Genomic DNA, 57671 nt, shown 5'->3' with positions numbered 1-57671 from the left:
ACAGCTGATCACCGCGCCGGATGGCCGGCCCGGCCTTTCCCGTGGCAATTTTGCGGGAAGGGCTGGTCATCCGGCTGTGTCCGCACTATTTGGACGATATGGGAATGTTGAAAGATGCATCGGTAAGCGGCGGTTTCGGTGACCTGGTCGCCGTTTTTCGCCAGAGTGAACCGGGGGAGCGCCTGCTCCCCGCGGCAATGGCCATTGCCTGCACGTCGTTCATTTTGTTCCTTTTCTGGCTCGATCCGCAGGTAAATACTTACACTTATGTACCGCAGGAGGTCATTTATGTCGAAAACTGGACAAATGACCGCACCGACGAGGAAATTCTGCAGGACCGCTGGGAAATCCAGTGTCTGAAGGACGAGCTGGAAACCAAGCGGCGCGAAGCGGTCAAATCGCTCGGCCGGATGTCCGGCATGGATGTCGACCAGATTGAACGGGACGCGATCGCCGAGCGACTGGCGCGCGGTGAGGTAGAGGTGGAACGCCCCGCCGGTCTGCAATGCTGACCCCTCCCGGCGACGCGCATTATATGGCAGCAGCCCTGGCTCTCTCCGAGCGGGGCCGTGGCCGGACCGGTGCCAATCCCAATGTCGGCTGTCTCATTGTCAAAAACGGCAATATCATCGGACGTGGCTGGACCCAGCCGGGCGGCCGCCCGCATGCCGAGGAAATGGCGCTCGCCGAAGCCGGAACCGCCGCAAAGGGCGCGGATATCTATGTCACCATGGAGCCCTGTGCCCATGATAGCAGCCGCGGCCCGACCTGCAGCAATTCGATCATCGAAGCAAAACCGAACAGGGTGATTGTCGCGACTCTCGATGCCGACGAACGGACAAGGCGCCGCGGTATTGACCGGCTGGGCGATGCCGGCATTCCGGTATCGGTCGGCATCCGGGAGCCGGAAGCACGCCGCGCGATGGCCGGCTTTCTCTGCCGCGTCGAGAATGGCCGCCCCTTTGTCACGCTCAAACTCGCGATGTCACTGGACGGCTGTATTGCCATGGCCGACGGGTCGAGTCAGTGGATTACCGGCGACCGGGCACGGGCGCATGCCCATCTGGAACGAGCGCGCAGCGATGCCATATTGGTGGGCGCAGGCACGGCAAGGATCGACCGGCCGGGGCTTGATGTCCGGCTCGACGGACTGGTCGACCGCTCGCCGCAACCGGTCGTGCTAGGCACCGACAAGGACAAGCCGGACCATTGGCTGCAGCTGGAAGAGCCCGCCGCGATTGCCGGCCTTGCCGATATCAACTGGCTGCTGGTCGAGGGCGGCGCAAAAACCGCGACCTCTTTTCTGGCGGCGGATCTGGTCGACCGGCTTATGCTTTATCGCGCACCGATCATCATCGGTGGCGGCCTGCCGTCCATTGCCGATATCGGGCTGGAAAAGCTCAGCGAGGCGCATGGCCACTGGCGGCGCACCGAACAGCGCGACCTCGGGCAGGATATGCTTGAGATATACGACCGCGCCGCCTAGGTTCCGCTTGGTTTACCGCCAATAGGCACAGCAAATAGGATCGCCCATGTTCACAGGCATTGTTTCAGATATCGGTACCATCGAATCGATCGACCAGCGCGGCGATCTTCGTGTCAAAATCAAATGCGGCTATGATATGGACGGCGTCGATATGGGCGCGTCGATTGCCTGTTCGGGCGTCTGTCTGACCGTGGTCGACAAGGGCGCTGACTGGTTTGCCGTCGATGTGTCGGGCGAGACTCTTTCCTGCACTGCCGAGGGGCAGTTTACTGCTGGCCGGCGGCTTAATCTGGAACGGGCGCTGAAGGTCGGCGACGAACTGGGCGGGCATATCGTCACCGGTCATGTCGACGGCGTCGGCGAAGTCATGTCCAGCATCATTGCCGGCGATTCCCGGGAAGTCGTCATCCGGGTGTCCAAGGAGCTGGCGCCCTTTGTTGCGGCCAAGGGATCAATCACGGTTGATGGCGTCTCGCTGACGGTCAATGCGGTGTCCGACGAAGACGGGGTAACCCTTTTTACGCTCAATATCATTCCCCACACGGCGCAGGTAACCACGCTCGGAGATCTGCAATCCGGTCGGGTCGTCAATCTCGAGATTGATATATTGGCGCGTTATCTGGCGCGGATGGAACAGGCCAAGTCTCTGGTCTGATTCAAGTCTCTGGTCTGATTGGAGTCCTATTGAACCCGTGACACCAAGGGCGAACGGCAGTTGGCTGGTGTGCCGCGCAATCACTGTCATGCCGTTGGTGACGAGCTTGTCGAACCACGCTTCTCGTCGATAGGAGCCGTTGAGCCTCGCTCCTCCTTCGGGCCGACAGACTCGGGACTAACGGTGGAAAACCATCATTTCTGCGGTAGGCCGGTCAGAACGGCAGCCATTGCTGCTTCTTGCTGAATTTCATATAGCCGATATTCGCGCCTAGCCGCAGGCCCGCGCCCAGCCGGACCGGGATCAGCACCTTGTCGCCGCTGCGCAGATAGCTGACGTGGAAGCCGCCGATGAAATAGGCTGCGCCTTCGCCAGCCGGGAAGCGCTGATACAGCTCTTCGCTGTCATAGAGATTATAGACCAGCACGAAGGTATTGGCTGCATTGCCGCCAAAATCAAAGCCGATGGAGGGCCCCGTCCAGTAGACCGGGCGTTCGCCCTCGATCTTGTGGTAGAGCTTGCCGGAGCCGTAGCGCAGGCCGACAATGAAGGCCCCGCTGGCTTCGCGTCCGGCAATATAGGCATTGGGCCGGCCCTGTTTCTTGAGAATGTCCTCGATCACTTCAGCCAGGCCTTTCGCGCCTTTGCCGAAGACGCCTTCGGCAGCGCCGATCAGGTCATCGTCCTGATAGGTGTTGCCGTCATCGGTGGCAGCGGCGACGGTATTGCCGTTCTGGGCAGCGGTCGTCGTCGAACCGGAGGGCGCGATAATATCCGCGTTGATATCGCTATCCATCGGCGCGTCCTCGACCATCGTCGGACGAGAGTCACTGGATTCAAAATTCCCGTCATAGTCGGGCGCCGCCAGATCGGCATCGATCACGTCATTCGGATCGACGGTTTCAACCTGGGCATATGCGGGCGACAGAGCCGGTCCACTGGCAAGGGCCAGGACAGCAAATAGACCCAATGATTTCTTCAAGCATAACCGTAACATGGGTAAACTCCTTCCCGTTACCAGCCAAACATCGGCTCTCGGCCGTCGGGTATGACCACGCAATGAACGGACGACGAACGGACTCGATTCTGCGGCGGTCCGAGTCCCGTCATCACAATCGGCCCCGTTCCGGAATTTCCGGCGTGATTTACAGCGGCCCATTTTTCCCGTTGCAGCCAGCGCTTTCCATGGTTATAGCGCCCTCTCTAGCCAAGCTGCGTGGACACGTGGGTGAGCGGCTGAAACCACCTCCTTGCTAAGGAGACAAGCCTTTACGGGCTTCGAGGGTTCGAATCCCTCCGTGTCCTCCATTTTCCAATTATCAAGCCTCGACCGCCAAACCGATCCGGCAACCAAGGTTTTTGATACCCTGGGTCAAGGTCAACCGGTAGTGAACTAGGCCTTGCTTTTGATAGTGGAGAATCTGGATTTCATCAAAATAAAGCGTTTTTCATAAAAGCGGTAGGACAGGTAAGACAGCCCTATGGTGAGGGCCATAACCGCAGCATAAACGAACAGATAGTTTGCAAGCGTGCTTTCATGGAACGTTGGGAGGTTTTGCGCGAGAACAAAGATCACGAGCGGGTGGATCACATATATCCCGTAAGAAATTTTCCCTAGAAAATCCATCGCGCCGCGATCCAGATCGATAATCATATTCGTTCTGTTTATCTGCGCCAGTATGATCGCGACGGTCACAAGTGCGATGATTTCATTATCAACCAGCGAGGATATGTTGAACCTGTTGATTACAAGCAGGCCCATCAAGGTCCAGCAGGCCATTTTAGTGTAGATGTTCGTTGCGTATTTCAGATAGCTGCTATTCTTATAGTATAGCAACGCTCCGGCGGCGCCAATCAACATGATATGGAAGCGAGTAACATTGATAGCGGTATAGGGGGTCTCGATACCAAACTTCCTGAATAGCACGTAAAACATGAGTTTCAGGACGTACAGACAGACAATCATGACAATCGTCAGTTTCAGAAGTTTATCGGTTGTCACTCGAGCCAGCCAAGGCCAGAACAGGTAAAATTGTTCCTCCACTCCAATAGACCAGAGATGGGTCATGAATGGCATTGTTTGGCCGATGATGAGAGGCACATTTGCCAACAAGAATATGTAGAATGGCAATGGCCCAGCGTCATATTGTATGTTGAAGGCAGTATAGGTGAGCAAACAGCTCGCTATAAAAAGATAATAGAGCGGCCATATCCGGAAAATCCGGCGGAGATAGAAATTCCGGATATTTATTTCGCGGGTCTTCTCCTTCTCCAAAGACAGCAAATAGGTTATCAGAAACCCGCTCAGGGCGAAGAACATACTGACTCCGCCAGCGGCCAGGAGAAGGCCTTTGGGGCCGCCTTGCCCGCCACTTCCGAAAATTGTTGCGACCAGACCAAATGAGCCCAGCGCGAGCGTGGTATGTGAAATGACAACGGCAATAGCGGCTATTGCTCGTATGCCGTTTAAACCGGGCAGGTGAATTGCTTTGTCCATCAGGCCCTTTAGTCAAGTTAAACCGCTGCACACAATGCCCGATTTACAAGCTAGTAACGTCGAAAGGTTGCCGCTACGGTACAGGTATGGCGCAGAAGAAACGCTGTGTCATCACGTTTTTTGCGGCCGCCGCTCGCTGTAGAAGAAGCGGCTCCGGCACTGGACGTAGAAGCGGAAATCGCTGAACCAGCGAAATGAACCAGCCGGGCCTTTACTGAAATAGCGAAGGCCCTGACCGGGACCTTTTAGTTGTGGGCCATTTGCCGGGATTACGGTTTTCGGCTCCGTTCGCTTTTTTTCGGATGGATGCCGACCTTCGTCCTGTTCGAGCGCAATGCACGCTATCATGCGGTCGCTGGACCACTTATCGATAGCCATCAGTCTCCTGTTCGCATACAGGATCACAGTTTGTATTGATCGACAACCATTTGCAAGTAGTCACAGCATGCACAGATCCGATAGAAGGTTGAGTAGAATCTCGGCAAGGATGTTCAAGCCCGAAGCACGTTTCTATGCGTTTGTGATTTTCTTTGTGATCCTATTTTTGACCGGCGGCGGTTCAAGGGATGATATTCAATCATTGATCGTGTTGCGACCGCTTGCGGTGCTATTCTGCGTTTATGCGTTGATTGCCAAAGCGCCCGAACAGTGGAGCGGGCGTTCCTTTCCGGTCTATATTGCGGGCGCACTGGCGGTGGTGATGGTGGTGCAGTTGGTACCGTTGCCCCCTTCTATCTGGACCGGGCTGCCTGGCCGCCAGATATTCGCCGATATAGCCAATCTTGCCGACATCGAGCAGCCGTGGCGGCCGCTCACCCTGTCACCATCGAGGACTCTCAACAGTCTGTTTTCGCTGGCGGTGCCCATCGCCGCGATGATGCTCTATCTTAATCTCGACCGGATGCATCGGAAACGGGCGATTTTGGCGATCATCATTCTCTGTGCGATCAGCGCATTATGGGCGGTATTTCAAATCATGGGTCCTGCACAAGGGCCACTCTATTTATACCGGATAACCAATTTCGGGACCGGAGTGGGGCTTTTTGCCAACCGCAATCATCAAGCTGCGATGCTTGCGGTTTCGATCGTGACGCTCGGCTGGTATGCGGCTTCATTGAACCCCCGGGAAGAAAGGGCAGTATTGAAATTCTACGGCTGTCTTGCCACGATTTTCGTTTTCATCCCGCTCATTTTCATCACCGGATCGCGAGCAGGACTCTTACTGATGATTCCGGCACTGCTTCTGGTTTTATTCCTGGTCTATTTTGGAAAATACCATGCGGATCCCTCCGCAAAAAAGAGCGGTAACAGATCCGCAAGCGGCGGATTGCTTTCGGACCGCCGAATGATTCTGGTGCTGGGCGTTGCCGCGATCTCGGCAATGGTGGTTCTGTCAATCCTGCTCTCCCGCTCGCTGGCGTTTGACCGGCTGTTTAGCGGCGACCAGGTAGCAGAACTTCGTGTGCAGTTGTTGCCCACATTGTTCACAATGACAAAAGATTATATGCCGTGGGGGAGCGGGTTCGGTTCCTTCGAGCATGTCTACAAGATATACGAGACACAAGAATTGCTAATGCCGAGCTATTTGAATCAGGCCCATAATGACTGGCTGCAATTTCCGATTGAGGGAGGCATCCCGGCCGTTCTGGTGACGCTGGCCGGTTTTTTCTGGTTTTTGGCAAAAATTGCAACGCTGGTAAAAAGCTGGAACCATTCAGGCTTTACCAAATATCGCGTTTTGATGTGCGTCGCCGTCATATTATTCCTGCTGGCGGCCTCTATCGGTGATTATCCGCTACGCGTCCCGTCTATTATCGCGATATTCGCCGTCTTAATTTGTGTCTTTAACGATGGCGTGCGTTCCGTTCAGCGACGCGACATCCAGCAGCTGTAAACGGGCCGATCAATTTGTCTTCAAAAACCGGATTATAAGGTTATGGACGGTTTACGTGTGAAACCGCTTCGTCTAATGGGGCTCGGTAACAGCGGAATATTTTACGATGATAAAGTGGTTCTCAATTTTTTTCACAGCAATTTTTCTAACGTCTTGCGCTGGCCCGATGGAAAGGGGACAGAGTTCCGAAGTTACATTTGTGTCCGACGAGGGCTTGCCAGAGCCTACGCGTTTTGATTTGCTAAGTTCAAGCCGGCCTTATCTGATCGGCCCCTTTGACAAGCTGACAATAGATGTTTTCGGCATTGAGGATTTAAGCAAGAAAGTTCAAATTGATGCGAGCGGCCGGCTTTCTTTCCCGCTTATCGGTGTTATCGAAGCTTCCGGTCTTACGCCCGCAGAGCTTGCCCAAGAAATTGTGAAAAAATTGCAAGGTCGCTACGTCCGGAACCCGGAAGTAACGGTCAATCTCGACGAGACGGTCAGCCAGGTCATTACGGTAGACGGTCAGGTAAAAAGTCCTGGTCTTTATCCCGTTATCGGTCGCCTGACCTTGATACGTGCGGTCGCCACTGCGGGCGGAACCGGGGAATTTGCCAAGCTGAACGATGTCGTGATTTTCCGGACTGTGGACGGGCAGCAGCTTGCTGGCCTGTATAATCTTAAAGCCATAAGGCGCGGGTATTACAGTGATCCTGAAGTATTCGCCAATGATGTGATCGTCGTTGGTGATTCGCAGGCCCGCCGCCTGTTCAAGGATTTGATCACCGTTGCTCCACTCTTGACGGCGCCTCTGGTAGTCTTGATTAGATAATTTGATGACGTTTTGACGCTACAGGGGTTTTTAATCTAGATGGATAGTATGGCCACAAACAACGAGGGTCCGGCAACGGGCGATGACCCATATGCCGAGATGGCTCAAGAGAATCCGGTATTGTTGCAATATTGGCATGCCGTGCTGCGTCACAAGATCACGATTGCGGCAATACTTGCCGCCTGTGTCGCACTTGGCATCATCATTACGCTGTTGATGACGCCTTATTTTGTCTCGACGTCCCGTATCGAAATCAGTCGCAAACAGGACAATGTCACGAATGTCGAAGGTGTTATGGGATCCGAGAGATCGAACAACAATCTGGAATTTTATCAAACCCAATATTCGCTGCTCGAATCCCTTTCGATTGCCGAACGTGTTGCGCGAGCCAAAAATCTGGCGGCCAATGATGGATTTTTCGAGACCTTCGGTATCGACCCCAGCAATTTGCCTGAAAAAACTTCCGGGCAGGAAAATCCGCGGCTCAAACTAGCGACAAGTTTGCTGCGATCGCATGTCAGTATCTCACCGGTTCGCGGTTCGAGCTTGGTCGATCTGAGATTTGAAAGCCCAAGTAGCGCACTTTCGGCACAGATGGCCAACGCGTGGGTCGAGCAGTTCATCGAAGCCGATCTGGAGCGCCGGTTCAATTCGACCGTTGCCGCGCGAACCTTTCTCGAAGAGCAACTGGCTACGCTGAAACAACGACTGGAGGATTCTGAACGGAATCTGTCAAGCTATGCGGATAATAAGGAAATTATAACCTTATCGACGGCGGAAACGCCTGATGGGAAAACCGTCGCGCAAAGGACTCTGGCGTCCGCGAATCTAGAGGCGCTAAATTCCGTGCTAGCGCAAGCCACAGCAGACCGTATTCTAGCGGGCAGTGAAGCGGGGCAAGCCTCTGGAGACAAAAATGCTTTGGAGAATGCCGCATTGAACAGCCTCCGGCAAGAACGCGCCCTAGCTCAAGCAGAATATGCCAAGCTCCTCGTCCAATTTGAACCGGAATATCCGTCTGCCAAGGCAGTCGCAACCAGAATTTCTTCACTTAATAAAAGCATTGCCAGTGAAGAGGCTCGCTCTCGTGCCGGCACAACGGCCCGCTATAACGAAGCTCTGGAGAGAGAACGGAAATTGCTCGGCGCGGTGAATCTTTTAAAGCTTCAACTCGGCAGCGAGCGACGCGATTCCATTCAGTATAATATTCTACAGCGCGAAGTAGATACGAACCGGCAGCTCTATGATGGATTGCTGCAGCGATATAAAGAAATCGGTGTCGCCGGTGCTGGCACCAACAATCTCGTGATTGTCGATCGCGCTCAGCCCTCAGGTAGCCCATCCAGTCCGAAACTGTTCGTAAATGTAATGCTCGCACTGTTGGCAGGTTTGGGACTATCGGCGATTTTCGTTCTCGTGATGGAGCAGATCGATCAAACGATCAAAGAACCCGGCGATCTGAAAGCCAAACTCGGAATTGCGGAGCTCGGATCGATTCCGAATATCGATAAAGATGGCATATTGTTGAGCCTTTCCGACAAAAAGTCGGTCGCATGGGAAGCGTATTTTTCCATCAGAACCAGCTTGTCATTCCTGACTGACCATGGAGTGCCGCGCTCGATCTTGCTGACCAGCACCCGACCCAATGAAGGGAAGAGTACGTCGTCACTAGCATTGGGAGTGGTGTTGGCGGGCACTGGTAAACGCATTTTGCTTATCGACGGCGATATGCGCAACCCTTCTGTTCATCAGATGCTGGAAATCGACAACTCCGTAGGCATGAGCAACTATTTATCCGGTTCCGACAATTTTGACGAACTTATCAAGCACAATGAATCCTATGGTTTTGACGTGATGACAGCTGGACCGATACCGCCAAATGCAGCTGAGCTGCTTAGTGGTAGCCGCCTGCACGAGCTGGTGACAAAGCTAACTGAAATTTACGATACCGTCATAATAGACGCGCCGCCGATATTGGGGCTGGCAGATGTACTACTGCTTGCAGATGCTGTTGAAGGGGTGATCTTTACCATTGAAGCCGGCGGTGCCAAGACCCGAGCAATTCAATCGGCTATAGGACGTGTCCGTAGTTCGCACGCTCATGTATTCGGCGGGATTGTTACCAAAATTCAACCGCAGCATACGGGCTATGCTTACGCATATCAGTATGACTATGGCAATAAGCTGGCTAAAGAAGCTTGATCATTTGAGGTGGTTGTTGGCTATATGATGAAGAACATCATCATAGTGATTGTCGGACTTGCAATCATGCTGGCATCAGCATTGACGGCTTTGGGGGCGATTACAAAGACGAGGGCGCCGGAAATTGGCACCCTGTTGCTACCGCTGAATGGATTTGCATCCGAAAAGCTAGCATCCAATAACCTCAGGGCGATGATTATCGCAAATCAAGCGCAGTTCCCCGAAACTATCAGCCCAGACTTGGCGAAGCTAGCCAAGCAAGCGTTTTTGGCGGAGCCTATAACTCCTGATGCAATCGCGGTATTCGCATTCGACAGTGACGACCGGATCAAAAGAAAATTGATGAATCAGGCGTTCGCGCTATCACGGCGGCAACAACTGGTAAGCGGATGGATGATTGCCGATAGCGGGGATCGGAACGATGTTCCCGCTGTTCTCGATCATTATGATACGATGTTGCGAACTACCACTTCCGCCAATGCGGCTATCATTCTCCTTTTGGCAAAGGCGATCGAGAATGACGAATTCGTAGAACCCTTTGCTGATCTTCTGTCGGAAAAACCCCGATGGGCCGTCCAATTCTGGACAACCGTAGTTGCAACTCCGGAAGTGTTGGAAAACGCTGCACGGCTGCGAGAGCTGATATATACGGCTGGCGAGACCGATCACCTTTCCACTGATGCATTGTTGATTAGTGCCCTCGTGCGCGACAAGCAGTTCGAGACCGGTAGGAAATTGTATCAAACATTGAACGAACCGGAAAAACCGACGCCTGGATCGGAAAACAGTTCGTTCGAACATGAACCAAGATATCCACCATTTGACTGGATGCTATACTCGACAGGACAATATGGCGCGGTGATCACAGATGGTGCCTTGCGGTTGAACGCGACCCCAAATTCAGGCGGGCTATTTGCCAGAAAGCTGGTTCTCATGCCGGCCAGGATTATTGAAATTGAAGTAAAAACACGCGACATTCCTGACGATGCTTTTGTTGATATCAGCCTGACATGTGCAGAGACAGTTGATAACGCGCCCCGACCGGCTAGCATCCCTGTGCGAGGCAAATTGACAAAGCAAAAAATCAGTAATGTGCAATCCGGTTGCGGCTTTTACTGGCTTGATATCAACGCGCGCGCAACCGACAGAGGAGGGGGACTTGATGTCAGTTTTGACTCGGTTTCCCTCCAGTTCGATTAGAATGAGCGAGTTAGATCCAAGCAGGCTGATCAGGGCCGATAGCTGTGGCGGCGCAGATCGCGGCGAAGAAATCGTGCGTATGTTCGTCCTGTCTCGATCCTGCGCGGCTGCAGGGCTTGATGTCGCCAAATGCAGTCTCAGCGCAGACGCTTGAACACCGTCCGCAACAGCAGCATAATATCGAAACATAGATTCCGATGCTGTTGATATATCAGGTCTAATCTCGCTTTTTGAGGCACACAGGCGCGGCAGTAAATGGCTTCTGTTTCAACGGAATTTGTGGCGGTTCGTAGCAACCATTCTTCGTGCTCGTGATAGTAGACCGAGGCCAGTCCCGTCAGGCCGGGACGACTGCGGAGAACCTGGCCATAAATATCGGGGAATTTCTCGACATAACGGCGCAACGGCGGGCGTGGGCCGACGAAACTCATATCACCTTTCAGAATATTCCAAAGCTGGGGGATCTCATCCAACCGGTACTTTCGGAGCACCGCACCACTTGGTGTAATCCGATCGTTTTTATGGGCGCCGGTAGCCCCGAAATCATCGCTATCCGGCCGCATCGTCCTGAATTTAACCACAGAAAAGCTCTGTTGTGGTGTCTTCATGCGCTCAGAGACAAAAAAGACCGGACGGCCATCACCAATCAGAAGGATAGCCGAGATGATGATTATGACCGGTAGAAGCAATATGGTCAGCACCAAGGCCACCGATAGATCAAACACACGTTTCAGGAGGGTCATTTCAGAGATGGGCCTTTGTTCAATTGCTGCCTGTAATAGCTAGCCAAGCCGTCTATTACTTGCCCTTGTTCAAATTCGCTCTTCGCCATCTGGCGCCCCGAGCGCGACATTTTTTGGTATAATTTCTCATCATTCGATAGCCGTTCAATAGCATCGGCCATTTCCGCCGCATTCCCCGCTTCAAAAAGAATCCCGGTCTCGCCGTCACGTACAGCACAATTAATCCCATAGATTCGCGAAGCGATAGTTGGCCTAGCGGTTGCTGCCGCTTCAATCAGGACAGAACCAAATCCTTCCCGGAAGCTGGGTAGGGCAACGACATGTGCAAGACGAATATAATCCTCGGGTGTATCGGTATAGGGACGAATGACAACATCATCGCCCAGACGCATAGCCAACATCGAGCTCAGATCATCTTCGTCCGGCCCGACCACAACAAGTTTCAGCCGGTTTCTAGTTTTGGATCGCGCAATGTCCATGGCTTCAGCTAGAACATGCAGTCCCTTGTCCCTTTGCAGGCGCCCCAGAAACAGCACAATGAATTCCTGGCCGGTGATGCCCAAGTCTTCGACCAGGCGTTCATTGGGAGGACGAGATGGAGAAAATTTCTCGATATTCACGCCGGAAATCGAGCCTTTGCCAATTACATGTCCTTGACTCGGGTTCAAGACACCTTCGCGCCGGAGAAAATCCAGTTCCGTTTGGCTCACGGTCAGGACCGCTGTGCAGAGAGATCCGACAAATTTATCAATCAACCGAAAAAAGTGACGCTTCAGCCCTGAAGCTGTAGCCCAAACCTGCCCCTGAAAAGTGTGAACGCGCCGGGGCGTCCGCGCGAAGACGCCGGCCATCATCCCGATAAGGCCGGCTTTCGGCGTAATCGTTTGTAACAAATCGGGCTTATCCCGACGCAGGGAACGATAAATGAACCAAAGGGCTTTCAAATCCTCGATGAGGTTGATTTTTCGCGCGAGAGGTACCTTGACGATCCGGCATGGCAACGACAGATCTTCCAAAATCTCAAGACTGTCGTTCCCGATATACAATATTACCTCAAACTCTTTGCTCAACACTTCGATTATCGGGACCCAGAAAAATTTCAGATTCAGTGCGGAATGCATGATCACAACTATGCGGGGTTTCAGTCGGGGGGCTGGCTGTTTTTCTTGCATCATAAAAAAGTTCCGCGTTTCGAATCAAGCGTTGCTATTCATCTGGTCATGCGAATCCATTTCCAGACCCGGAACCTCGGTGGTGCGGATCGCTTGTAAATCGGACCGGAACTTTGCGATCAGCGCAGAATCCTGCATCACGGTGGAACGGCGCCGAACCAGCCAATCAAGGCGACCGGCGGCGATTATCAGATGAAGCACTGCGGTTTTGGCAAAAGACTTCAACAAATAGCGGGCTTCCCAGAGATTACGGCGATGCCGCCACAGTGCACGGCGATCCATCTTGTAGGACCGAAACATCTTGGCCGGTGTTACGCTTCCCATTTCACGAACATAATAGAGCGGTTCTTGAATGATGCGCACGGACAGATCATCCTTGGCGCTGGCACGCAGCCAAAGGTCATAATCCTGGGCAATGGGAACGGAGGGATCATATCTGTTCCTCTGGAACCAGGCGCGCCGACCCATTACAGCCGCGTGAACGATTCCGGCGCCCGATTTGCCCAATAGATGAGAGCGCTCAACCGTGTCGGCAAAATGCCAGCGTGCGCCAATGGGCTCGTCCTGTCCGTCGACAGAAACCAGACCGGACGAGACAATATCAATTTCCGGTTCATTGACCAACACCGCCAGCTGACGGGCAATACGTTCTGGTGGCATCAGATCATCAGCATCCATTCGAACGATTATGTCACAATTCGCCAGATCGACGATCTGATTAAGCCGTGCAGCTAACTTCTTGTTGTTCCCGTCTGAAACGACACGCACGCGGGGATCAGTGATTGCGCGCGCGACTTCCAGTGACCCGTCCGTCGAGCCGTCATCCACAAGGATAAGTTCCCAGTCCTGGTGAGTCTGGGCAAATACTGAGCGAATCGCACGATGTAGATCAATTCCTGCATTGAAAAAGGGTAGTCCGATGGTCACTTTCATCATTTTTCCAGAAATTTAGATTTGTGCAGAAGTGCGCTGAAATGCCTTTGCCTAACCTCTATATCATCGCAAAACATAGGGTATATAGCCGCCGATCTGATTCAGGAATATTGCGAGGAAGACGGTCCCCGACAGCAGAAGGCCGGCTGTCATTGCTGTCCGAATCTTGGCGTCTTGAATAGACAGAAGCAGTAGCGGCCACAGAAAAATCATCGCGATTGTAAAATAAATCGCCATGCGACCCATTTCGACATAGCTCCCCGAAAGGGTCACAACCGCCAGGATCATGCTGCCAAACACCATCATCGTCAACAGCCTGTCGTAATTGTCCCGCCAGTCACGACGCACGATAGGCCGGCTCAGGACGAACAAAACTGAAAGCAGGACATGAAATAATGTCAGCAACGCACCTCCGGTTTCGGTACGATCAGCATAGGTCGCGTAGCGCTCGTTTGCCAGGCCAGCAACTTGAACCGCTGTATCCAGAAACACCACGAACCCAGCGGCTATCACAAATACCGCAGCCAATATCCAAAGAGAAAATTTCTGCCGGAACAAAAAGTACATCGGTAGAGTGAAAATGGCTGTAGTGTGAAACAGCGTCGCCAAACCCACCCAGGCTGCGTATCGTATAAAGCTCCCGGAGAGCAGAGACGGAATCGCTAGCATATATACTGCTAGAGCCAGCCCTTGCCGCATGCCATTCAAATGAAAAGCGAAGAAGCCGAAGGCTATGAGCACGAACACGGAAAGTGCAGGGTCTTTGGATATTCGCGTTATGCCCATGATAAAGAAAAATGATGCAAATGCTGATGTTATGAGGAGAATTATCGTCGGATCTTTCCCGATCAAAAGCCCGAGGGCATAGAGCGATTTGATCCCGAATTCCGAGCTTCCAAATGAATCCCATATCATATTTAAGGAGCCCAGATCCTCGAACCAGCTGACATAGACGATGGTATCCGCCCCGACATAATTGCCGCGCAACCCTCCGAAAAGAGTCAGTGCGGTAAATACACTCAGCCAAAGAAGTATTCGCATGGCGTCAGGCATCCGTCGTGTTTGCGCGACCAGCGCGAGCAGCGACACAGTCAGCAAAAGAGCGAAATGGGGTATCATTTCCGGTTTTGGTCCTTCTTAGGAGAAGCCAGCAATCCTGAAAAAGCTGTAAGAACAACCTCCCGGTGTGAATCGCAACGCAAAACATTCATCGAGATCATGCGTTGGCGGCCCGAATAGAGCAGACGCACGATTGCCCCGCGAAGCAGTCTGTTCGCCCGGGTCATCCACAGCCCCAGTCCCAACAAATGCGGTAACTGGTTTTGACCGAGCCTGTCACAGAATTGCGCCCAGGAATTTTCCAGCCACTTGGAGTCCAAGGCTTGCTGTGAACGCTCCTGAAGAGCTTGAAGACACTGGTCGGCGGCTTCAGGCGGCAGCAAGTCAACCCGTCCCGATTTGTCGCAACCGATCGGCAACAACTCGATACGGGCCTCGGGATTGCCAGACACGTCCGTTTTCACAAGCTGGACGTTCACGGCCAGACCTTGGTTCCAGCTTAACTTGTCGCGATATCCATATACCGCATTTCCTTGTCCGTAGACGATATGTCCACCCTGATATTCTTCGAACGTCCCGATGACATGGCTGTGTTGACACAGCACCAGATCGGCCCCGTTGCGGACCAACGCCCGGCAGGTCCGCGCCAGCATCGGGCTGGGGTAGGAATAATATTCGATACCTCCGTGATACAGAATGATGACATAATCGCATTCAGCCTTGAGTGTAGCCAGACGCTCGAGATCCTGCAGTGGATCAAAAATATGTGCGCCCGGTTGGTTCGGGCCGGCGGAGTTGAACTCGTGTTCGGCCACAGCCATGATTCCGATAGTCCAGCCTTGCTGCTGAATGATTTTTGGTTGGGCTGCCGATTGCGCATTTGTTCCGGCCCCGGTTGTCAACAGGCCGGCATTATCGCAGGCTGCCAAAGTATCAATAACGCCCTGGGCGCCACAGTCGCCAACATGGTTGTTTGCAACTCCTAGCAGGTCAAAGCCTGCCGCGGCCAGAAGCTGGGCATCCGCAGGTCGTCCCACCAGCACAGGGCCTATTTTGTCAGCTGCACTGGCACTGTCAGAAAGCACACATTCGAGATTGGCAATCGCCAGGTCGGCCTTTTTAATTCTGGATGTCAGTCCTCCCAGCAAAAGTTCGGGGTCGCCGGTATCGAACAGTGACCGCGTATCTTGCGTGGGACAGATATCGCCGCAGATCAGGATATCGAATGGATCGGTCATGCGGCTTCTCCTGCTGTGGGGAATGTCCCGGGATTGCGCCAGGCCCGTTCGATACGGGCTGTATTCTCACGCGCGGAAAAACCTTTTTCTGTAAATGACTGTGCGATCGCTTCGAAGGTTGGGCGGGTAATTTTGCGGGCGGACAAAATAGCTTCCGCCCAAATTTCTGCATCAAACCCGTCGACGAACTGCACAAGACCCAAGCCCATGTCAATTGGCGTCGGAAAACCGGTCGACAGCACGCAGGGCGTGCCGGCAGCTTGAGCCTCGGCACCGACCAGGCCGAAGCCTTCTCGCAATGCCGGACTTACAAAGACGTCCAGGGCGGCCATTACCGCAGGAATATCATCGCGCGGGCCGACAAATCGCAGGGCGTCGCTCAGCCCCGCAGCATCGGCGGCTGCGCGTAACTCGTTACAATAGGCGCTATCTTGTTCGCGTCCGACTATTACGGCAGTGGCCAGTATATCGCGCTGGCGCAGCGCATCCAGCACATCAATCAGAAATCCGGCGTTCTTGTGGCGTACGATCCGGCCGACGGTGCCGATCAGCAAGCCTGACCGGTTGCCGGTCAGCTCAGGACGAATTGCTGCAATAATCGCCGGCGTGATTGCCTTGTAACTGTCGACGTCAATGGCATTGTTGATGACGACGCGGGGCTGTCCACGCGAAAGCCAGCGTGCAAAAAGACTGTCGATGGCTTCATGCGAGCATCCCCAAAAATCGGTCGCCAAGGCCGCGAAAATCAGCTTGCTCAGCTGAAGTTCGGCTTGGGCAAATATTCGATAGCCTAGGGAGCCGCGAAAAGTCAGCGCTGCATGGGAATGGACGATGATCCGCTTGATGCCGTTTAACCGGGCCGCCAGAACGACGAGGCCGCTACGCGCGTTCAGATGTATATGGATTACATCCGGTCTGCCATATTGACGGACCCGCTGTTTAAAGGACCGAAAATAACTGGCCAGTCCGCTTTGGACCGGCGTTTTTATTGTCAGCAGCTGCGCCCCCCGGGCCAGAATTTCGTGATCGAAAGCCGCCGATCCGGCTTCATAGCCATCCCGATGGTGAACCAGAAAATCTATCTGCGTATCGGGGGATTTGTGGCGCAGTAATTCCATCACCATGACTTCAGCGCCGCCCTGGTTCATAGGTCCGACAACATGCCACACTTTGTGGGAAATATTCTGGATAGGGTTGCGAACGGTCATCGCCGGATTGCGCGTAAGTAAAGGCGCTGGCATTCGTCTTCGCTTTCGCAATGAAACATATGCGCCATATAATGTTGGAACACCCGATTTAACAGGCCCTGATGATTCAAGATGAACAGTCGATTGATCAGCAGCCGGTTGAGCCATTTGCGTCTCCGGCCGATCCGTTCAAACGGCTTGATGACATCAATATCAAAATATTCCGACACTTCCTGGCTGAGCAATGCTGAGTCAAAATGACGGAAATGGTGCGGGGCTATCGGCTGGTTGCTGTGAGGAACGGTTAGATGCAGGACCCCGCCCGGCCGCAACGTATCCCGAATACCGCGCAGGAAGGCGCTGGCGTTGGTCGGTTCTATATGTTCATAGACTTCCATCAGTACGGCCACATCATTGTCAGCCTCGATCGGGTGCACGATAAGATCGCGCGCTTCGAAACGCACGTTTTTCTGCCGGTTGAGAGCCTGCGCAAGACGAATTGCCTGTTCGGAATAGTCTACTCCGTTGAGCTGTGATTCCGGGAAACGCCTGGCTAGTTCGTGGGTGAGGCGCCCATCGCCGCAGCCAATGTCGATAATGGTTGCGCGCTCGGTTTCCTGTTCGACCCGTTCTAGCAGGAACGTAATCGCTGAAGTATAATTCAAAACCCAGTCATAAACTTTCGCAACTCCAAATCGGGGGTGCAATGACGCTATGTAGTGATAAGGAAAACTGTACCAGCTTTCCTGAACCTGTTGCGCGTCTTTTAACGGTTGCGTCATATTAGTGTCCTCGGGATTGGGGAAGTGAGAGCATGTCGCCGCACACGAAGTCTTGCTCGTCCGGAATGAAATCGGGTAGTCCGCTGGCTGGATAGAATGTCAGTTCGCCAAAGAACAGGCGATCGTCAACATCATAGAAGTCCACCCGGATATAGGGATGCCCGCTGGCAAGGTCGCGCGCGGTGCCGATCATGCGTTCCAGAGAGCCCGGGCGCGGGATCAACACTTCGGGAATGGGTTTCACATCCTTGCCGAAGGGAAGCACTTGCCAGTCGAGACCGTAGAAATTCTGCACATGCCCGCACGACAGTCGACCGGAATTGGCCTGCACGAAGCGAGGTTCACCATTAAAACAATGAATTTTGTAATCTCGTAACCCGCCGCTTGAGTCTTCGAGATATTCGTCGATAACCAAGCGCCGGGGTATATCCCGATAGGGCCATTCGCGCCCATTCCAGTAAATACCCTGCCGCAACCATGACGAAAGCATGCGATGTACATAATTGCGGTTTAACAGCGCTTTGTCTCGGCAAATCAGGTTCCAGCCGCTGCCGTGCGCAGCCTTGATCACGAACCGCTCGGGCAAGGCGTCGAAATCGATATCTTCTACTCTGGAAACGGAGGCGATCTGCCGACATAATAATGCCTCGTAACCGCGTTCTTTCAGATAGGTGCGGACGGCACATTTGTCGGCAAGGACGGTTTGCAACGGATCGCGGTGATGTAGCTTCAGCCATTGCATCTTTTCGCTGAACCTGACGGGGTTTGCCAGATCGGGAACCCGCCCGCTATAGTCGCGGTAAAGCTTAATTATCGCCGCCCGGTCGTCATAGCGCCACAGGTTCCAGGCGCCGCGCAGGCGCAAACCTTCGAGCCAGACAAGGAATAATATCGAGTTGGAGTTTTTCCAGCCTACGAGAGTACGCTCCAGACGCGCGAAGGGTGAAGAACCAGTTTTTTCCACGTTACAGCCTTGATTTGATCGCACGGTAGAAAGCGCGTACAGTATTGCGAATGTACAGCGCAAGTGCATCTAGTTGACTGCCTTCTGTCGCTCGAAAGAAAGCACGTGCCTGCCAGCGCAACGGTTTTCCCGCAGCCAGATAAGCACTGTGCCGGTCGGTGAAGCGGTCAGCGATCATCTGACTGACCGTAGCCTCGTGACTTTGGGCAATAACATCATATACTCCATGCCAAGCATTGAGCTGGTGTCCGGTCAGCAGGTCATCATAAGTGTCGAATTGACCACTTTCGTGGAGAAATGCCTCGACCTGATCCAGAACAATAAAATAATCTGCACGCTTGATACCCTTTCCAGCGGTCGTCGCTTCAGGTTGTTGACGGTAATAGGAAAGTCGCCTCGGCAACAGCGCGATGCGGTCGAGCTGTGTGACTAAACGCCAATGTACCGGAAAATCCTGGTAGGTTAAGCCTCTTGGAAAGTTAATATTCAGTCGCTTGAGAGCATCTCGATGGACTAGCCTTGTCCAAGCAAAGGCTGGCCGAACCAGCAGCGCCTTTCGGTCACTCGAGTCGATGCTCTGCAAGCCGGAATGAACAGCGACCTTGGCCGGAATTTGCGCCTCGTTGGAGAAGACCACATAATCCCATATCACCATTTCCGCATTTGCAGCATGTGCTGCATTCAATGCGAGCTCCAGCATTTCAGGATGATATAGATCGTCCGCATCAAGAAATGTTAGCCACTGACCGCGCGCTGTTGCAACTGCCTGATTGCGTGCAACGGCTAAGCCCTCGTTATGTTCCTTCAGAATCAGACGAATGCGAGCATCGCGGCGAGCATAATCCTGCAAAATGGCAGGCGTTTCGTCGCTTGATCCATCATCCACGATGATCAGTTCAAAATCCGCAAAGGACTGAGCGAGCACGCTGTCAAGGCTGGCCTCAATATAGGAAGCGACATTGAAAGCCGCCATGGTTACCGAGATCGCCGGGGTGGACGAGGGACTGTTTTGGGACATGCCGTTCATCTGTCGCCTGCCATTTCGCCATGGTCGAGCATCATGCCGAGGGTTCCTTTTTTACCGATCGCAGCAATCCGAGTATCGATCCATCGATCCCCAGTTTGCGATGCACCGTAAACCAGAACAAAAGATTCCATACGATGATTGAGATCCCTGTCGCGATGGCCGCGCCCACCACACCATAAGGAGGGATGAGCAAGGCATTGAGCGGAACGTTCAACAAGGACGCGGCCAGAAGGCCGTAGACGCCGTTTCGCTCATGGCCTGTCATCACCAGGAGCGGCCAGACGATACCGAAGAATCCGTTGACCAGCTGTGCAATCGACAGGATCATCATCGGCTCCCAAGCAGCAACGAATGATTCCCCATATATGATCGCCAGAAGATCTTTGCCCCAAATTCCGAGAATCAGCACGACCGGCAGCGCAAGCAAGACCGAAGCTGTGGCGCAAGTGCCAGCGAGCCTCTGCAATCTGATCATGTCATTTTCGGCGAAAAAGCGACTGATATAGGGCATCGCGACTATTTGTATGGCAGACAAGCCGAAGATCACCAGGGCCGCCGTCGAAACGGCTATCTTATATTGCCCCACCTCAGCATTGCTGCGGAATATGCCGACCATGACCAGATCAACGTTCTGGTTGATCAACTGTAGTCCGGACATCATCGCCAATGGCAGAATTGCACGGATCCACACCATGCTGTGAAAGACTCGCTCCCCTACATCCTTGCTCTCCGACGGCGTTGCGTGCCAGAGGAACGCTGCTGCAATCAGCAGGATACCCATTGTCGCCACGAGGTTTACAGCCAACGCGGATGAGGCGGCCAGCGTTGACGGATTGAAGTACCAGACAGACGTGATCAGGATGATGATAAACAGCGGGCGCAACACTTCCGTTGGCAATTGCCCCAACACGACTCGGCGAAGTCCCCGCAACACTGCTCCCAGAGTACCTGCCAGGCCCACCGGTAAAACCAACGCTGCTGCGAGCCAATAGATAAGGCGGGTTTCGTGACTGAAAGCATCACCTTTGATCCAGACATAAGCGAGAATGCCAGCAACGATTACACCGCCCATGACGATATTCATTCGCAACGCCCAGACTCGAATGCTGTGAAAAGCAACCCAGTCGCGGGTCACTTCGGCGCGGGCAGTTTCGCGCGTAAGCAAGGTGGGTATCCCCATATGGACTGGGAAGGCCAGCAGCGAGGTTATCGACAGGACGAAGACATACAGCCCATAATCGTCAACGCCAAGCGTTCGTGTCAGTACGACGGAGGAAAGTAGCGTCAGAACCAGTGCCAGGATACGGGCGCCGAGTCCGCCCGCGCCCGCCCGTGCCAACTGCCCTTTCAGGCCGCTGCCGGTTAGACTCGCGAACTGACCGAGCAACAGCGCTTTCACAGCCGGTCTCGCAACGCTCGTGGCTGCGCAATGTCAGGGATCACAGCCTGAGATCACTTTCGCTAAGGTCGAAGACACTTTTCAGATCGAAAAATATCGATGGATCGCGACCAAATGCCCTGATAGATTCTGCTCCAAGATTGGCAAATTTCGTGTGCGGGACGGCCAAAAGTACGCCATCGTAGCAGCCTAGCTCAGGCGTTGGGCAAAGCGATATGTCATATTCTTTTTTCGCTTCGTCCGGGTTTGCCCATGGGTCAACCACATCGACAATAACGCCATAGCTTTCGAACTCGCGAATGATGTCGATCACGCGAGTATTGCGAAGATCCGGACAGTTTTCCTTGAACGTCAGGCCCATCACCAGAACCCTGGCGGCCTTGATCTGGATTGCGCGATTCAGCATCGCCTTGATCATCTGGGCTACCGCATGACTGCCCATACCGTCATTCACCCGCCGTCCCGCGAGGATCACCTCTGGATGATAGCCAATCTCCATCGCCTTGTGTGTGAGATAATAGGGGTCTACCCCGATACAGTGACCGCCCACCAACCCGGGGCGAAACGGGAGGAAATTCCATTTGGTCCCGGCGGCCCGGAGCACGGCTTCGGTATCTATGCCCATCCGGTTGAAGATGATCGCCAGTTCATTGACTAGGGCGATATTCAGGTCGCGTTGAGTGTTTTCGATGACTTTGGCCGCTTCGGCAACTCGGATCGATTCCGCCCGATAGGTGCCGGCGGTGATTATCGACGCATATAGATCGTCAACAATTTCCGCGATTTCAGGGGTAGAGCCCGATGTTACTTTGAGGATGTCGGGCAGTCGGCGTGCCTCATCCCCGGGATTGATCCGCTCGGGACTGTAGCCGACATGAAAATCGACGTTAAATTTCAATCCGGAGGTCCGTTCCAGCACGGGAACACAATCCTCCTCGGTTGCTCCAGGATAGACTGTCGATTCGTAAATTACGATGTCACCTTTTTTCAATATCTGTCCGATGGTTTCGGAAGCGCGCACAAGCGGAGTCAGGTCAGGACGTTTGTGCGCATCGATAGGCGTCGGCACAGTGACGATGTAGATAGAACAGGAAGCCAGATCCTCGGGATTGGCGGTGAAACGCAGATGCTCGCTGGTAGCCAGTGCATCCGCCGTGACTTCCAGCGTCGTATCCTCGCCTCTTGTCAGCGCATCGATGCGCGCCTGATTGACGTCAAAACCGACAACCGGCCGCTTCCGCCCGAATTCAACAGCTAACGGCAGGCCAACATAGCCGAGCCCGATGATTCCAATTACGGAGTCATGGTGATTCATATAGTTTCTCTTTGAAGCGATGGTTTGAGACATGTGACGAAATAACCAGTAGTACAGCGGTGATCGGGCGAAATGCGATCAAGCAAGACGAGCAGCGCAAAAAACGGTAGCCCCAATATTATGGCCAGTCCACCGATGAGCTGGCGCTTGCGTCCCGGCGAAAAGATTGTCCGCATGAACAACACCACGATAGATGTATAATATCCGTTCCGAGGCCGGATTTTTTGCTCGGTGAAACCCGTAAGCAGATGTTCCAAACCATGTCGCGAAAAGCGCCAATAATCCCATGGTTCCTCATGAATTCCGAAGATAAAGGGCGTACTCATCACGAAGCGCCCGCCATCCTTGAGCACGCGCTGTACTTCGCTTAATGCCGCACGCGGGGATGTGACATGTTCCAGTACTTCCATCATATAAACCGCATCGAATCGTTGGTCTTCGAACGTCATCGCGGTAGTGTCCATCACGATGTCAGGGTTTCGCGCCTCGTCTATGTCGATCGACACGGCATCGGTTCCCGGCGTTTGCTTGATCATATTATCCAATAAGCCGCCCGCTCCGATGCACAATATGCGGGCATTTGGTGGCAGGGTTGCCAGATCCTCGGCTAGCCATTCATATAGGTTTGCGCGGGAGAACCGCTTAGATAGGCGCGCAAGAGCGAGGAAAGCAGGCTTCATAATGATCTTCATAGTCAATCCTTCTTCTATGCGTGCGATGCTTGTCACCATGGGAAAAACCAACAGGTTTCAGATGGAAGCAAGGGCTAAATTGAACGCCCGCAACAACACGCTGGTTGCTTGTCGATATTGAGATTCCGAAATAATGCATTCATGATTTGGCTGATTTCAATTATCGGGGATCGTAGTACGGTTGCGAAGAGGCTTTGAATGTTAAAGGAATTGGCGGGGAAATATTTGGCAATGGGCAAAGGTCTGATCGGCCGAAATAAACGGCAAGCGGGAAGCCCTGATTCTCGGACCAATAGCCAAGGATGCAGTCAGGCATCATAATATTCGCGGTACCAGCGCACGAAGTCGGCTACGCCTTCGCGGAAAGGTGTATGCGGCTTATATCCGGTCAGCTGCTGCAATACCCCAGCATCCGCCCAGGTAGCGGGTACGTCGCCGGTTTGCATCGGCATGTAATTGCGGATCGCCTTTTTGCCCAGTTCATCCTCTATCGCTTCCACGAAATCCAGCAGGCGGACCTTGTCGGAATTGCCGATATTGACCACCCGGAACGGTGCGGCTGGTGACAGGCTGTCGTTCTCGACCGCGGTTTCCGGTCCGCCCGGCACCGCGTCGATCAGCAACCGGATCCCGCGCACGAGATCAGTGACATAGGTAAAGTCACGCGACATATCGCCATTGTTATAAATGTCGATCGGCGTGCCTTCCAAAATCCCCTTGGTGAATTTGAACAACGCCATGTCCGGCCGTCCCCACGGACCATAGACGGTGAAGAACCGAAACATCGTCGTCGGCAGGCCGTAGATATGGGCATAAGAATGGCCCATCGCCTCGTTCGCTTTCTTGGTCGCGGCATAGATGGTCAGCGGCGTGTCCGCTTTCTGCGTCTCGGCAAAGGGCATTTCGGTATTGGCACCATAAGCCGAACTGGTCGAGGCCATCAGCAGATGCTGCACCGGGACCGCGCGCGCGGCTTCCATCACGTTGAACGTGCCGACGATATTGGCGTCGATATAGGCACGCGGATTTTCCAGACTGTACCGTACCCCTGCCTGGGCCGCGAGATGGACGATTATATCGGGCGCGGCCTCTGCGACGGCGGCCTGCAGCGTATCATTATCTTCCAGCATGGCTTGGGTAAAAGAGAATTTCGGATGCTGGCTGAGCAACTCGATCCGGCGTTCTTTCAGACGAACGTCGTAATAGTCGGTCATTCCGTCATAGCCGGCTACCGTCCAGCCCTCCTGGAGTAGCAGTTCGGCCAGATGAAAGCCGATGAATCCGCCGGTTCCCGTTATAAATGCGGTTCTCATCGTCCGACTCCGACATATTGAGTGAACCCGGCGGCCAGAACCGAGTCGCGATCATAGACATTACGCAGATCGGCCATGACCGGTGCGGCCATGCCACCCGCGAGACGCGCAAGGTCGAGCGCACGAAATTCGTTCCACTCGGTCAGAATGACCACGATATCCGCGTCGGTTGCTGCCTCATAGGCGTCGTCGACCCAGGTCACACCCGGTAGAAGCGTCTTGCCTTCGCGCAATCCCTGGGGATCGCAGACGCGGACGTTGGCGCCGCCGCCCACCAGCGCGGGAACGATGGTTAGCGAAGGTGCATCGCGCATATCGTCAGTCTCGGGTTTGAAAGTGACCCCCATGACAGCAATCGTCTTGCCGTTGACTGACCCGCCGCACAGGTCGAGCAGCTTGTCGATCATCCGGCGTTTGATCGCTTCGTTGACCTCGATTACCGTCTCGGTAATGCGCTGGGGAACACCATGTTCCTGACCGATCCGTGCCAGAGCGCTGGTGTCCTTGGGAAAACAGGAGCCGCCATAGCCCGGCCCGGCATGCAGGAATTTGTTGCCGATCCGGCCATCCAGTCCGATGCCCTTGGCGACAGACTTGACGTCGGCGCCGACCCGCTCGCAGAGCGCGGCAATTTCGTTGATGAAGCTGATCTTCGTAGCCAGAAAGGCATTGGCCGCATATTTGATCATCTCGGCCGATTCCAGATCCGTATAGACGACCGGAAACTCGCGCAGGAAAAGCGGGCGGTAAATGTCACCCATGACCGCCTTCGCGCGTTCGCTCTCGACGCCCACGACCACGCGATCGGGTTTCATGAAATCGTCGATCGCGGCGCCTTCGCGCAGGAATTCGGGATTCGAAGCTACGTCAAACTGGGCCTCCGGATTGGCAGCGCGGATTACCGCCTCGACCTTGCGATTGGTGCCCACGGGCACTGTCGATTTGGTCACCACCACGGCATATCCGGTCAGAGCCTCGGCGATATCCTCGGCGGCAGCCATGACATAGGTCAGGTCTGCATGGCCGTCACCGCGCCGTGTCGGCGTTCCGACGGCGATGAACACCGCGTCCGCGCCATCGACCGCTGCGGCCAGATCCGTCGTGAAACTCAACCGGCCAGCCGCCACGTTACGCTCCATGACAGCGTCCAGTCCGGGCTCGTAAATCGGAACTTCTCCGCGTTCCAGCTGGGCGATCTTTTCCGGTAGTTTGTCGACGCAGATCACATCATGGCCGAAATCCGAAAAACACACACCCGAGACAAGTCCCACATAACCCGTGCCGATCATTGCAATTTTCATTGTCCGATAGTTCCCTTTACTAAATGTTCAAATGCGGTTTGTGCGCGCCAGTTCTCGGCCGGTGCGCCAATATTCTTGTTGCGCAAAGTTCGAAAAACTAGGCGATAGAGCGATTTATGTGATCGCGGGCAATCGTTTTCCGGATAAACGGTGCGAGTGGCAATTTCGTGACGCCCGGTCATTCGCTTTTGAGACCATCGCTAGATTGGGGTAATTGAGCCTCAGGAAGCTCTGCGGTGAGGCTGTCTATTTCGGCCTTAAGAGCCTCATGCTCTTCAATTTTCCGCAACAAAAACCGCCGCGTCATCGCCGCTTTTTCGGCAATCCCCTGCAGGGTCAGCTTGTAAGCATAGCGACGCTTGTCTTCTGCGGCGGTGAAATTCCCGAGCTTTACCAGGCCTTTTTCGATCAACGCATTGAGCACATAATGCATGGCTCCGACGCTGACCCCGACGGCCTTCGCCATTTCCCGCTGAGACATTTCGGGATTGTCGTCGAGAAGACGAAGAACACGAAAGCGTGTGTCTTCCTGAAGCTTGCTGCGTTTGTTTGTCATATAATAAGGCTGATTTTTCTCAGGCTACCGCACTAGGCCTGCCCACCGGCGCCCAGCGATTCAAAAACTCGAGGGATAGAATGGAATCTACACCGTTCATTTTTGAACGATAGCATATTGCTGCGCTTGCTAACAAGTCTTAAAGTGAAAACATCCGGGGCCATGGCCCTCGCTATGGCGTGCTTAACCGAATGCAAGACCATCTTTGTCGATGGTCCGGTTTCGGATATTGCCAATATTTCCCGAAACACAGTCAACCGCTGGTTGCAGCGAGCGATTGCATAACGGAGCTGTCCAGCCCGCACAAGCTTGAACCGAGCTCCTGCAGCAGGCCGTCTGATCGAGCGGTCGCTCCGTCTGAGACATGGTGGTCATTGCATTATCACATCATTTTTGGAAAAGCTCACTTGCATCTGGTCGAGCTTGAGCGATAGGTGAAACGCAAGAGCGTAGGAGGTTTGAAATGGCATGCCATGATCGCGAGATCAGCTGGTTTCTGGCGCAGCTGAAACCGAACTGTGCCAATATCGCAGACAAAAACCTCCAGCGGCAAGGCTTTCAGACCTTTTTGCCCATGGAAGAGCAAACGCGGCAGCATAACGGCAAGTTCATCACCACCAGGCAGCCCCTGTTCCCCGGTTATATATTCGTGGCTTTTGATGTCGCCCACGGGCTGTGGCGGAGAGTGAAGTCGACTTACGGTGTCACGCGGCTGGTAAATTTTGGCGAAAAGCCCGCGGCGGTGCCGCCAGATCTTATGGCGCAGCTAATGCTGAGCTGTGATGACAGCGGCAAATTGCTCCCGCCCAAAATACTGCAGCCTGGTGACCAGGTTACCCTGACCAAGGGGCCCTTTACCAATTTTGCGGCCGAGGTCGTCAAGATCACGCCCGACCGGCGCGTCTGGGTCCTGATGGAGATCATGGGCGCCAAAACAAAAGTCGCGATCGGGGCGGACCAGCTGCGTACGGTGTGAGTCTGTCTTGGCGCCAAACTGTCTGTTGTCGCACGCGCATAATCGTTTTTCCCGAATGCCCGGGTTGGCGTTTCTTCGCTCAGGAATCTGACCAAGTGTACGGGGAAATCCAACCCGAATTTTAATCCGTGACAGTGATCGGGAATCGCGATACCCTTTGACCGGAAGCTATCGGGCAAATGTCGTCTGAACATTCGATCGCGGGGCAAAATTGGGAGACGCAGAGAAATCTGATCCGCAAGCGGTGCGTTTTCGCGCCTTTGTCAGTTACAGCCATGCCGATGCTACCATCGCGCAAAAACTCCACAGGAAAATCGAGACTTACCGGCTGCCGCAACATTTGCGTGATCGCCAGACCGATGATCCGGACAATGGTCGCCTCGGACGGATTTTCCGTGATCGCGAAGACTTGCCTGCGGCGGAGGATCTTTCGGAATCAGTGAAGCAGGCGCTGTCGGGGTCGCAGGTGCTGGTGGTGATCTGCTCGCCCGACGCCCAGGCATCGATATGGGTTGCCCGTGAAATCGAGCTGTTCCGCGCGCTGCATCCGGGGCGACCGGTGCTGGCGGCCCTGGTGCGGGGCGAGCCGGAAGAGGCTTTCCCCACCGCGTTGCGGTATGGGACCGAGCCACTGGCGGCGGACCTGCGCAAGGAAGGTGACGGCTGGCGGCTGGGCTTTCTGAAGATTGTCGCGGGCATTGCCGGTGTCCCGCTCGACGCGCTGGTCCAGCGCGATGCGACCCGCCGCATTCGTCGCGTGATGGCGGTCACGGGCGGCGCGCTGGTCGCGCTGCTAGCCATGATCGGGATGACAATATTCGCACTCCAGTCGCGCAACGAAGCGCAGCATCAGCAGGCCGAAGCCGAAGGGCTGGTCGAATATATGCTGACCGACTTGCGCACCGAGCTGAAGGGCGTCGGCCGGCTCGACGTGATGACCAAGGTCAACGAACGGGCGATGGACTATTACGAGGACCAGGGTGACCTGTCCGACATGCCCGCCGAAAGTCTGGAGCGGCGAGCAAGGATTTTGCACGCGATGGGCGAGGATGACGAGAAGCGGGGTGATTTGGACAATGCGCTGGCGAAATTCACCGAGGCGCACCGGGTGACGGAAGCTCTGCTGGCGCGGGATCCGGAGAATCCGGACTTCCTTTTTGCTGAGATTCAGAGTTTACTGTATTTGGCATTTCATCATCGCAACGCGCAACATGATAACCTAGCCGTAAATCTAAATCGTAAGGCAAAGGTGCTTTCTCATTCATTAGAAAGAGTGAAGCCTGATGAGAAATACCTCCGCCAGGCAGCTACTATTTATGGAAATCTATGTGCAATCACAGTGTCATTAGGCATATTAAACTCAGATTCCGAGACTGATTGTACAACAGCATTGTCTCTGATGTCGAAGGCTGCAGAAAGAGTGCCGAATGACTCTCAATACTTATCAGAGCTGGCGAATAAGCGCGCTTGGTATGGAGATTTTCTCATCCAGCAAAACCGGGAAGTTGAAGGGATGAAGCAACTTGACGAACATCTTTCGATAATTGACCGTCTGATGAAATCTCACCCGGAAAATTGGCAGTGGCTGGAACAAGCAGTTCGATCTCGGATGGGATATGCTGAACTACTTCGAAAGGCGGGAAATCATAAAAGAGCAATTACGTTCGCAAGAATGGCAGTTTCCTTGGGGGAAGAACTTGTTCTTCATGACCCTGGAAATGCAAGTTGGAGAGGTCTTCTCGACCGAGCCAAACAACAATTATAGAAGGAGAGAGTCATGAGTACATTGTTTGACATCACAAAGCTGGTATTTTTCCAATTTAACTTGGATAAAGATAGATCGGATGGTCACTATACATTTATTGGGAAAAAAGGCGCTGGTAAAAGCTGGCCGCAAGCATTGAAAAAAGTCAGAGAAGTTTTCGATGGGAAGCTACCGAGTACATCGCACACTCCAATTGGCTATCCCGGTGCGTATAAAAAACTTTCGATCAAACTTCCAAATAACGACAAGAAAAATTTGCTCATTTTTTCTATTAATGCCGACGCCAGGTTTAAGAAAACAGTTCGGCCAATTGTTCTTCCAAACGGAAATCCCAACGATGCGTTTGGAGATAGCTTTATATTGGCTCCCGACGATGCAAATGGGACTATGAAAATCATCGATCCCGAGAGTGGTTCAACAAATTTTCCGGATAACGCTTGGGCGGCTATCACTTTTGATGAGTCTCGCGTTAGACAAGCAGACAAATATATCTTTGCTTTTATGATTGATTATTTGGACGAAGGTATCGCGCCGCCTGAAGACGCTTGGCCGGGCCCACCGCACAACACGGCGACTTGAATTTTGGCAGTTGTGGGTTCACATGCATCAATCCTCTCCATCGCCCGCGCCGGTAACCCTGCGCAGGCGTGGGCTCTGTTTCAGTCTTCCGGTTGGGATACGCGCCTTGATGATCCGAAGGCGCTAACGCTCAAGGGCCGATTGCTCAAGGATCAGGCGAAGGCTTGTGATGGGGCTGACCGCGCCCAACTCTATGGCGAAGCGGCCGAGGCTTATGCGGCGGCGGCTGCGCTGGAGCGGGATAGTTATCCGTTGATCAATGCCGCGGCGCTGGCGTTGCTGGGGGGTAAGCCTGAGCGGGCTCGTTCGCTTGCGCAAGAGACCCTCAATTTACTGGAGAGCGATCCTGCGCAAGGCGAAAATGCCTATTGGCGCGCCGCGACCCGGGCGGAGGCCTTGCTTTTGCTCGGCGATGAAACCGGTGCGCGCGCGGCGCTGGCTGACGGGATCGCGAAACTGCCTCGGGCGTGGGAGGACCATGCCGCGACCATTGGCCAGTTTGAACTGATCTTGGCCGAGCAGGGCAGGGACGCCGCCTGGCTGGACCGGCATCGTCCGCCCCCCAGCTTCTATTTCAGCGGTATCATCGGACTGGATGAGGCGGATGTGACAATCGGGCAGGATATTGACGCGATCATCGCGAGGGAACGGCCGGGTTTCAGTTTTGGCGCGCTGGCGGCGGGAGCGGACATATTGATCGCCGAGGCGCTGCACAATGCGGGTGCCGAGCTCCATATCACCTTGCCTTATCCGGTCGATCGCTTTCGCGAATTGTCGGTTGCGCCTTTTGGGGATCATTGGCTTGCCCGTTTTGATGCGCTGGCCGAGGTGGCGGCGACGCTGGATGTGCTGACCGAATTGCCCGATGAGGACGAGCGGTCGCTTGCGGTCGCCGTGGAACTGGCCGATCTGGTTGCCATGGGCCAATGCGTCCGCAATGCCGGGGTGCTGAAGAGCCGGCCCAAGGCGCTCACGATCACTGGGAGGGGCGATGAACCGCGCCGCCAGCATCTGGTCTGGGCCGATAGCGGTCATGATCAATTTGCCATATCTGTTGCCCGCAAGCCGGATCATCAATCGATTGCCGGGCCCTCGGGCGAGGAGAGAAGAGAGATTGCCGCAATTCTCTGGACGGATGGTCTTGATCGTGATGCGCTGTCCCAGCTTCCGGAAGCGGCCCGTGCGTTTCAGGCTGCAGGGGATGCCCGATATCGGATATCGACCAATATTGCGGAACTGCTATCGATCAGCCGGTCGCTGTTGCAGCATAATCCCGACAGCCGGATCAGCTTGCTGATCGATATCATGGACCCGCAAAGGCCCGCAGCCTCGCTGCTCGAGCAGGCCGGCGATATGGCGCGCGCATCCAGTGGGGGAGCGGTTCTGACCGACTATAAATCCGCGATGGTTTTGACGCTTGAACCGGGCAGCCACGCGGTCGAGGAGATCGGTGAATTGCAGACCGCGCACGGCCCAGTGCCTCTATGGTCGCTGGTCTGAGCGGTAGCGGTTCAGACCACCAGTTCTTCGAGCAGGCCGCGCGACAGGATCTCCAGCCGCTCGTCATCGCGCCGGATGATCCCGCGCCGTTCCAGCGCATTGATTGCCCGCGATCCGGTCTCGCGCGTGGTCTGGGCGGATAAAGCCAGCGCCGCGATCACCGGCGGCGGCGCTATCCGGCCCTCCTCGCCCGCTTCGTGCAGCAATTCGGCATAGACCCGGCCATTGGCGGTCAGGGTGATGCGTGCCGCCATCCGGTCGAGTACCGCATTATATTGCCGCCCCAATATTTTCGACAGGCCGCTGCCGATGCGGGCTTCTTCCTGCAATAGGGCAGTCATCTTTGCCGTGGGAATTTCGAGAGCGGACAGCCGGGTCTGCGCCACGACATCGGAGATCACGATCCGCTCGTGCGGGAAAGCGCCGAATAATTCGCCGGGCCCGTGAGCGGCGAGCAATTTGGTCTGACCATCCATGCCGATGATTTGCAGCTGGGCCCGGCCTTCCAGCACGATCCAGAGTTTCGCACCGAGATCGCCCTGATGGGCGAGGATATCCTTGTGGCGATAATGTACCAGCCGGGTTGCGGCATCCACTCGCCCGGCTTCTTCCGGCGAGCAGGAAAAGAACGAGGCGAGGGCGGCTATGCGGTCGCTGGTGGTCATCATCTCCTCCATTCAGCTAGTTACGGCACTCCGTGTTCCCTTGGCCGGCGGGGTTTCCGGTCCACCAGCAAAGCATTGGGCGATTTCCATCCACTGGCGGGCGGTGTCACCGACCGTCTCGAGCGAAGTGTCGTCGATATTGCGGGTCTGGGTCACGACTTGGGAAAACTCAACCGCGCTGCCGCGTACAACATTATCTTCCTGCGGGTCATTCCACTCCCAGACGGCACCCGATGGCGCGGTCAGCTGGACGAACGGCTTTGGTGCAGGCGGTTCCTGACGCCGGTTGCGGAAGGTCCAGCCATAAGTGGTAACGCCGAGATGGGCGATATTGCGGATGCGGTCACCGTCCTGGCGGTCCTGCCCCAATATGTCGAATATCTCCTGCCCGTGCGACCATGTTTCCATCTGGCGGGCGATGATTTTTGACCTTGTGGTCATGTCCGGCCCGGCCCAGGCGACGCGAAGTTCGGGGTCGGCTTCGCCATAAGCTGCAGCGAGCTTTGGATAATAGTCGCAATAGGCATCGAACAGGGCCTTGCCACGAATTCCGCCGGCATGCTGGTCCAGCCATTCATATTGCACATCGACATGACCTTTGCCGGTCTTGAACGCGCCCATCATTTCACGAAGGAACTGCTTGAAAGCATCCGGATCCTCGAGCGTCATCAGCGCGGCCGCGTTCCAGATATGGAGGTGGCCAATCACATCTTCTATCGTCCAGCCCTTGAACTGGGTGACGGTGCCAAAGACATCGTCACCTGAATCGGCGAGCACGGCTGCGAGCGTGTCGCTCTCGTCCTTGAAATCCCGGGCTTCCTGCATCATCAATTCAGTCCTTTTCAATTCAGTTGTTCGGCGAGCGCCGCCGGTATCGCAACCGGATGGGCGAGCAATATTTGGCCATAGCCTTTGCCCTGGGCATCATTTCTGATGCTCGCGACACCGCCGCCGCCAAGCACCGCGTCGATCAGAAAGTTGATCGCGTGAGCGCCGGGCATATAATATTTTTCGACTTTTGCGGTACTCGCGCCACCCTCGATAAAGTGGGCGAAACGCTTGGCGACCGAGTCCGGGGTCAGCGCCGCCCAGATATAGGGAAGCCAGGCCGGATCGCGCGCGATCACGCCGATATTGGCCTTGTTGCCCTTGTCACCGGAACGCGCCCAGGCCAGCTGGATCAGCGGTACGGTGATCCCGGCATCCGGCTCATCCGGTGCTTGCGGAGGAAGTGGTCGTTTGATTGCAGCCGGATCGAAAGACGCTCCTTCGGTATCCTGGAATGCGATTTTTTTGCCGTCGACATCGATCGCGATGGTCACGGCAGCTTTCGGTGTGAGATAGGAAAACAATCGTACCACGGGCGACGGTTTCGCGCGTGCACCGGAAAAGCTGCCCAGTCCTGGCGGCGTTGCCAGCCCAAGGCCGGTCAGCTCGCGCAATAATATGCCGATTGCTGCGGCTTCGCTATGTTTGGCCGCAATTTTCGCGACGACTTCGCGCGGTTCATGGCCGGACGTATAATCGCCAAACTGGCTTTCCGCACCGATCAACTCGACACTGGTTTCGCTATAGTTCCCGAGATTGTGACCGCGCAGGATTTTGTTGGCGCGGAGAAAGACATTGTCGCAGAATTTTTGCGCTTTGCGCGCTGCGTCAAAGCCGTAGAAACTGACATAGGTCCCGCCGCGGAAACCTTCGCCATAGGTCAGGCAGGTTTTGTAATGGTCCGGTGCAGGATAGCCCATTGCAGGAGAAACGCGGACTATGTCCGGGCCGGTCTGGGTGATTTCGACGCTCGAAAAATCGCATACCACGTCGGGTAACATATAGGCTTGCGGATCCCCGATTTCATAGAGCATCTGTTCGGAGACGGTGCCGACCGTCACACAGCCGCCAGTGCCTTCGGGCTTGCTGACGGTGAACGACCCGTCAGCGGAAACCGCACCAATCGGATAGCCGATACTGGATATGTCACCGGCGTCTTCCCAGTCGGTATAATTGCCGCCGGTGGCTTGCGGCCCGCATTCCAGCAGGTGGCCCGCGAGGCTTCCGCTGGCGAGAAGATCATGGTCGCTTGCGGTCCAGCCGAATTCGTGGATGCAGGCACCGAGCGTCACCGCGCTGTCAACGCAGCGGCCGGTGATCACAATATCCGCGCCCTCTGCAAGCGCGCGCGCTATCGGGAAAGCGCCGAGATAGGCGTTGATGCTGGCGATTTTTTCCTTGGCCGGAAAAGCCGCGCCGGTGAACATCTCGGTTGGCGCGCTGGTTGCAATCGCATCCAGTTCAGTCAGCAGATTGTCGCCGGTGATGACCGCAACCTTGAGGTCCAGGCCCAGCTCCTTGAGCAGGGTGCGCGCTGCCTCGCCGCAGGACGCCGGATTGACACCGCCTGCATTGGCAATGACCTTCACCCCTTGTGCGGCAATTGCCTTGGCATGGGGTTTCAGGACGGCACTGATGAAGTCGCCGGCATAGCCCGCTGCCGGATCCTTGGCATGCGCCCGCGCCATGATCGACATGGTGATCTCGGCGAGATAATCATAGACGAGATAATCCACACCCGCACCGAGCAGCTGCGGAGTGGCCATGGCGCTTTCGCCCCAAAAGCCGCTCGCGCCGCCGATGCGGATGCTCTTGTTCGGCATATGGTTCAGCCCATCTGGTGCAGGGCGCAGAGCTTGTTGCCATCCGGATCACGCAAATAAGCGAGATAGAGTTTCATGCCGGGATTGTCCCGGACTCCAGGAGGGTCTTCGATCGCAGTGCCACCGGCTGCTACGCCAGCCTTGTGCCAGGCATCGGCCTGTTCGGGATTTTCCATGGCAAATCCGACTGTCATGCCGTTGCCGCAGGTGGCATCCTTGCCGTCGATCGGCGGCGTGACCATGAATATGCTGCCGTTATGGATATACATCAAACGACCCTTTGGATCGACCATGGCTTCCGGGCCACCAACGCTTGCGAACAATGCATCATAGAATTTCTTCGAGCGGTCCATATCGTTTGATCCGACCATCATGTGACTGTACATTTTTCTCTCCTTTGTTTCGGGCTAGACTTTTGGGCGGGCTTCTGCCCGCGGGTAATCTTGTCCTTGTTCTAACCGCTCCGCATCTTTAAGCGAGTGATTAATTTATTCAAGCGGGACAAGATCAAAATGATATTGAAAGACAAGATTATCGTCATCACCGGCGGCGCAAGCGGTATCGGGGCGGCAATGGCTCGCAGGTTTGCAGCGGAAGGGGCAAAGAAAGTCATCTGCGCGGACCGTGATCTCGCCGGCGCGCAGGCAGTCGCAGACGAAATCGGCGGGGTGGCGATCAAAACCGATGTGTCACTGGCCACGGATATCAACAGTCTTATCGAAACGGTTGAAGCCGATATCGGCCCGATCGATCTGTTCGTCTCCAATGCCGGCATCATTACCGGCGGCGGTGTCGAAGTGGATGACGCGGACTGGCAGAATATCTGGGACATCAATGTGTTGGCCCATATTCGGGTCGCACGGATATTGGTGCCCAAGATGCTGGAACGTGGCGGCGGCTATCTGCTCAACACCGCCTCGGCGGCCGGGCTTCTGGCGCAGATCGGTTCCGCGCCTTATTCCGTGACGAAACATGCCGCGGTCAGTTTCGCCGAATGGCTGGCGATTACCCACGGCGCAGAAGGGCTGAAAGTCTCGGTTCTCTGCCCACAAGGCGTCGACACGCCGATGATTGCCGGTGTCGACACATCCACTGTTGCCAAGGACGGGATCGTGACGCCGGAGCATGTTGCCGACATTTGCGTCGAAGCGATGGGTGATGAGCGTTTCCTGATCCTTCCGCATCCCAAGGTGGGCGAATATGTCAAACAGAAGGGTGCCGATCCGGAACGCTGGATCTCGGGTATGCAGCGCTGGCAGGCGATGCTGACCGAACAGTCTTCCTGAGCATCCTCCAGCAAGACCGGCCCTAACAAAAATGTCCTGACAAAATGGAGCATTGGGGCTCTGCATATTCGCCTCTAGCGTTGCTACAAACGCAAAAGGAGAGAGAATCATGGCATTGGTATCAGTCGTGGGTGCAACCGGCCGGCAAGGTCTTGCACAAATACGGCAATTGGCAGCAGCGGGTCACAAGGTTCGTGCCTTGTCGCGCAGTGAAACGCCAGATCTGGGCGGCTCCAATGTTGCCGATGAATGCCGGAAAATCGACCTCGCCGATGAATCCACCTGGATCCCGGCTTTTGAGGGTTCTGATGCCGTTTTCTATACCCATCCGCTGCAGACGCGGGAAGATCGCGCCTCGATGGTCGGGCGTGTAGCCGCCGCTGCCAAAGAAGCCGGCACCGAGCGTTTTGTCTGGAATACATCAAGCTGGATTCCGGAGCGTCCCGGTGACCCGTTCACTTATGGCAATAATACGATTGCGCTGAACGAGATTTTCCGTTCCGGCATGCCTGCGACTGTATTTGGCTCGGTATTGTTCATGGACAATCTGCTGACCAATTGGGCGCGGCCGTTCATTATGGACGAAAAACGTTATGTCTATCCGCATAATGCAACTCTGGAAGCGAACTGGATCAGCCTGGATGATGTCGGCAAATGCATGGTTGCCGCGATGGACCGTCCGGACTTTGAAGGTTCCTGGCTCAATATTGGTGGGCCGCAGCGCATCAAACCCCCGGAAGTAGCCGAAATCCTGTCACGTGTATTCGGCCATGAGATCAAATATGATCCCTGCACGCCAAAGGAATTTGGAGACTATCTGGTCAAGGCCTTTGGCGACGATGTCGCACCGGAAAATCGCGAATCCATGGCTGCCGGGATCACTGCCTTCTACGAATATAACAACAACAACGTAACAAGGCCCTTTGAAGTGGATACCGACTTCATGCAGCAGCGTCTGCCGGAAGTCGAATTCGAGACACTCGAACAATGGGCGGCGCGGCAAGACTGGTCGGAAGACGCGCACAGACCGCCAGCGGGATAATTTTTCCAAGATATTTTTGGCCACATGAACCTTTTGGCGCTTTGCTCCGACTATCGGAGTAAAGGCCAAAAGCATGTCCGAGCGTTACAGCGAAACCGAGCGAATATATGACGAGCTGCTGCTGGCGCGTGTGCAGGCTGGAGACAGTCGTGCAGGCGAACGACTGGCGGCACGCTGGTATCCGCGATTGATGCGAACCGCTTGCCGGTTGCTGCGCGATGAAGAACAGGCCGGGGTAGCGGTTCAGGAAGCCTGGACGGGCATCTGCCGCGGATGGCGGACTTTGCGCGACCCTGCACGATTCCCTGCCTGGGCTTATACGATCCTCCACCACAAATGTGCCGACAGGATCAGGCGAAACCAACGGCAAAGACATTGGATCGGGGAGGGCGTCAGCGATCCGGTGGTCCCGCCCGCTGGTGAAGCCAGAGTGACAATCACCCAAGCGTTTGACAGCCTCAGCGATGACCACCGGACCGCCGCAACGCTCTATTTCAGTGAAGGTTTGACCATTGGTGAAATCGCTGTGGTGACGGCAGTGCCGGTGGGTACCGCCAAATCACGACTCTTCCATGCCCGGCGTCAGTTGAAAGCTGCGCTTGACGATGTTCAATTTGATGAAGGAGAATGACATGACAAAATTTGATGATCAATTGGGCGCGGCTCTGACCGCAGATGACAAGGCCTTTCTGGACGACCTGGAAAATGGCCGCGGACTGTTTGATCAGCTTGGCGCGACATTGCGCGGGCCGATGCGTTTCTGGTCCTACATGGTCACCGCGGTCACCTTCGTCCTATTTCTGTTCGCTCTTTACTGCGGCTGGCAGGCTTTCCAGGCCGGGCAGATTCGTGAGACGATCCTTTGGTCCGCCGGATTTCTGGCGCTGTTTCAGGCTGTAGGTTTGCTGAAAATGTGGATGTTTGACCGGATGAACCTGCTCTCGCTGCTGGCCGAAATGAAAAAGATCGAACTCAGAGTGGCGCAGCTTGGTGATGCCAAAAATTGAACAAGTTCAGGCGATCATCCGTTCAACGAACCAGTAGGTGGAGATGATGCCGATGCCATAGGCGGTCGCGGTTTTTGTCGGATGCAGCCAATTGCTGCGCAGTTTGCGGATGACGTATAACGCCGCCAGAGCCACTGCAACGATGGCCAGTTGTCCGATTTCCACACCAAGGTTGAATGTCAGCAAGGCTAGCGGAACATCACCTTCGGGCAAGCCGATTTCGGCGAGCGCGCCGGCAAAACCGAAGCCGTGGAGCAAGCCGAACAGAAAGGCCACGATCCAAGGGAACCGTTCCGAGAGGCGTCGGTCATCGGGCTTTGCTTTCACCACCTCGATAGCCAAGAAAATGATCGACAGTGCAATCACCGCCTCGACCGGCTGCGAAGGCAGCGACAGCCAGCCAAGCGTCGTCCCGACCAATGTGATGCTATGCGCTACTGTGAAGGCAGTGACGGTCTTTGCGACCAGCCAGCCGCCTTTGAGTAGCAGCACCAGAGCGAGCACAAAGAACAGATGATCGAAGCCCAGCAAAATATGTTCGACGCCAATGATTGTGTAAGTTGCAGCAACATTGGAAATCACGGATGGCTTGGTCAGGGTCGCGGACGGCTGGTCCGGGGTTAGCCGCACAGTCTGCATGGCGCTGCCCATCGGGGCAATGCGAACCAGTGCATCAGTCGTTGACAGTTCCAGACCCTTCAGACCGATTGTCTGTCCCTGCACCGGTCCGTGGCAGCGCAGCAAGAGACGGGTTAGGATGTTGCTGCCAGAATATTCGCGCTGACGATCGCCTTCGACCTCGCAATTTTCCGGAATTATGATCTCACCGGTCTGGCCCAGGCGCGAATTGGTCGATGCCTTCCACAGCAGTGACCATTGGCCGGGCGATTGCTCGGTCATCTCGATATAGGCGGGGCGCAGCTCGTCGGCGCTGGCGCTGGTCGGGTACAGCACCAGCCCGAGAAAGACCGACAAGACGGCGAACCAGCGGTTCATGGGCGGCCAGTCACTGTGACTTCATATTGCGCCTTGTACCGGGCAAGCGCTTCTGCTTTCTGCTGGGCTTGCCGCGATGAACGCCAGTCATTGAGGACCTGTTGCCGGATATTGTCCAGAACGGCTTTCTGGCCAGGAGCCTTCGCGGAAATTTTGACCGCGTGCGTGCCGAAGCCGGAGGCGACCGGACCGCTCCAGATGCCGGTTTCCAGCTTGTCCAACTGTTCGGCAAACCGGTCGCCAAACTGGCGAGCAATGTCCGTGGTACTGGCTCTTGCAAACGTCTCGGGCATGGACAGAGATTGTGCGAAAGTGGAGGGCTCCGCTCCGTCGTTCAGTTGATCGATGCGCTGACGTGCGTCGGCTGCACTGATCTGTCCGAGGTATATTTGCTCGAAATCATAAAGCGGAGTCAGGGAATATTTTCCGGGATTCTTGTCGATCCATTCCTGCAGAAGGTCATCGCTCGGCTCGACGTCTGCAGCCTCTTCGCTGTCGACAAAGCGCATCTTGGTGAACAGGCGCCGTCGGATGACGGGGTCATTCTTGTCCAGCCCTAACCTCAACGCTTCGCGATAGTAAATTTCTTCGGCGATCTCCTGGTCGATCAGGCTATCCAGCTCCGCTTGTGTCGGTGCCCGGCGAAAATTTTGCACCCAGCCTGCTTCGAGCCGGGCAATGTCCGCGTCGCCGATATTGATCGCATAATCCGCCGGGTCACGGTCGCTGCCGGTAGCCCAGAAGAAAGCAAAGATAAGCAGCGCGCCACCGAGAAAATGGACCAGCGGTTCTCTGATAAACTTACGCAACATATATCGGGTAACCCATCAAGTTCAGCCGCAGCGAGTCAAAGGATTGCGGGGCCCGTCCAGTGACAGGCCCCGGCTGATTGGTTTAGCGAGCCTAAGCCGTCGGTGTATACCAGATCGGCGAGCTATAGGCACGCTCCTGCTGAATCTTGATCACCGAATCGGGCAGGGTCAGCTTGAATTTGAGCGCATCATAGACCGGCCATGTCGGCGTCGGAATCTCCAGCACACGCACATAATAGAAGGCGTTCTGATCGGCGTCGAAATCAGGGTCTTGCCAGAAGGTAACGAGCTCTGGTGCGCCGGTCGCATTGTCCCAGGTGCCCTTGGTCAGATCAACCGTATTGGGCACCGCAGTCAGCTTGCCATTGGCGCCAAGTTTGCGGGTGTCGGCATCGCTCCAGCTGACATTGTAGATTTTTTCCTGGCTCTTGCCTGTTGCATCGACCCAGCCCTTGATTACCTGGATCCGGTCGAGACTGCCGCTCTCCGGGTCCATCAGCGCGCTGATCAGGAATTTGGGGGCTTCGCCGCCGCCGCCGGTCAGGTCTCCACCCATCGGGACGCCCTTGGAGTAGCCGGTCTTGACCAGATCAGCGACATCGTCGGCGGCAAAATCAAAGCCGCCAAAGAAACGGACCTGCATCCGCGGACCGGTTGTTGCATAGACTTCGCGACGCATCATCGCATCGAAAATGGCTTCGCGCGTGTTGCTGGTCGCCCACACGGCCGCATAGCCGCTGGACAGATAATGCCAGCCGAAGCGGCCTTCCCGGGTACCAAGATTTTGCGGGTCGAGGGCACGACCCTTGTTATTGGCTTCATTGCCGCTGTGCTTGCCGAAGAAATTATTCTCGTCGGCCGTTGCCAGCGAGGTATGGCTGTCGGTGGAGCCGATCATGCCAAATTTAAACGGATTGGCGCCTACGGAAAGAGTCAGTTCCAACCCGCGTTTCAGCGCTTCACGAACATAGCTGCCGCCATAGCTTTCGGGCGGCATATCTTTTGTGCAGCTCAGATTGCATTTGTCCCAGCCAGCGACACCGAAATCAGCAAATTCGTCATTGGGCGACAGAAATGGATGGGTTTCGCTATCGCCTTTGATCTGCGTGACCTCGACGATCGGTTCGCGCAACGCCCGGGTTTTCACATAAGCTGCATCAATCGGACTGCCGTCAAATTTGTTCATCGCGAACATCCGGCCATTCGAGACATTGCTGTTGTGCGGAATGGCGAGCACCTTGCCGCCGGTTTTTTCCTCATAGGCTGCCATATAAGCCCAGAGCTTTTCGGGATCTTGCAGACCCAGAGCGCCATAGGGAATGGTATCACCCATTTTCTTCGGACCTTCGCGGAACATCACGACGCGGTGGAGATTGTCGCCATCCGGCATCGATGTATATTCAAAGCCCATGAAAGCGGTGAACTTCCCGGGCTCATTATACTGGTCGACGGTCTCGCCGTGCTTTTCCCAGAGATCTGCCGTGCGTTCCCGCGATTCTTCCGGATCCGTGAGCGATTCCGGCAACGTGCCCTTAGCAGCGCCATCGATGAGTTCCGCCGTCACCCGCAACGAGCCCTCGTCGCTCTCGTTCATCATATCGTGCCAGCGGAGCAGGAATTTATTGGTCAGCAAGGCAATGCGCGGTGCTTCCATGATCGCCTTGGTCGCGCCCATTGCGTCGCTATGGTCGGCAATCACCAGAAAATCGAGTGGTCGGGACAGCTTGGCTTTGGCGCCTTTTGTTGCCGTGACTTCCTCGCCGCGGGCAAATCTCAGCGCCGCCTCGGCGTCCAGCCTGTTGCCGAAACCGAAAGCGTCGATGCTGTTGTCGGTGTGGAGATGGGTGTCGCCCCAGAATACCTGCTCGGGAAATTCGGTGTTCGCAACCTCTGCGGCGCTATCGTCAGCCTCGTTGATTTTCGAACAGCCCGATAAAGCCAGAGCAGCCGTGCATGCTGCCAACATCAGTGATTTGCGCATAGTGAGTCTCCCATCCCAAGTGGGGGACGCTATCCCTCTCGGCGGTCGGGTGCAATAGGCAGCTAAATTGACTAGCCTGCCGTAGCGTCAGCCGAGCCATCGACCCAGAAAACTGCGCTCCCGCAGGATCATTTTGGCGGCATTATGGCCGGGTGCGCCGGTGACGCCGCCGCCCGGATGGGTCCCCGAGCCGCACATATAGAGATGCTGGATCGGCCCCTTGTAATTGGCGGAACCGATCACCGGCCGCGCTGTCCAAAGCTGGTCGAGAGACATGCGACCATGAAAAATATCGCCACCGACCAGACCGAATTTGCGTTCCAGATCGAGCGGAGATAGTGCCATTCGCCCGAGAATCAGTTTGCGAAAGCCCGGTGCATGGTTTTCGACAACGTCCAGTATCGCATCTACCGCTGCGTTGCGTTCATCGTCCCAGCTGCGCCCCTCTGGCAATATGGGCGCAAATTGCTGACAGAACAGGCTCGCGACATGCTGGCCGGCGGGGGCCAGACTGTCGTCGACAAGGCTGGGGATCAGCATTTCGACAACCGGCTTGCGCGACCAGCCGTCTCGCCGCGCGTCCTGATAGGCCTCGTCCATATAATCGAGCGACGGCGCCATGATAATCCCGGATTTCAGATGATTCCCGGTCCCCGGAAGATCGGTGAAATCGGGCAGGCCGCCGAGCGCCAGATTCATCCGGAAACTGCCGGAGCCAAACTGGTAGCCGGCCATCATGCTGCGGAAATCAGCGGGCAGGTCAGCAGCATCGATCAGCCGGTCATAGAGCAGTTTCGGCCCGACATTGGCGATGATCTTTCGCGCACGGATTTGCTCGCCATCTATAGTGCATATTCCGACTGCGGCCCCGTTCTCGACCAGCAGCTTTTTCACCGGTGTTTCGAGGCTGATTTCGACTCCCGCTTCTTCGCAGGCCTCGGCCATGAGTTGCGTGACCTGCCCCATGCCGCCAAGCACATGGCCCCACTGGCCATGCTTGCCATTGACCTCGCCAAAGACATGATGGAGCAGGACATAAGCGCTGCCTGGCGTGTCGGGGCTGGCATAATTGCCGACAATGGCATCAAAGCCGAAAGCCGCCTTGATCGGCGCGCTTTCAAACCACTGGTCGAGCATCTCGCGGGCGCTGAGCGTGAACAGCTTGAGGATATTATGTTGTTCCAGCACCGAAAGCCGGGTGAACCGGCGGGCGGTCTTGATGCCCGCCAGCATGGCCTGGACTCCGCTCCCGGCATTCGGCGGGATTTCCAGTGCCAGTTCGCGCAATATCTGTGCTGCCGATTCCAGCATGGCATAATATTCCGGCAGGCGCGCCGCATCCGCTTGGGAGAATCGTGCGATCTCCATTTGCGTGGCTTCGAGAGAGCCGCCGACGAGCAGATATTCGCCACCGCCAAGCGGCAGAAAGTTGCTCTTGGGTCGCTCGATCACCCGGTAGCCGCGTTCAACCAGACCCATGTCGGCAATGATCTTCGGTTGGAGCAAAGAAACCGTGTAGCTGGCGGTGCTGTTGCGGAATCCGGGATAAAATTCCTCGGTCACCGCCGCGCCGCCGATCACGTCGCGCGCTTCTAATATCCGGACTTTCATGCCGGCACGCGCAAGATAATAAGCGCAGACCAGACCGTTATGGCCGCCGCCGATGATCAATGCGTCCGTTGAATATGCATTCATGGTGGTTCGACACCTATCGCCGGATAATCCTGGCAGCAACCGGCAATTGCCGGAAGGGTTTCGGTCGAGACGAGCGGTGCGCGCGCAAGCCGATTTGTGCAAATCCAAACAGGATGATAAGACCGGAGAAATTTCTATCGGATAAGGAAGATTTTGGATGAGATATTTGTTGCTGACCGCCGCTTCTGCCTTGGCATTGACCGTCGTCGCCGTTGGGCCTGCAAGCCATGCACAAACTGGCGAAGTTGCAAGCCAGCCGAAGGAGGACATCAACGCACAGCTGTCCGCCTTTTTCGAAGATTATGACGATCAGGAGCTCGCCCATTCGCCCGTATCGAAAGCCTATCGGGGTATTCGCGACGCCGATTATGGCAAATGGGATGATCCGAGCGAGACCGCCGCGATCGAGCAATATGAACGTGGTCAGGCCGCGCTTGCCAAAATGAAGACCGCGTTTGATAAAGACCAGCTGAACGAAGCCGGCCAGTTGAGCTATCGTCTTTTTGAAGCAAGGGCGGAGCGCTCCAGCAATGCTTTCCCGTTCCGTCGCAACAGCTATATTTTTGACCAGATGAATGGTGCGCAAAGCCAGATTCCGGCGTTCATGATCAATATTCACCGGGTCGCCAACAAGGCCGACGCGGGCGCATATGTCAGCCGGCTCTTTGGTGCTGGTCCGCTCATTGAAACGCTTGTCGCGCAGTCTGCCGAGCGGGCGGATGATGGCATCATGGTGCCGGACTGGGTGTTTCCTTATGTCATTAGCGATACCCGGAACGTGATCACCGGTGCGCCGTTTGACGAGGGTGATGATTCGCCGATATTTGCGGATTTGAAGAAGAAGGTGAATGCGCTCGATATCGCCGAGAGTGAAAAGGCAGACTTGATCGCTCGTGGCGAAGAAGCGCTGATCGACAGCCTGCAGCCCGCCTATGAGAAACTGATTGCCGAAATGGAGCGTCAGCAGGCAATGGCCAGCGATGGCGACGGTATTTGGCGGTTCGAGGATGGTGCCGCTTATTATGCAGAGCGGCTGCAAAATTATACGACGACAGATCTGAGCGCAGACGAGATCCATCAGATTGGTCTCGACAATGTTGCGCGCATTCACGGATTGATGCGCAAGATCATGTCAGATGTGGGCTTTGAAGGCAGCCTGCAGGAGTTTTTCGTCCATTTGCGTACCGGTGACCAATATTTCTACACCAGCCGCGAGGATTATCTGGCGGAAGCCAATAGCAAGCTTGCAGCAATGGAAAAGAAGCTGCCGGAATTTTTCAACACGCTGCCCAACGCTCCTTTCGTGATCAAGCCGGTCGAGGCGTTCCGTGAAAAATCGGCGGGCAAGGCTTTTTATCAACGGCCTGCGCCTGACGGTTCCCGGCCAGGCACATATTATGTGAATCTCTATGATCTCAAAAGCATGTCGAAAACCGAGCTTGAGGCGCTGGCCTATCATGAAGCCTTGCCGGGCCATCACCTGCAACTGGCAATCCAGACCGAATTGGGCGATCTTCCCGCTTTTCGCAAATTTGGCGGGGTGACTGCCTATTCTGAAGGTTGGGGCCTTTATAGTGAAGAACTGGGCAAGGACATGGGGTTTTACACCGACCCTTATTCCGATTTTGGCCGGCTCGGCATGGAATTGTGGCGGGCCTGCCGGCTGGTCGTTGATACCGGTATCCATGACAAGCGCTGGAGTCGCGAAGAGGCAATTCAATATCTGACGGACAACACGCCCAACCCCGACGGCGACATTCGTAAGGCTATTGAACGCTATATCGTCTTTCCCGGTCAGGCGACCGCCTATATGATCGGCAAATTGAAAATACTTGAGCTTCGGACGCGGGCGCAGGAGGCTTTGGGTGAGGCATTCACCATGGGCGCGTTCCATGACGTGATCCTGAAAAGTGGTCCGGTGCCGCTCGACATAATGGAAGAGAGGGTTGACGCCTGGATTGCTTCGAACAGCTGAATTACGAGCGTGATCCGTTGCGATTGTCCTTAAATGTCAAAACTATGTTCGGAATCTGTCGTATTTGTCCAATAAAGCCGATCCATTACCGGTGCATAGCAATGGGGCGACCCGAAGGGCTCTTGCCATCATAATTTGACGGTATCGGAGTTCTTTTCCTTATTGGCCTGACCATTTTTTTGGTCAGGCCTTTTTTTTAACTATGTTTTTTTGCTATAAAAGCGCATTCCATATGGAATCTGAACCTGGGGGAGGGACAGATTAGGGGGTCGCGATTTGGTAAGTTTGAGATATTATGCGCCTGCAGAAGATGTCCGGGACCTGGTCTCGGTCTATTATCTGTTTGAGGATGATCAGCCGCGCTTTGCGGATAACGAGCGGGCTGCGATCGCGCAGTTGCGCTTTCTGCTGGAGGGGAGTGCGGTCATAAGCTTCGCCGACGGCAGCAGTTTTTCGCATGAAGGCGCCGTGTTGCAGGGGCCTTCGACAGGAGCGATGCATGTCGACGTGACCGGACCGTTCCGAATGTTCGGCGTCGGCGTATTGCCCGCAGGCTGGGCGATCTCCACCCGGAAATCGGCGGCAGAATATACCGACAGGGCGGTCAATGCCGCCGAGGTCTTCACCCACGAGATTGACAAGAATCTGGAATATCTGCGCGGCTGCCAGACCCCCGAAGAGATGGTCGCCTGGGCCGATAAAGTCTATCGGGCGCTGAAACCGCGGCTCAAGCCGGAAACGGCCGCTTTTACCAAGATGGTCGATGAATGGCTCTCATCGGAACCTTCCCCGCCGATCAGCGGGTTGATGGAGCGGTCGACGCAAAGTTCGCGGCAGGTGCTGCGCACGGTGAACAAGCTTTATGGCATGCCGCCGAAATATCTGGCGCGAAAATATCGGGCGTTGCGGGCGGCCCGGGCTTATGCCGAGCATAATCAGGAAGAGCTGCTTCAGCTGGTAGATGCTTTCTACGACCAGTCGCACATGATCCGCGAAGTGAAATTCTTTGCCGGTGTGACCCCGACCCAGCTCCGCGTCGGTGAAGGGGAAATTGCGCGATTGATCGATCAGCGCGCCGACCTGAAGGGCAAGATTGCACCGCTGATTTCCGACACCTGAGTGGAAGAATTGGAAGCATGTTCGAGCCTTTTCGAGATCGCTTGAACCCGCGCTATGCTTGCAATGTTGGATAAATGAGACTAAATCAGTCTTGTTTAGAGTTTAACCCCCAGCGAATCGAGAAATATGCGCCTTTCCAACCTTGCCGACTATGCTGTTGTCCTGATGTCCGCCGCTGCGCGCCATTGCGGTGCTGCGCTGCTGGCCGAAGGAAAGCTCAACGCAACCAAGCTGGCTCAGGAAACCGGCGTCCCGTTGCCAACGGCGAAGAAGCTGGTCAGCCGGTTGACCGCCGCCGGGCTGTTCGAATCGACTCGCGGTATCGGCGGCGGCATCCGGCTTGCCCGGCCCCCTTCATCGATCAGTCTTGCCGATATAGTCGAGGCGGTCGAAGGCCCGCTGGCCATTACCAGTTGTACCATTGACGGGAATCACGATTGTGTGTTGGAGGACGGCTGCACCGTTAAACCCCATTGGGGCGTTGTGAACCGGACGATCCGCAAGGCGCTGGCCGATGTCAGCCTGGCGAGCCTGTCGGATTTGCCAGTCGCCCCCAAAATTCGAATAATGGAAAAAGCATGATGAGCGAAGATGTCAAAACTGCAGATTATGACGCAGAACGCGCGGAAATGAACGCCGAGGCGCAGGAAGCGGTCGACAAGGCGAGCACTTACGAGTTCGGCTGGTCGTCGGACATCGAACAGGATTTCGCGCCCAAAGGTCTGAACGAAGACACGGTGCGGTTCATTTCCGACAAGAAGGGCGAGCCCGAGTGGATGCTCGACTGGCGGCTCAAGGCTTTTCGCCAGTGGGAAAAGATGGAGTCGCCGGACTGGGCGAAGCTCGAGATCCCGATGATCGATTATCAGGACGCTTATTATTACGCCGAGCCGAAGCCGAAGGAAAAGCTGGGTTCGCTTGATGAAGTCGATCCGGAAATCCTGCGCATCTATGAAAAGCTCGGCATACCGATCGAGGAGCAAAAAGTGCTCGCCGGTGTCGAGGGCGCGCGCAAGGTCGCTGTGGACGCGGTGTTCGACAGCGTGTCGGTGGCGACCACCTTCCGCAAAGAACTGGAAGACGCAGGAGTGATTTTCCGTTCGATCTCGGAAGCGATCAAGGAATATCCCGATCTCATCCGCAAGTATCTCGGCAAAGTTGTGCCGATGCATGACAATTATTTCGCCACGCTCAACTGCGCCGTGTTTAGCGACGGGACCTTTGTCTACATCCCCAAGGGCGTGAAATGCCCGATGGAGCTGAGCACCTATTTCCGGATCAATGCGGAAAATACCGGTCAGTTCGAGCGCACATTGATTGTCGCCGAAGCTGGCTCTTACGTGTCCTATCTCGAAGGCTGCACCGCACCGATGCGCGACGAGAATCAGTTGCACGCCGCCGTGGTCGAACTGGTCGCGATGGATGACGCGGAGATCAAATATTCGACCGTCCAGAACTGGTATCCCGGCGACGAGAACGGCAAGGGCGGCATCTATAATTTCGTCACCAAACGCGGGCTGTGCCAGGGCAAGAACAGCAAGATCAGCTGGACCCAGGTCGAGACCGGCAGCGCCGTGACCTGGAAATATCCGAGCTGCGTACTCAACGGCGAAGGCAGTATTGGTGAATTTTACTCGGTGGCGCTGACCAACAATTATCAGCAGGCCGATACCGGCACCAAAATGATCCACAACGGCAAGAATACCCGTTCGACGATAATCTCCAAGGGGATAAGCGCCGGTCACAGCGACAATACCTATCGCGGTCTGGTGCGGGTTGGTCCCAATGCGGAGAATGTCCGCAACTTCACCCAGTGCGACAGCCTGCTGCTCGGCGACCAGAGCGGCGCGCATACCGTGCCCTATATCGAGGTCAAGAACCCGACCGCGACGATCGAGCATGAAGCGACGACCAGCAAGATCAGCGACGACCAGATGTTCTACGCCCAGCAACGCGGGCTGGACGAAGAGGCGGCGGTGAGCCTGATCGTGAACGGCTTTGCCAAGGAAGTGCTCAAGGAACTGCCGATGGAATTTGCCGTCGAAGCGCAGAAATTGCTGGCGATCAGTCTTGAGGGGAGCGTGGGGTGAGTATCGCGCTTTCTCTGCTTGCGTCATTGGCAATCTCAGATGGATCGGGTCTGGAATTTCCAGCCAACCTCCATGGTACTTGGGATGCTAATGCCGATGCTTGTCAGCTAGAATATAGTGATTATCGAATTGAAATCGCCAAAAGCAAAATGATCTATTGGGAATCCAGTGGGACCCCAGAACAGGTTTACAGCGCCAGTGCGAATGAAACGTGGATCGATTTGATCATGGCCGGTGAAGAACAGGCATGGAAGTCAAAATTAAGATTGGTGCTTTCGGACTCCGACCAAATTTTGTTCGTCGAAGACATTGCCATTCCAGAGCAAGATTATTTCAAAACAGTTTGGTTTTACCACCGGTGCCCAAGCAGTGACGATACTAAGGGAAAAAATGCTAAAAATTGAAAACCTCCACGCCACAGTCGGCGACACAGAAATCCTCAAGGGGCTTTCGCTCGAAATCAACGCGGGTGAAATCCATGCGATCATGGGGCCCAATGGGGCCGGTAAGTCGACGCTCGCTTATGCGCTGGGTGGACGGCCTGGTTATGAAGTGACCGCAGGCAGTGCGAGCTTTGACGGGCAGGATTTGCTCGCCCTCGATCCGCACGAACGGGCCGCGGCGGGGATTTTCCTCGGCTTTCAATATCCGGTCGAAATTCCCGGCGTGTCCAACCTGCAGTTCCTGCGCGAAAGCCTGAATGCGCAGCGCAAGGCGCGCGGGGAAGAGGCGCTCAACGGCGCGGAGTTCATCAAGCTCGCCAAGGAAAAGGCGGCGCTGCTCAAGATGGACATGGATATGCTCAAGCGCGCGGTCAATGTCGGCTTTTCCGGCGGCGAGAAGAAGCGCAACGAGATGGTCCAGATGGGCATTCTCGATCCCAAGCTGGCGATCCTCGACGAGACCGACAGCGGCCTCGACATCGACGCGCTGCGCACCGTGGGTTCGGGCATTAATGCGATCATGCGCAAGCCCGACAAGGCGGTATTGCTGATCACCCACTATCAACGTCTGCTCGACGAAGTGAAGCCGGATTTTGTCCATGTTCTGGCGAACGGCCGGATTGTGAAGACGGGCGGACCGGAACTGGCGCTGCAGCTTGAGAATGAAGGCTATGAAGCGATTGCGGAGGCCGCATGATGTTGTCTGAAGCATCTTTTCTCCCTGTCGCGCAGCGATGGGGAGGTGGCAGTAGCGAAGCTGCTGACGGAGGGGCCTTGCGCGCATTACCCCTCCACCATGCTTCGCATGGTCCCCCTCCCCAAAGCTTCGCTTTAGGGAGGAAAATATGAACGCTCCGCTCCCTACGCGCCGCGACGAGAGTTGGCGCTATGCTGATCTCAAGGCGCTTGAAACCGTCTGGTCGAAACTGGCCGGCCCCGAGAAAATCATCGTGCCGGCGGGTGAAACCGTCTCGCGCCAGATTGCCGAACTGCCGGTGATCGAGGGTGTTGGCATGATCGACCTCGATGTCACCATCGGCGACAATGCGACGTTCAATATCCATGTCCTCGCGCATAATGCCCACTATGGCCGCATCCAGGTCAAGGCGACCTTGGGCAATGGCTCGCATTTTGAACTGGGCGGCGCGATTCTCGGATCGGGCAAGCAGACGCTGGAAATCGTCACCGAGACGATTCATGCCGAACCCAATGCCACCTCCAACCAGGTGGTGCGCTCGGTCTTGGCGGACACAGCTACCGGCAGTTTCCTCGGCAAGATCAATGTTGCCCGCCATGCTCAGAAAACCGACGCCGCGCAGTCGGTCAAGGCGATGCTGCTGGATCGCGGTGCGACTGCGAACGCAAAGCCGGAGCTGGAAATTTTCGCAGATGATGTGAAATGCGCCCATGGCGCGACCGTCGGCGAACTCGACAAGCAGGCTTTGTTCTACATGGCTTCGCGCGGAATCGATCCGGCGACGGCGCAGAAGCTGATGCTGCAGGCGTTTATTGCGGATGCTTTTGTGAGCATGGATGATGATGCGGCGCGGGAAGTGATCGAGGGCAAGGCGCTTGAGGTTTTGGGGGCTTTGTCGTGAGGGATATCACTACTCGTCATCCTGAACTTGTTTCAGGACCCCTCGAGATCCTGAAACAAGTTCAGGATGACGATGGTGATGGAGTCGAATCATGAACGCTCCCGCTATCATCAAAACCTCCCACCGAGCCGATTTCCCCGGCATCGGACCGGACTGGCATTATCTCGACACCGCAGCCACAGCCCAAAAGGCCAAGCCGGTACTCGATGCCATCGCCCGCGCTTATGGCCCGGAATATGCCACCGTGCACCGCGGCGTCTATGCTCGGTCCGCCAATATGACACTGGCCTATGAAGCCGCCCGCAAACGCGTTGCCGGTTTCCTCAACGCCGCGTCCGAGAACGAAATCGTCTTCACCAGCGGCGCGACCGACAGTATCAATCTGGTCGCCGAAAGCTGGGGCAACAAGTTCATTGCCAAGGGCGACCGGATCATGCTGTCGCAGCTGGAGCATCATAGCAATATCGTGCCGTGGCAAATGCTGGCCGAGCGGGTCGGCGCACATATCGATGTCGCGCCGCTGACGGAAGACGGCCAGATTGATCTCGACTGGATCGAAGAGCATCTGACCGAGCAGCATAAGCTGGTGGCGCTGGCGCATGTTTCGAACGTGCTCGGGTCTTTGCTCGACGCGAAACGGGCTGCGGCTATTGCGCACAAGGTTGGCGCGAAGCTGTTGCTCGATGGCTGTCAGGCCGCTCCGCGCCTGCCCGTCGATGTGCAGGACCTTGGTTGCGATTTTTACGTTTTCTCCGGTCACAAGATTTACGGGCCGACGGGCATTGGTGCCTTGTGGGCGCCTTATGCGACGCTCGAGGCCATGCCGCCATGGAAGGGTGGCGGGTCGATGATTGATCGCGTGTCTTTTGACGGCACAACCTATGCGCCGCCACCGGGCCGCTTTGAAGCCGGAACACCCCATATTGTCGGCGTGGTCGGGCTGGACGCGGCGATCCAATATGTCGAAGGCATAGGCCTAGACGTGATCTCGGATCATGAAAATGCAACGCTGGCCAAGGCGCGCGAAGCCTTGTCCGGGATCAACTCGGTGCGGGTCTTTGGCCCTGACAAAAGCATGGGCATATTAAGTTTCGCGGTCGGTGACGTGCATCCGCATGATGTCGCCACTATATTGGATGAAGGCGGCGTTGCGATCAGGGCCGGCCATCATTGCGCGCAGCCTTTGATGGACTATCTCGGCGTACCGGCGACGGCGCGCGCGAGTTTCGGGATTTACAGTGATGACAATGATGTCGCCGCCCTGGTGGACGGCATCAATCGGGTCAGAAAGATTTTCGGGTAAGGTGACGATATGAACGAAGAACGGAAAATTTTGGTGGAAGAAGTCGAGTCGGTCGAAAAGCCGAAACTGGCGAAGGTCGAGGACGCAGTGGATACACCCGCGGAAAAGCCGGCCCCGGTGATGGCGCCTTCGCCTTATGAAGCGGAAACCGATGCGGCGAAGCTCAATCGCAAGAAGGATTATCTTGAGGGCTTTCTGGCGCAGAAGCCAGCCGAGACCCCTGCTGGCGAAGCCGGTGGCGATCTTTACGAGGCAGTGATCGATACGCTCAAATCCATTTTTGACCCGGAAATTCCGGTGAATATCTATGATCTCGGTCTGATCTATGGCGTCGAGATTACGCCGGACAATCACGCGATTGTGACGATGACCCTGACCACTCCGCATTGCCCGGTCGCCGAATCCATGCCCGGCGAGATCGAACTGCAGGTCGGCAGCGTGTCCGGCGTCGGCCACGCCGAAGTCAATCTCGTCTGGGACCCGCCATGGGACCCGCAGAAGATGAGCGACGAGGCGAAGCTTGAACTGGGGATGTTGTAAACCAATAGCCCCTCCCCTTCAGGGGAGGGGTTGGGGTGGGGCCTGTCCTCACCCACAAAATTCGGACGCTGGCATCGAGCCAGCCTCCTCATAAACCACCCCTTGCCCCTCCTTTGAAAAGGAGGGGTTAAGAAAGAAGAAGAGCTATGACCGAGACAAAAACCAAGACCCGCGAAATACCCGCCGCGATCATTCTGACGCCCGGCGCCGAGCAGCGCATTGCCGATCTGATGGCCAAAGCACCAGAAGACGCGATCGGCGTAAAACTATCCACCCCGCGCCGCGGCTGTTCGGGCCTGGCCTATTCGGTCGACTATATCACCGAGGAAGTCCCGTTCGACGAAAAGATAGTGACCCCCGGCGGGCTGTTTTACGTCGACGGCGGATCGGTGCTCTACCTGATCGGCAGCACGATGGACTGGGTCGAAGATGATTTCACTGCGGGCTTCGTGTTCGAGAACCCGAACGCCAAAGGCGCTTGTGGGTGCGGGGAGAGTTTTACGGTTTAGAGCCGGATACTCATCGATTTAGAAAGCCGTTTCGCCCGGATAGTCCGTGTAAAAATCATTATCGACCGGGAAATTGGTGAAGGACATGCCGATCGTGTGGTCGAGCGCTTCGACATGATGCCACCAGCCTACGGGCAGGAATATCGCTTCGCCGGGACCGATTTCGCATTCCCAGATAGTGGGAGCATTCTCTCCCTGAGCCGTGATTTCCTCGCTTGAGGCCCATAAGCTGAAACAATGCTGATGGTTGCGCATTTGGGGCAGGTCATAGGCGGCTACCATTTTCACCTTTTTGCGTCCGGAAATTTGCAGCAACAGATTGTTGGTCAGGTCATGGTGAAAGGGCGTGATCGTGCCTTTCGGTCCGATCCAGAAGAAGCCGTCCTGGCCGCCGCTCGCCTTGAGCAGGGCGATATCGCCGACGTCCTGCCACAGCGGTGCGAGCGCCCGCTTGTTGACTGTGTCATTATAGGCGGTGATATAGAAATCATTGCTGCTGTCGGTCTGGCGGAGCAGCTTGATGAATTCGCCAAAAGCTACATGGCGTTTGTGGCGGTCCTTGACCAGTTCATAATTCTCGCCCGACAGGCGCTGACCCTGAATCTCAATGACATTGTTGCCGATTTTTTCCGCTAGATAATCGAATGTCCAGCGCTTCATCGCCGGCCAATGATCGACCAGGCCAGTGAGCTTGACCGGCCGGTTGCGGTGATGAAAGTCGCGGAAGAATATCTCCGGTTCGATCTTGTCAACGACCGGAATATTGCGGTCTCCGTCCGTTTCTGTTTCGTGCAGCCGGCGATAGATATCCAGCGTCCAGTCGCGCTTGCTTACCCTGTTGCTGATCGTCTTGGCGGCGTTGAAGAGCGGGTCTTTCAGCGCTCGACCGGCCTCATAATGGGCTGCTTTTTCGCTATAGCCGGCGGCGATGAAGCGCTGCGGGAGGTCACTGACCGGACATCCGTCGAGAATCGCCTGAGCCAGAACATCGCGCTTGTCCGGGCGGTTTTTGGGAGTGGTGGTGGCTGTCATCAAAATGACGTAAGCGCGATTGGTGTCAGAAAAATGACGCTGGCGGTTCGGATTAGCCAATAAGAAACCCCGACGCTTTCACGCCGAGGTTTAAAATTTCGTCATCCTGAACTTGGTTCAGGATCGCATGCGGTTCGCGCCAGCCTCTCGAGGGATGCTGAAACGAGTTCGGCATGACGAGTGGGGCGTGGCACCGCGCTGGCTTCAGACCTTGCTCGTCAATTCCGGAACCGCGTCAAACAGATCCGCAACCAGTCCGATATCCGCAACCTGGAAAATCGGGGCGTCCTCGTCCTTGTTGATCGCGACGATGATTTTCGAGTCCTTCATACCCGCAAGATGCTGGATCGCGCCGGAAATGCCGATGGCGATATAGACTTCCGGAGCGACGATCTTGCCGGTCTGGCCGACCTGATAGTCGTTCGGGACATAGCCCGCATCGACCGCAGCGCGCGAAGCGCCGATGCCGGCGCCGAGCTTGTCTGCCAGGGGCGTGATCACTTCTTCAAACTTCTCGGACGAACCCAGAGCACGACCACCGGAAACGATGATTTTTGCGCTGGTCAGTTCGGGGCGTTCGGACTTGGCGATTTCTTCGCTGACGAAGCTCGACAGGCCAGCATCGCTGGCGCCGCCAACGGCTTCGATGGTGCCGGAGCCGCCTTCGGTTTCTGCCTTGTCAAAAGCCGTCCCGCGAACGGTGATGACTTTCTTGGCATCCGAGGATTTCACGGTAGCAATCGCGTTGCCGGCGTAGATTGGCCGGGTGAACGTGTCTTCGCTTTCGACCGAGAGAATGTCGCTGATCTGCATAACGTCGAGCAGGGCTGCGACGCGCGGGGCGATGTTCTTGCCGGTGGTGGTGGCTGGCGCGAGGAACGCGTCATGCGTTTCCATCAGGCTGGCGATCAGCGGCGCGGCATTTTCCGCAAGCTGATGCTCCAGCGAGGCGTCGTCGGCGACGTGGACGGTGGCGATACCGGCCACCTTGGCAACCTGTTCGGCAACGCTGGCACAGCCGGAGCCGATGACCAGAGCGTGGACTTCGCCCAGTTGCGATGCGGCGGTGACTACAGCCAGCGTCGCGTCTTTCATGTTCGTGTTGTCATGTTCTACGAGTACAAGAGTTTTCATCAGATCGCTCCCACAGCTTTGAGTTTCGCGACCAGCGCGTCGACGTCTTCGACCTTTTCACCAGCCTGGCGAACCGGAGGTTCGGTGACGGTGATGGTGGTGAGACGCGGGCTGATGTCGACGCCGTAATCGGCAGGCGTTTTCTCATCCATCGGCTTTTTCTTCGCCTTCATGATGTTCGGCAGCGACGCATAGCGCGGTTCGTTGAGGCGCAGGTCGGTGGTGACCACGGCAGGCAGGTTCAGTTTGACCGTCTGCAGGCCGCCATCGATTTCGCGTTTGACGGTGATGCTTTCGCCATCAATATCGATCTCATTGGCAAACGTACCCTGACCCCAGCCGAGCAAGGCTGCGAGCATCTGGCCGGTCTGGTTCGAATCGTCATCAATCGCCTGTTTGCCGGTGATGACCAGCTTCGGCGCTTCTTCTTCGACGATCTTGGCGAGGATTTTGGCGACTGCGAGCGGTTCGACTTCTTCGTCGGTTACGACGAGGATCGCGCGGTCCGCGCCCATGGCGAGCGCGGTACGCAGCGTTTCCTGAGCCTTTTGCGGGCCAACCGAAACAGCGATAATTTCTTCTGCCTTGCCGGCCTCTTTCAGGCGGATGGCTTCCTCGACGGAGATTTCGTCGAACGGGTTCATCGACATTTTGACATTGGCGAGATCGACGCCGCTGCCGTCGGACTTGACCCGCGGTTTCACGTTATAATCTATGACCCGTTTTACGGGTACCAGGATTTTCATTGCTGTTTCCTTTTTTAATTTCATCAACCAATTAACTTACGTTCACGTAAACGTCAAGCTTTGCGCTGCGGTGCAGCATCGTCGATTTCGCCACAAGGGCAGGTCCCGTTCGTACTGAGCTTGTCGAAGTACGGAATTACGCACTCCATCATCCTTCGACAGGCTCAGAACGAACGGCCTTTAATTTATCGTCCGTTCAGGCTGCTGCTTTAACCTGTGCAACAATCTTCTTCGCCGCATCGCCCAGATCATCGGCCGACACGATTGGCAGACCGCTGTTGGCCAGGATTTCCTTGCCCTTCGCAACATTGGTGCCTTCCAGTCTAACGACCAGCGGCACATCCAGTTCCACTTCCTTCGCCGCGGCAACAATGCCCTCGGCAATGATGTCGCATTTCATGATGCCGCCAAAGATGTTGACGAGAATGCCTTCGACTGCAGGATCGGCGAGAATGATCTTGAACGCTGCGGTGACCTTTTCCTTGGTCGCGCCGCCGCCCACGTCGAGGAAGTTGGCAGGAAATGCGCCATTGAGCTTGATGATATCCATCGTCGCCATTGCAAGACCGGCGCCATTGACCATGCAGCCGATATTGCCGTCGAGCTTGATATAGGCGAGGTCGGATTTGCTGGCTTCGACTTCCGCAGGATCTTCTTCGGTCTCGTCGCGCAGGGCAGCGATATCGGGGTGACGCATCAGCGCGTTGCCGTCAAAGCTCATCTTGGTGTCGAGCACGATCAGTTGCTGATCCTCGGTCACCACCAGCGGGTTGATCTCGACCATTTCGCAATCCATCGCCATGAAGGCGTCATAAAGCTTCTTGCCGAGCTTCTGCGCCTGTTTGTTCAGGTCGCCTTCCAGCCCGAGCGCAAAAGCGATGGTCCGTCCGTGATGCGGCATGAAGCCCTGCGCCGGATCAATCGTGATCGTCTTGATTTTTTCCGGTGTATTGTGGGCAACGTCCTCGATGTCCATTCCGCCTTCGGTGGAGACGACAAGGGCGACGCGACCGCTGGCCCGGTCGACCAGAATCGAGAGGTAGAATTCCTTCTCGATATCGACGCCGTCGGTGACATAGAGACGATTGACCTGCTTGCCTTCGTCACCGGTCTGGATGGTCACCAGGGTGTTGCCGAGCATTTCCTCGGCATTGGCGCGAACTTCGTCGATCGATTTCGATAACCGAACGCCGCCTTTGGCGTCGGGTCCGAGTTCCTTATATTTGCCCTTGCCGCGTCCGCCGGCGTGAATCTGTGCCTTTACAACATAGAGCGGTCCGGGGAGTTTTTCGGCTGCGGCGACCGCTTCGTCAACGGTGAGCGCGGCATAGCCAGCGGGAACGGCGATGCCGTGTTTGGCAAGCAGTTCCTTGCCCTGATATTCGTGGATATTCATGGGAAGGGTAAGCACCTTTCAAAATGGAGGTCTTGAATTTCAAGACAAGCGAATAATTGGCACGGCTAAAGCACAGTCAGGCCCCTATTTCCACCCTGTTTCGTGATAATTATCAGATGTCCTAGTCGGGTCCCGGCCATGGCATTGACAGCAATCAACAATGTTCGCGCAAATCGGAAAACTCGCCGGAACCTAGGCAAAAATTCAATTTTCCGGATAGTTGTGCCATTTGTGACGAAACGCTGGCCGGAGTGCAAAGCCGAACTCTGCGAGCGTTGAAGCTGAGCGAATGTCAGGATTCCCGGAAATTGCCCTTCGGGGCAGTGCTTTCACAGCGCCAGATGCATGGCGCAACGGCGATTTCCGGGCAGGCCGTTCTCGATTTCCGCCTCGAGAATATCA

The 57671-nt window shown here is 55.6% G+C and carries 56 protein-coding genes and 1 tRNA gene (2 of these 57 running past the window's edge); 27 read left to right on the top strand and 30 right to left on the bottom strand.

The genetic code is table 11. From position 1 onward, the window contains the following. From ACWFTY_RS01375 to ACWFTY_RS01360, 4 genes are all read left to right on the top strand, one after another. A protein-coding gene (locus ACWFTY_RS01375) for an energy transducer TonB (protein ID WP_447525614.1) crosses the window boundary here: on the top strand, positions 1-8 show its 3' portion. It extends 646 nt beyond the left edge of the window; 8 of the gene's 654 nt are visible here — the last part of the coding sequence; its start codon lies beyond the left edge, outside the window; it ends in the stop codon at positions 6-8. A gap of 90 nt (positions 9-98) precedes the next feature. Beyond that, complete coding sequence (locus ACWFTY_RS01370; protein WP_447525613.1) at positions 99-512, top strand: hypothetical protein; 414 nt, start codon at positions 99-101, stop codon at positions 510-512. Continuing rightward, a complete protein-coding gene (gene ribD, locus ACWFTY_RS01365; protein WP_447525612.1) occupies positions 506-1486 on the top strand; it encodes a bifunctional diaminohydroxyphosphoribosylaminopyrimidine deaminase/5-amino-6-(5-phosphoribosylamino)uracil reductase RibD in 981 nt (326 codons plus the stop codon). Before ACWFTY_RS01370 ends, ribD begins: the two co-directional genes overlap by 7 nt. A gap of 46 nt (positions 1487-1532) precedes the next feature. Further along, positions 1533-2141 carry a riboflavin synthase gene (locus ACWFTY_RS01360; protein ID WP_447525611.1) on the top strand — a complete coding sequence of 203 codons (609 nt, stop codon included), beginning with the start codon at positions 1533-1535 and terminating at the stop codon, positions 2139-2141. 214 nt (positions 2142-2355) lie between these two features. On the opposite strand, the gene ACWFTY_RS01355 is transcribed toward ACWFTY_RS01360, so the two are convergent. After that, a complete protein-coding gene (locus ACWFTY_RS01355; protein WP_447525610.1) occupies positions 2356-3138 on the bottom strand; it encodes a DUF1134 domain-containing protein in 783 nt (260 codons plus the stop codon). A gap of 221 nt (positions 3139-3359) precedes the next feature. Between ACWFTY_RS01355 and ACWFTY_RS01350 the strand changes: the two genes are divergently transcribed. After that, positions 3360-3449: transfer RNA gene (locus tag ACWFTY_RS01350), tRNA-Ser, on the top strand. An 85-nt stretch (positions 3450-3534) separates the two neighbouring features. Here ACWFTY_RS01350 and ACWFTY_RS01345 read toward each other — a convergent pair. Next, the gene (locus ACWFTY_RS01345) at positions 3535-4638 is read right to left on the bottom strand and encodes an acyltransferase family protein (RefSeq protein WP_447525609.1); all 1104 of its coding nucleotides are present in this window, start codon (positions 4636-4638) and stop codon (positions 3535-3537) included. 346 nt (positions 4639-4984) lie between these two features. Here ACWFTY_RS01345 and ACWFTY_RS01340 point away from each other — a divergent pair, with 346 nt between their 5' ends. The 4 genes from ACWFTY_RS01340 (at position 4985) to ACWFTY_RS01325 (ending at position 10748) form a co-directional block, all read left to right on the top strand. Further along, positions 4985-6532: an O-antigen ligase family protein gene (locus ACWFTY_RS01340; RefSeq protein ID WP_447525608.1), complete on the top strand. Its 1548-nt coding sequence runs from the start codon at positions 4985-4987 to the stop codon at positions 6530-6532. Positions 6533-6731: 199 nt separating this feature from the next. Further along, on the top strand, positions 6732-7346 hold the full coding sequence (locus ACWFTY_RS01335) for a polysaccharide biosynthesis/export family protein (RefSeq protein WP_447525607.1): 615 nt from the start codon (positions 6732-6734) through the stop codon (positions 7344-7346). A 48-nt stretch (positions 7347-7394) separates the two neighbouring features. After that, positions 7395-9548 (top strand): GumC family protein, encoded by a 2154-nt coding sequence (locus ACWFTY_RS01330; protein ID WP_447525606.1) that lies wholly within the window; start codon positions 7395-7397, stop codon positions 9546-9548. Positions 9549-9572: 24 nt separating this feature from the next. Next, positions 9573-10748 carry a hypothetical protein gene (locus ACWFTY_RS01325; RefSeq protein WP_447525605.1) on the top strand — a complete coding sequence of 392 codons (1176 nt, stop codon included), beginning with the start codon at positions 9573-9575 and terminating at the stop codon, positions 10746-10748. A gap of 137 nt (positions 10749-10885) precedes the next feature. Here the strand turns inward: ACWFTY_RS01325 and ACWFTY_RS01320 are convergent, their stop codons facing one another. The 15 genes from ACWFTY_RS01320 to ACWFTY_RS01250 all read right to left on the bottom strand — a co-directional run bounded on the left by ACWFTY_RS01320 (position 10886) and on the right by ACWFTY_RS01250 (position 26429). After that, positions 10886-11491, bottom strand: coding sequence for a sugar transferase (locus tag ACWFTY_RS01320; RefSeq protein WP_447525604.1), 606 nt, complete (start codon positions 11489-11491; stop codon positions 10886-10888). After that, complete coding sequence (locus ACWFTY_RS01315; protein WP_447525603.1) at positions 11488-12666, bottom strand: glycosyltransferase family 4 protein; 1179 nt, start codon at positions 12664-12666, stop codon at positions 11488-11490. Before ACWFTY_RS01315 ends, ACWFTY_RS01320 begins: the two co-directional genes overlap by 4 nt. A gap of 21 nt (positions 12667-12687) precedes the next feature. Further along, the gene (locus ACWFTY_RS01310) at positions 12688-13599 is read right to left on the bottom strand and encodes a glycosyltransferase family 2 protein (protein ID WP_447525602.1); all 912 of its coding nucleotides are present in this window, start codon (positions 13597-13599) and stop codon (positions 12688-12690) included. Between the two features lie 60 nt (positions 13600-13659). Continuing rightward, positions 13660-14715 (bottom strand): EpsG family protein, encoded by a 1056-nt coding sequence (locus ACWFTY_RS01305; protein ID WP_447525601.1) that lies wholly within the window; start codon positions 14713-14715, stop codon positions 13660-13662. Further along, a complete protein-coding gene (locus ACWFTY_RS01300) occupies positions 14712-15893 on the bottom strand; it encodes a CapA family protein (RefSeq protein WP_447525600.1) in 1182 nt (393 codons plus the stop codon). The genes ACWFTY_RS01305 and ACWFTY_RS01300 overlap by 4 nt, the downstream gene beginning before the upstream one ends. Then, positions 15890-17134, bottom strand: coding sequence for a glycosyltransferase (locus tag ACWFTY_RS01295; RefSeq protein WP_447525599.1), 1245 nt, complete (start codon positions 17132-17134; stop codon positions 15890-15892). Before ACWFTY_RS01295 ends, ACWFTY_RS01300 begins: the two co-directional genes overlap by 4 nt. Then, positions 17098-17862, bottom strand: a complete 765-nt coding sequence (locus ACWFTY_RS01290; protein WP_447525598.1) for a methyltransferase — start codon at positions 17860-17862, stop codon at positions 17098-17100. Before ACWFTY_RS01290 ends, ACWFTY_RS01295 begins: the two co-directional genes overlap by 37 nt. Before the next feature lies 1 nt (position 17863). Continuing rightward, positions 17864-18826 carry an ATP-grasp fold amidoligase family protein gene (locus ACWFTY_RS01285; RefSeq protein WP_447525597.1) on the bottom strand — a complete coding sequence of 321 codons (963 nt, stop codon included), beginning with the start codon at positions 18824-18826 and terminating at the stop codon, positions 17864-17866. Between the two features lies 1 nt (position 18827). Next, on the bottom strand, positions 18828-19853 hold the full coding sequence (locus tag ACWFTY_RS01280; protein WP_447525596.1) for a glycosyltransferase family 2 protein: 1026 nt from the start codon (positions 19851-19853) through the stop codon (positions 18828-18830). Between the two features lie 31 nt (positions 19854-19884). Beyond that, positions 19885-21252, bottom strand: a complete 1368-nt coding sequence (locus ACWFTY_RS01275; protein WP_447525595.1) for a flippase — start codon at positions 21250-21252, stop codon at positions 19885-19887. Between the two features lie 40 nt (positions 21253-21292). Beyond that, complete coding sequence (tviB, locus tag ACWFTY_RS01270; RefSeq protein WP_447525594.1) at positions 21293-22567, bottom strand: Vi polysaccharide biosynthesis UDP-N-acetylglucosamine C-6 dehydrogenase TviB; 1275 nt, start codon at positions 22565-22567, stop codon at positions 21293-21295. Next, a complete protein-coding gene (locus ACWFTY_RS01265) occupies positions 22564-23259 on the bottom strand; it encodes a class I SAM-dependent methyltransferase (protein WP_447525593.1) in 696 nt (231 codons plus the stop codon). Before ACWFTY_RS01265 ends, tviB begins: the two co-directional genes overlap by 4 nt. A gap of 308 nt (positions 23260-23567) precedes the next feature. Further along, complete coding sequence (locus ACWFTY_RS01260) at positions 23568-24572, bottom strand: SDR family NAD(P)-dependent oxidoreductase (RefSeq protein WP_447525592.1); 1005 nt, start codon at positions 24570-24572, stop codon at positions 23568-23570. Then, positions 24569-25873, bottom strand: coding sequence for a UDP-glucose dehydrogenase family protein (locus ACWFTY_RS01255; RefSeq protein WP_447525591.1), 1305 nt, complete (start codon positions 25871-25873; stop codon positions 24569-24571). Before ACWFTY_RS01255 ends, ACWFTY_RS01260 begins: the two co-directional genes overlap by 4 nt. A 178-nt stretch (positions 25874-26051) precedes the next feature. Next, complete coding sequence (locus ACWFTY_RS01250; RefSeq protein ID WP_447525590.1) at positions 26052-26429, bottom strand: MarR family EPS-associated transcriptional regulator; 378 nt, start codon at positions 26427-26429, stop codon at positions 26052-26054. Between the two features lie 463 nt (positions 26430-26892). Between ACWFTY_RS01250 and nusG the strand changes: the two genes are divergently transcribed. The 4 genes from nusG to ACWFTY_RS01230 all read left to right on the top strand — a co-directional run bounded on the left by nusG (position 26893) and on the right by ACWFTY_RS01230 (position 31249). Next, positions 26893-27405, top strand: coding sequence for a transcription termination/antitermination protein NusG (gene nusG / locus ACWFTY_RS01245; RefSeq protein WP_447525589.1), 513 nt, complete (start codon positions 26893-26895; stop codon positions 27403-27405). Between the two features lie 211 nt (positions 27406-27616). Further along, complete coding sequence (locus ACWFTY_RS01240; protein ID WP_447525588.1) at positions 27617-29170, top strand: TIR domain-containing protein; 1554 nt, start codon at positions 27617-27619, stop codon at positions 29168-29170. Between the two features lie 12 nt (positions 29171-29182). Then, a complete protein-coding gene (locus tag ACWFTY_RS01235) occupies positions 29183-29749 on the top strand; it encodes a hypothetical protein (RefSeq protein WP_447525587.1) in 567 nt (188 codons plus the stop codon). A 12-nt stretch (positions 29750-29761) separates the two neighbouring features. Then, on the top strand, positions 29762-31249 hold the full coding sequence (locus ACWFTY_RS01230) for a tetratricopeptide repeat-containing protein (RefSeq protein WP_447525586.1): 1488 nt from the start codon (positions 29762-29764) through the stop codon (positions 31247-31249). 11 nt (positions 31250-31260) lie between these two features. On the opposite strand, the gene ACWFTY_RS01225 is transcribed toward ACWFTY_RS01230, so the two are convergent. The 4 genes from ACWFTY_RS01225 to ACWFTY_RS01210 are packed head-to-tail and all read right to left on the bottom strand — an operon-like array spanning position 31261 to position 34951. After that, on the bottom strand, positions 31261-31917 hold the full coding sequence (locus ACWFTY_RS01225) for a Crp/Fnr family transcriptional regulator (RefSeq protein WP_447525585.1): 657 nt from the start codon (positions 31915-31917) through the stop codon (positions 31261-31263). Between the two features lie 9 nt (positions 31918-31926). Next, the gene (locus ACWFTY_RS01220) at positions 31927-32742 is read right to left on the bottom strand and encodes a TIGR03084 family metal-binding protein (RefSeq protein WP_447525584.1); all 816 of its coding nucleotides are present in this window, start codon (positions 32740-32742) and stop codon (positions 31927-31929) included. Positions 32743-32756: 14 nt separating this feature from the next. Beyond that, complete coding sequence (locus ACWFTY_RS01215) at positions 32757-34565, bottom strand: acyclic terpene utilization AtuA family protein (RefSeq protein WP_447525583.1); 1809 nt, start codon at positions 34563-34565, stop codon at positions 32757-32759. A gap of 5 nt (positions 34566-34570) precedes the next feature. Then, positions 34571-34951, bottom strand: a complete 381-nt coding sequence (locus ACWFTY_RS01210) for a VOC family protein (protein ID WP_447525582.1) — start codon at positions 34949-34951, stop codon at positions 34571-34573. Between the two features lie 93 nt (positions 34952-35044). Between ACWFTY_RS01210 and ACWFTY_RS01205 the strand changes: the two genes are divergently transcribed. The 4 genes from ACWFTY_RS01205 to ACWFTY_RS01190 all read left to right on the top strand — a co-directional run bounded on the left by ACWFTY_RS01205 (position 35045) and on the right by ACWFTY_RS01190 (position 37900). Beyond that, entirely contained in the window at positions 35045-35851 is an 807-nt protein-coding gene (locus ACWFTY_RS01205; protein ID WP_447525581.1) for an SDR family oxidoreductase, read from the top strand. A gap of 109 nt (positions 35852-35960) precedes the next feature. After that, positions 35961-36893 (top strand): SDR family oxidoreductase, encoded by a 933-nt coding sequence (locus ACWFTY_RS01200; RefSeq protein ID WP_339822282.1) that lies wholly within the window; start codon positions 35961-35963, stop codon positions 36891-36893. Between the two features lie 73 nt (positions 36894-36966). Beyond that, on the top strand, positions 36967-37524 hold the full coding sequence (locus ACWFTY_RS01195; RefSeq protein WP_447525580.1) for an RNA polymerase sigma factor: 558 nt from the start codon (positions 36967-36969) through the stop codon (positions 37522-37524). A gap of 1 nt (position 37525) precedes the next feature. Further along, entirely contained in the window at positions 37526-37900 is a 375-nt protein-coding gene (locus tag ACWFTY_RS01190) for a DUF6768 family protein (RefSeq protein ID WP_447525579.1), read from the top strand. A 6-nt stretch (positions 37901-37906) separates the two neighbouring features. On the opposite strand, the gene ACWFTY_RS01185 is transcribed toward ACWFTY_RS01190, so the two are convergent. The 4 genes from ACWFTY_RS01185 to ACWFTY_RS01170 all read right to left on the bottom strand — a co-directional run bounded on the left by ACWFTY_RS01185 (position 37907) and on the right by ACWFTY_RS01170 (position 43384). After that, on the bottom strand, positions 37907-38896 hold the full coding sequence (locus ACWFTY_RS01185) for a HupE/UreJ family protein (protein ID WP_447525578.1): 990 nt from the start codon (positions 38894-38896) through the stop codon (positions 37907-37909). Beyond that, positions 38893-39708 carry a peptidylprolyl isomerase gene (locus tag ACWFTY_RS01180; RefSeq protein WP_447525577.1) on the bottom strand — a complete coding sequence of 272 codons (816 nt, stop codon included), beginning with the start codon at positions 39706-39708 and terminating at the stop codon, positions 38893-38895. Before ACWFTY_RS01180 ends, ACWFTY_RS01185 begins: the two co-directional genes overlap by 4 nt. A 91-nt stretch (positions 39709-39799) precedes the next feature. Then, positions 39800-41689 (bottom strand): DUF3604 domain-containing protein, encoded by a 1890-nt coding sequence (locus tag ACWFTY_RS01175; protein WP_447525576.1) that lies wholly within the window; start codon positions 41687-41689, stop codon positions 39800-39802. A gap of 87 nt (positions 41690-41776) precedes the next feature. Further along, on the bottom strand, positions 41777-43384 hold the full coding sequence (locus ACWFTY_RS01170; protein WP_447525575.1) for a phytoene desaturase family protein: 1608 nt from the start codon (positions 43382-43384) through the stop codon (positions 41777-41779). A 157-nt stretch (positions 43385-43541) separates the two neighbouring features. On the opposite strand from ACWFTY_RS01170, the gene ACWFTY_RS01165 reads away from it, so the two are divergent. From ACWFTY_RS01165 to ACWFTY_RS01120, 10 genes are all read left to right on the top strand, one after another. After that, on the top strand, positions 43542-45359 hold the full coding sequence (locus ACWFTY_RS01165) for a DUF885 domain-containing protein (RefSeq protein WP_447525574.1): 1818 nt from the start codon (positions 43542-43544) through the stop codon (positions 45357-45359). Between the two features lie 276 nt (positions 45360-45635). Continuing rightward, complete coding sequence (locus tag ACWFTY_RS01160) at positions 45636-46478, top strand: DUF6597 domain-containing transcriptional factor (protein ID WP_447525573.1); 843 nt, start codon at positions 45636-45638, stop codon at positions 46476-46478. A 126-nt stretch (positions 46479-46604) separates the two neighbouring features. Continuing rightward, a complete protein-coding gene (locus ACWFTY_RS01155; RefSeq protein WP_447525572.1) occupies positions 46605-47060 on the top strand; it encodes an SUF system Fe-S cluster assembly regulator in 456 nt (151 codons plus the stop codon). Next, positions 47060-48568, top strand: a complete 1509-nt coding sequence (gene sufB / locus ACWFTY_RS01150; RefSeq protein WP_447526928.1) for a Fe-S cluster assembly protein SufB — start codon at positions 47060-47062, stop codon at positions 48566-48568. Before ACWFTY_RS01155 ends, sufB begins: the two co-directional genes overlap by 1 nt. After that, positions 48565-48972: a hypothetical protein gene (locus tag ACWFTY_RS01145; protein ID WP_447525571.1), complete on the top strand. Its 408-nt coding sequence runs from the start codon at positions 48565-48567 to the stop codon at positions 48970-48972. The genes sufB and ACWFTY_RS01145 overlap by 4 nt, the downstream gene beginning before the upstream one ends. Beyond that, positions 48959-49708 carry a Fe-S cluster assembly ATPase SufC gene (gene sufC / locus ACWFTY_RS01140; protein ID WP_447525570.1) on the top strand — a complete coding sequence of 250 codons (750 nt, stop codon included), beginning with the start codon at positions 48959-48961 and terminating at the stop codon, positions 49706-49708. The genes ACWFTY_RS01145 and sufC overlap by 14 nt, the downstream gene beginning before the upstream one ends. 148 nt (positions 49709-49856) lie before the next feature. Continuing rightward, the gene (locus ACWFTY_RS01135; protein WP_447525569.1) at positions 49857-50609 is read left to right on the top strand and encodes a SufD family Fe-S cluster assembly protein; all 753 of its coding nucleotides are present in this window, start codon (positions 49857-49859) and stop codon (positions 50607-50609) included. A 91-nt stretch (positions 50610-50700) separates the two neighbouring features. Next, entirely contained in the window at positions 50701-51912 is a 1212-nt protein-coding gene (locus tag ACWFTY_RS01130; RefSeq protein WP_447525568.1) for an aminotransferase class V-fold PLP-dependent enzyme, read from the top strand. Positions 51913-51921: 9 nt separating this feature from the next. Beyond that, positions 51922-52452, top strand: coding sequence for an SUF system Fe-S cluster assembly protein (locus tag ACWFTY_RS01125; RefSeq protein WP_447525567.1), 531 nt, complete (start codon positions 51922-51924; stop codon positions 52450-52452). Between the two features lie 146 nt (positions 52453-52598). Beyond that, entirely contained in the window at positions 52599-52961 is a 363-nt protein-coding gene (locus ACWFTY_RS01120; RefSeq protein ID WP_339822311.1) for a HesB/IscA family protein, read from the top strand. Positions 52962-52979: 18 nt separating this feature from the next. Here ACWFTY_RS01120 and ACWFTY_RS01115 read toward each other — a convergent pair whose 3' ends face one another. The 5 genes from ACWFTY_RS01115 to ACWFTY_RS01095 form a co-directional block, all read right to left on the bottom strand. Beyond that, a complete protein-coding gene (locus ACWFTY_RS01115; RefSeq protein WP_447525566.1) occupies positions 52980-53993 on the bottom strand; it encodes a cupin-like domain-containing protein in 1014 nt (337 codons plus the stop codon). A gap of 204 nt (positions 53994-54197) precedes the next feature. After that, positions 54198-55127 (bottom strand): electron transfer flavoprotein subunit alpha/FixB family protein, encoded by a 930-nt coding sequence (locus tag ACWFTY_RS01110; protein WP_447525565.1) that lies wholly within the window; start codon positions 55125-55127, stop codon positions 54198-54200. Then, on the bottom strand, positions 55127-55873 hold the full coding sequence (locus tag ACWFTY_RS01105) for an electron transfer flavoprotein subunit beta/FixA family protein (RefSeq protein ID WP_447525564.1): 747 nt from the start codon (positions 55871-55873) through the stop codon (positions 55127-55129). The genes ACWFTY_RS01110 and ACWFTY_RS01105 overlap by 1 nt, the downstream gene beginning before the upstream one ends. A gap of 196 nt (positions 55874-56069) precedes the next feature. Next, on the bottom strand, positions 56070-57269 hold the full coding sequence (gene sucC, locus ACWFTY_RS01100) for an ADP-forming succinate--CoA ligase subunit beta (protein WP_447525563.1): 1200 nt from the start codon (positions 57267-57269) through the stop codon (positions 56070-56072). A gap of 329 nt (positions 57270-57598) precedes the next feature. Continuing rightward, positions 57599-57671, bottom strand: the 3' end of a protein-coding gene (locus tag ACWFTY_RS01095) for a GNAT family N-acetyltransferase (RefSeq protein WP_447525562.1). It continues 395 nt past the right edge of the window; the window shows 73 of its 468 coding nt (coding positions 396-468); the start codon falls outside the window, past its right edge — the gene reads right to left on this strand; the stop codon is at positions 57599-57601.

The sequence above is a fragment of the Parasphingorhabdus sp. NYA22 genome, from assembly GCF_976973735.1.
Note: the sequence above shows the minus strand (reverse complement) of the source record. Positions and strands in the feature narration are given on the sequence as shown.

Bases quoted from the DNA above. Each gene is read 5' to 3' on its own strand.
- ACWFTY_RS01370 (WP_447525613.1), top strand. From the start codon at position 99: ATGGGAATGTTGAAAGATGCATCGGTAAGCGGCGGTTTCGGTGACCTG.
- ribD (WP_447525612.1), top strand. From the start codon at position 506: ATGCTGACCCCTCCCGGCGACGCGCATTATATGGCAGCAGCCCTGGCT.
- ACWFTY_RS01360 (WP_447525611.1), top strand. From the start codon at position 1,533: ATGTTCACAGGCATTGTTTCAGATATCGGTACCATCGAATCGATCGAC.
- ACWFTY_RS01355 (WP_447525610.1), bottom strand. From the start codon at position 3,138: ATGTTACGGTTATGCTTGAAGAAATCATTGGGTCTATTTGCTGTCCTG.
- ACWFTY_RS01345 (WP_447525609.1), bottom strand. From the start codon at position 4,638: ATGGACAAAGCAATTCACCTGCCCGGTTTAAACGGCATACGAGCAATA.
- ACWFTY_RS01340 (WP_447525608.1), top strand. From the start codon at position 4,985: ATGCGGTCGCTGGACCACTTATCGATAGCCATCAGTCTCCTGTTCGCA.
- ACWFTY_RS01330 (WP_447525606.1), top strand. From the start codon at position 7,395: ATGGCCACAAACAACGAGGGTCCGGCAACGGGCGATGACCCATATGCC.
- ACWFTY_RS01325 (WP_447525605.1), top strand. From the start codon at position 9,573: ATGATGAAGAACATCATCATAGTGATTGTCGGACTTGCAATCATGCTG.
- ACWFTY_RS01320 (WP_447525604.1), bottom strand. From the start codon at position 11,491: ATGACCCTCCTGAAACGTGTGTTTGATCTATCGGTGGCCTTGGTGCTG.
- ACWFTY_RS01315 (WP_447525603.1), bottom strand. From the start codon at position 12,666: ATGATGCAAGAAAAACAGCCAGCCCCCCGACTGAAACCCCGCATAGTT.
- ACWFTY_RS01310 (WP_447525602.1), bottom strand. From the start codon at position 13,599: ATGATGAAAGTGACCATCGGACTACCCTTTTTCAATGCAGGAATTGAT.
- ACWFTY_RS01305 (WP_447525601.1), bottom strand. From the start codon at position 14,715: ATGATACCCCATTTCGCTCTTTTGCTGACTGTGTCGCTGCTCGCGCTG.
- ACWFTY_RS01300 (WP_447525600.1), bottom strand. From the start codon at position 15,893: ATGACCGATCCATTCGATATCCTGATCTGCGGCGATATCTGTCCCACG.
- ACWFTY_RS01295 (WP_447525599.1), bottom strand. From the start codon at position 17,134: ATGCCAGCGCCTTTACTTACGCGCAATCCGGCGATGACCGTTCGCAAC.
- ACWFTY_RS01290 (WP_447525598.1), bottom strand. From the start codon at position 17,862: ATGACGCAACCGTTAAAAGACGCGCAACAGGTTCAGGAAAGCTGGTAC.
- ACWFTY_RS01280 (WP_447525596.1), bottom strand. From the start codon at position 19,853: ATGAACGGCATGTCCCAAAACAGTCCCTCGTCCACCCCGGCGATCTCG.
- tviB (WP_447525594.1), bottom strand. From the start codon at position 22,567: ATGAATCACCATGACTCCGTAATTGGAATCATCGGGCTCGGCTATGTT.
- ACWFTY_RS01265 (WP_447525593.1), bottom strand. From the start codon at position 23,259: ATGAAGATCATTATGAAGCCTGCTTTCCTCGCTCTTGCGCGCCTATCT.
- ACWFTY_RS01260 (WP_447525592.1), bottom strand. From the start codon at position 24,572: ATGAGAACCGCATTTATAACGGGAACCGGCGGATTCATCGGCTTTCAT.
- ACWFTY_RS01255 (WP_447525591.1), bottom strand. From the start codon at position 25,873: ATGAAAATTGCAATGATCGGCACGGGTTATGTGGGACTTGTCTCGGGT.
- ACWFTY_RS01250 (WP_447525590.1), bottom strand. From the start codon at position 26,429: ATGACAAACAAACGCAGCAAGCTTCAGGAAGACACACGCTTTCGTGTT.
- nusG (WP_447525589.1), top strand. From the start codon at position 26,893: ATGGCATGCCATGATCGCGAGATCAGCTGGTTTCTGGCGCAGCTGAAA.
- ACWFTY_RS01235 (WP_447525587.1), top strand. From the start codon at position 29,183: ATGAGTACATTGTTTGACATCACAAAGCTGGTATTTTTCCAATTTAAC.
- ACWFTY_RS01225 (WP_447525585.1), bottom strand. From the start codon at position 31,917: ATGATGACCACCAGCGACCGCATAGCCGCCCTCGCCTCGTTCTTTTCC.
- ACWFTY_RS01220 (WP_447525584.1), bottom strand. From the start codon at position 32,742: ATGATGCAGGAAGCCCGGGATTTCAAGGACGAGAGCGACACGCTCGCA.
- ACWFTY_RS01215 (WP_447525583.1), bottom strand. From the start codon at position 34,565: ATGCCGAACAAGAGCATCCGCATCGGCGGCGCGAGCGGCTTTTGGGGC.
- ACWFTY_RS01210 (WP_447525582.1), bottom strand. From the start codon at position 34,951: ATGTACAGTCACATGATGGTCGGATCAAACGATATGGACCGCTCGAAG.
- ACWFTY_RS01200 (WP_339822282.1), top strand. From the start codon at position 35,961: ATGGCATTGGTATCAGTCGTGGGTGCAACCGGCCGGCAAGGTCTTGCA.
- ACWFTY_RS01195 (WP_447525580.1), top strand. From the start codon at position 36,967: ATGTCCGAGCGTTACAGCGAAACCGAGCGAATATATGACGAGCTGCTG.
- ACWFTY_RS01190 (WP_447525579.1), top strand. From the start codon at position 37,526: ATGACAAAATTTGATGATCAATTGGGCGCGGCTCTGACCGCAGATGAC.
- ACWFTY_RS01185 (WP_447525578.1), bottom strand. From the start codon at position 38,896: ATGAACCGCTGGTTCGCCGTCTTGTCGGTCTTTCTCGGGCTGGTGCTG.
- ACWFTY_RS01180 (WP_447525577.1), bottom strand. From the start codon at position 39,708: ATGTTGCGTAAGTTTATCAGAGAACCGCTGGTCCATTTTCTCGGTGGC.
- ACWFTY_RS01175 (WP_447525576.1), bottom strand. From the start codon at position 41,689: ATGCGCAAATCACTGATGTTGGCAGCATGCACGGCTGCTCTGGCTTTA.
- ACWFTY_RS01170 (WP_447525575.1), bottom strand. From the start codon at position 43,384: ATGAATGCATATTCAACGGACGCATTGATCATCGGCGGCGGCCATAAC.
- ACWFTY_RS01165 (WP_447525574.1), top strand. From the start codon at position 43,542: ATGAGATATTTGTTGCTGACCGCCGCTTCTGCCTTGGCATTGACCGTC.
- ACWFTY_RS01155 (WP_447525572.1), top strand. From the start codon at position 46,605: ATGCGCCTTTCCAACCTTGCCGACTATGCTGTTGTCCTGATGTCCGCC.
- sufB (WP_447526928.1), top strand. From the start codon at position 47,060: ATGAGCGAAGATGTCAAAACTGCAGATTATGACGCAGAACGCGCGGAA.
- sufC (WP_447525570.1), top strand. From the start codon at position 48,959: ATGCTAAAAATTGAAAACCTCCACGCCACAGTCGGCGACACAGAAATC.
- ACWFTY_RS01135 (WP_447525569.1), top strand. From the start codon at position 49,857: ATGAACGCTCCGCTCCCTACGCGCCGCGACGAGAGTTGGCGCTATGCT.
- ACWFTY_RS01130 (WP_447525568.1), top strand. From the start codon at position 50,701: ATGAACGCTCCCGCTATCATCAAAACCTCCCACCGAGCCGATTTCCCC.
- ACWFTY_RS01125 (WP_447525567.1), top strand. From the start codon at position 51,922: ATGAACGAAGAACGGAAAATTTTGGTGGAAGAAGTCGAGTCGGTCGAA.
- ACWFTY_RS01120 (WP_339822311.1), top strand. From the start codon at position 52,599: ATGACCGAGACAAAAACCAAGACCCGCGAAATACCCGCCGCGATCATT.
- ACWFTY_RS01115 (WP_447525566.1), bottom strand. From the start codon at position 53,993: ATGACAGCCACCACCACTCCCAAAAACCGCCCGGACAAGCGCGATGTT.
- ACWFTY_RS01110 (WP_447525565.1), bottom strand. From the start codon at position 55,127: ATGAAAACTCTTGTACTCGTAGAACATGACAACACGAACATGAAAGAC.
- ACWFTY_RS01105 (WP_447525564.1), bottom strand. From the start codon at position 55,873: ATGAAAATCCTGGTACCCGTAAAACGGGTCATAGATTATAACGTGAAA.
- sucC (WP_447525563.1), bottom strand. From the start codon at position 57,269: ATGAATATCCACGAATATCAGGGCAAGGAACTGCTTGCCAAACACGGC.